Source organism: Stenotrophomonas sp. YJH_SMC_138 (genome assembly GCF_059369855.1).
Map to the genome: position 1 here is coordinate 1 of NZ_JCAFTB010000012.1, position 57,671 is coordinate 57,671.

A 57,671-nucleotide genomic window follows, 5' to 3' on the forward strand; every position below is an offset into this window, starting at 1 on the left:
GCATGGCGCGACGCCCTTGTAGAGCCGAGCCCATGCTCGGCTGCTCTTCGCGCAAAGGCCAGAAGCAGCCGAGCGTGGGCTCGGCTCTACAGGTAGGTCACGCGATGCGCGCCTCGCGGCGGCGATGCACCCAGTAGTACAGCGTCGGCGCGGTGGGGTTCCTGGCAGGTGCCGATGGCGGATGGATCAACGGCCAGGTGCTGCGCGCCAACGGCGGAATGGTGTAGATCGCACAGGTGGCATCCACGCATGGCGCGACGTCCTTGTAGAGCCGAGCCCATGCTCGGCTGCTCTTCGCGCAAAGGCCAGAAGCAGCCGAGCGTGGGCTCGGCTCTACAGGTAGGTCACGCGATGCGGGCCTCGCGGCGGCGATGCACCCAGTAGTACAGCGTCGGCAACACCAGCAGGGTCAGCAGCATCGCCGACAGCAGACCACCGATCACCACCACCGCCAGCGGCTTCTGGGTCTCGGCACCGATCGCATGCGAGGTGGCCATCGGCAGCAGGCCGAACATCGCCAGTAGTGCGGTCATCAGCACCGTGCGCAGGCGCTGCAGCGAACCCTGCACCACCGACTGCAGCAGGTCCATGCCCTGCTCGCGCAACTGGGCGAAGCGGCTGAGCATCACCACGCCGTTCAGCACCGCTTGCCCGAACAATGCAATGAAACCGATTGCCGCCGACACCGACAGCGGAATGCCGGTCAGCCACAGGGCCAGGATGCCGCCGATCATCGCCAGTGGAACGTTGGCCAGGATCAGCGCGGCGCTGCTGATGTCCTTGAAGGCATCGAACAGCAGCACGAAGATGATCAGCACCGACAGCGGAATCACCCAGCCCAGCCGCTTCATCGCACGCTGCTGGTTCTCGAACTCGCCGGACCACTCCAGCCGATAGCCTTCCGGCAGCTGTACGCTGGCATCCACGCGCTTGCGCATGTCAGCCACCACGCTGCCCATGTCGCGGCCGGCGATGAAGATGCTCACCGCCTTCACCCGCTGTGCGTTCTCGCGCGAGATGTTGATCGCGCCGCTGGCCATGCGGAAGTCGGCCACGTCGGACAGCGTCACCGTGTGGCCATCGCCGATGCCAACCGGCACCGTACGCAGCCGCTGCAGGTCACGATCGGCATCGTCCAGGCGCAGGGTGATGGGGAATCTGCGGTCACCCTCCCACAGCTCGCCGACCTGGCGCCCGCCCAGTGCGGTCTCGATCACTTCGTCGACGTCGCGTACGTTCAGGCCATAGCGCGCGGCGCGGTCGCGGTCGATCTCGATCTGCAGCTGCGGCAATGACCCGTCGCGGTCGATGAAGGCGCTCTCCACGCCCTCCACGCCGCGTACCTGGCCGAGGATCGCCTGCGCCTGCTGGTTCAACACGTCCAGATCCGAGCCGCTGACCTTGATCACCACCTGGCCCTTGATCTGCGAGATGCTCTCCAGGATGTTGTCGCGCACCGGCTGCGAAATCGAGAACTCGGGGCCCGGAATGCGCTGCTCCAGCGTGCGCTGCAGATCGCTCACCAGCTGTCGCTTGTCCACGCCTTTCGGCCATTCCTTCTCCGGCTTCAACGCCACCAGCGCCTCGATCTGGTTGGCGCCCTTGGCATCGGAGCCGTCTTCCGGGCGTCCCAGCTTGGCCACCACCGTCGATACCTGCGGGAACGTGCCGACCAGCTCACGGATGCGCCGCGACTGCTGCTGCGCTTCGCCCAGGCTGGTGCTCGGGTCGAGCGTGGCCGTCAGCCAGATCGATCCTTCGTCCAGCTCGGGCAGGAACTCCGAACCCAGCCGCGTGCCCAATGCCAGCGTGCCGACCAGCAGCGCAACCGCGGTCAGCACTACCGCACGCGGGCGGGCCAGTGCGCGCTCCAGGACCGGCCGGTACCAGCCGGTCAGGCGGTCCATCAGCGGATTGCCGTCGCGCATGCGGTCGCGCCGCAGCCACCAGTAACAGAACAACGGCACCACGGTCAGCGCCAGGATCAGCGCGCCGATCAGTGCCGAGGTCACCGAGTACGCCATCGGCGCGAACATGCGGCCTTCCTGGCGCTGCAGGGTGAAGATCGGGATGTGCGCGGCGATGATGATCAGCATCGAGAAGAACGTCGGCCGGCCCACTTCCGACGCTGCCGAAAGAATGGTCGAGAACCGTGTCTTACGGTCGGCCGCAGGTGGCAGCTTCGACAATCGCGAGACGATGTGCTCGGTCACGATCACCGCGCCATCGATGATGATGCCGAAGTCCATCGCACCCAACGACAGCAGGTTGGCCGGCACGCCCCACAGATGCAGGCCAAGGAAGGTCGACAGCAGCGCAAGCGGCATCATCGCCGCCACGATCAGCGCGGCACGGGCGTTGTACAGGAACAGCCACAGCACCAGGAACACCAGCACCGCGCCTTCCAGCAGGTTGCTGAAGACGGTTTTCAGCGTGGTCGAGACCAGCCACGAGCGGTCGTAGAACGGCTCGATGCTGACCCCGGCCGGCAGCTGGTTCGCTTCGATCTCGGCGATGCGCGCATGCAGGGCGTCGAGCACGTCGGACGGGTTCTCGCCCTTGCGCATCAGCACCATGCCGAACACCGCATCGTCGTTGTCATCCTGGCCGACCAGGCCCTGCCGGGGCAGGCCGGTATCGGCGATGCCAGCCAGGTCGCGCACCAGGATCGGCGTGCCACTGCGCTGCGCCACGACCACGTTGCCGATGTCGGCCGGCGAACGCATCAGTCCCACGCCGCGGATCAGGAACTGCTGCTGGCCACGTTCCACGTAGCCGCCGCCTGCGTTCGAGCTGCCCTTCTCCAGCGCCTCGGCGAACTCACCCAGGCTGATGCCGCGGTCACGCAGCTTGTCCAGGTCCGGCTTGACCTGGAACGTACGCGCGAAGCCGCCGAAACTGATCACATCGGCTACGCCCGGCACGGTGCGCAGGCTGCGCTCCATCGTCCATTCCTGCACGGTGCGCAGCTGGGTCGGTGTCAGGTGCGGGCCTTTCAGCACGTACCGGTAGATCTCGCCCACCGCCGAGCTCATCGCCTCCAGCTCCGGCGTCACCCCTTCGGGCAGCTCCACGCCCTGCAGGCGTTCCAGCACCTGCTGGCGCGCGAAGTAATCGTCGGCCTTGTCGTCGAAGGTCAGGATGATCATCGACAGGCCGAATTGCGTATGCGAGAACACCCGCACCGAATGCGGGATGCCGGACAGTGCCACTTCCAGCGGCATCGTCACCTCGCGCTCCACCTCCTCCGCGGCCCGGCCCGGGTGCAGCGATACCACCGTCACCTGGGTGTCGGACACATCCGGAAAGGCTTCCACCGGCAGCACGCGGAACGCGGCAATGCCAGCGCCGATGAACAGCAGCAGCGCCAGCATCACCATCAGCGGCTGGCGCAGGCAATAGGCAATCAGGCGATCGATCATGGCGCGGCATGCCCCGTCCCGGTGCTGGCGGCTGCGGGCGCACTGTCGACCAGCTGCTGCAGCAACAGGCCCCCTTCGACCACCACCCTGGCGCCCTGGGCCAGGCCCTCGCGCACCCACAGGCGGCCATCGCCCAGTTCCTCGGCACGCACGGCGCGGCGCGCGAAGCGGCCCTTGGCCTCCTCCACGAACACCACCTGCTTGCCGTCGATGAGCAGTACCGCAGCATCGGGCAGCGAGACACCGCCCCCGGCCGGCACTGCCACCTGCGCACGCACGTACTGGCCCGCCTTGAAACCGCGCGCACGGTTGTCCAGTTCGGCGCGCGCCTGCACCACGCGGCGTTCGCTGTCGACGAAGTCATCCACGTGCTGCAGGGTCGCCTGCTGCGGCTGCCCATCGGCGCCGGGCACGCTCACCTGCATGCCCGCCTTCAGGCGTCCGGCCAGGCTCTCCGGTACATCCAGCAGCAACCACAGGCGGTCAGGATCGCCAATCATCGCCAGCGGCTGTTCGCTGTCGGGGCTGACTGCCATGCCCGGGCTCATCCGCCGCTCCACCAGCACGCCATCAATGGGTGCGCGCAGCGGCAGCCGTTGGTCGACGTGCTGGCCGTTGCCATACGCCCTGGCGAAGGCGGTCGCGCGCGCGTGATCGGCCTGGCTGCCGGCGAAGCTGGCCTCGGCCTCGTCCAGTTCACGGCCCGACGCCACCCCTGCCGCGTGCAGTTCGCGGGTGCGGTCCAGTTCCCGGCGTGCCAGCTGCAGCTCGGCACGGCCACGCACGCCCTCCGCCTGCGCCTGGCCGAACTCGGGCGAGGTGATCCAGGCGATCACCTGGCCGGCCTTCACCTTCTGCCCCGGTTGTGCCTCGATGCGCGCCACCTGCCCCGCCAGCGGGGTGCGCAGCGCGCTGGAGCGGGTCTCGTCCCAGACCACCCGGCCCGGCAGCTGCAGGCTGGCGCTGGCACCGGCGGTCACCAGCTCGCTGCGCAGCACATCCAGCTGGCGGCTGCCGGCCGGAAACAGGATCTGGCCGGCACTGACCTGCGGCGCATCCTCGGTATACGACGCCGGTTCGCGACCGCAGCCGCCCAGCAGGGCCAGCGCCAGTAGGGCCGGCAGCATGGCATGTCGCGCCCGCGGGCGATGGGCGACGGTGGACTTCATCGGGACTCTCCTTCAGCAACGGATGTGGCCGCTTCCCAGCGCGCCAGGGCAATGGCATGGTCGGCACGCGCATCAATCAGCGCGGCCTCGAACTCGCGCCAGCTGCGGCGCGCGTCGAGCAGATCGGTCAGGCTGGCGGCGCCACGGCGATAGGCCAGTTCGATGCCCTCCACCGCCTTGCGCGCAGCGTCGGACTGCAGCCCCTCGTAGTCGCTGCGGCGCTGCGCGGCAGACTGCACGCTGGCCTGCAGCTGGTCCAGTTCAGCGTGTGCTTCGCGCTGCAGCAGCTGCAGTTCCAGCGCGGCGCTGTCCCGGTCGGCCTCGGCACGCTGGATCGCGCCGCGTGCGCGCGACGGGCCGCCCAGCGGAATGGTCAACGACACGCCCCAGGTGACACCGCTGATATCGGTGGGCTCGCGCTCGGCCTCCACACCCAGCTGGATGTCGCGGTGGCGCTCGCTACGTGCCAGGGCCACGCCAGCGTCGGCGGCGGCCAGGCGCGAGCGTGCCGCGCGCAGATCGGCACGCTGCTGCGGATCGAACGCGCGCACCTTGGCCACGCTGCTGGCATCCGGCCAGGGGTCATCGGCACTGAGGTCGCGGCTGTCATCGCTGCCGAGCAGCAGGCCCAGCGCATGCCGCGCGTCACGCAGATCCAGGGCCGCCTCGCGCGCCGCATCGGCCACCGCCAGATGGTCCACCACCATCCGCGCGCGATCCACCGGCGCCATCGCCCCGGTGGCCACCTGCTTGTCGGCCGCCGCCATCTGTTCGGCCGAACTCTGGCGGTTGGCCTCGGCAATCTGCGCCCGCTCCTGCGCGCCCTTCAGGCCGAAATAGGCTTCATGCAGTGCCACCTGCTGCCGGCGCCGGGTATCGAGCATGTCCAGCCCGGCCACTTCCAGCAGCGCGTCCGCCTGGCGGATGCGCAATGCGCGCTTGCCGCCGCGCTCCCAGGTCCAGCCCAGGCCCAGCGTGCTGTCCACCCGCTTGTCCTGCCAGCGCCCCGGGCCGATGCCGTGCTTCGGGCTGATCTTGCTGCTGCCGATCGACAGCTCGGCCGCTGGCCGCAACGCAGCGGTCAGCGCATCGCCCTGCACCCCACGCAGTTCCAATGCCGCCGCGCGCAGGTCCGGGTTGTGCGCTTCCATTGCACGCTGTGCATCCTGCAAGGACAGCGCCGAAGTCGCGGGCGCGCACGAAAGGGCGGCCAGCAGGGCCGCAAGACGACGGGAGAAATTCATGCACGTCACGGTAAGGTGACGCACTTGCGCCAAACTTGCCCCAACCTTGCACGAAGCTTGCAATGCGAATCCTGCTGATCGAAGACGACGCCGCCCTGGCCGATGGACTGATCCGCGCCCTGCAGGGCGCCGGCCATCTGTGCGACCACCTTTCGCGCGGGCTGCACGCGCCGGCTGCACTGGCCAGCGCGCCGTATGACGTGATGGTGCTCGATCTTTCATTGCCCGACGTCGATGGCCTCGACCTGCTCTCGCGCCTGCGCAACGACGGCGTCACCCTGCCGGTGCTGATCCTCACGGCGCGCGATGGCGTGGAGGACCGCATCCTCGGCCTTGACCGCGGTGGCGACGACTATCTCGCCAAGCCGTTTGCACTGGGGGAACTAGAAGCCCGCCTGCGTGCGCTGTCGCGTCGCCGCAGCGACGCACCGGCGCAGAAGCGGTTGGGCCGTTTGTGCTTCGACAGCATCCGCAATGAAGTGCAGGTGGAAGGCCAGCGCATCGAACTGACCGCGCGCGAGCTGTCGCTGGTCGAGGCACTGATGCAGCATCCTGGCCGCACCGTCACCAAGCAGCGCCTGTTCGACGCGCTGTACAGCTGGGATCACGAGGCCAACCTGTCAGTGATCGAAGTGCATGTCAGCCGCCTGCGCCGCAAGCTGGAACAGGCGCGCGCCGGCGTCGGCATCCGCATGCTGCGTGGCCTGGGCTATCGGCTGGAAGCCGGTGGTGACTGAGCGTGTGCACAGCCTGCGTGGCCTGCTGCTGCGCCGCCTGTGGCTGCCCCTGCTGGTGCTGCTGCTGTGCAGCGCGATCGGTTCATTCGCGTTGGCCCGCTTCTATGCCGGCCAGGTCTATGACCGCTGGTTGCTGGACTCGGCGATGTCGTTGTCCGAGCTGGTGAAGGTGCAGGACGGGCGTGCCTCGATCGAGATCACGCCCGCGGTGTCGCGCATGTTCACCTGGGATACCGCTGACGAAGTGCATGGCGAAGTGGTCGACGCTGCGGGCGGGCGCCTGTATGGGGACCTGCCCGAAGCGCTGCCCCGCCCCGCGATCGCTGCCGGCAGCGACGATGCCGTCTACTACGACGCGCGCCTGCGTGGGCAGCCGGTGCGCATGGTCGAGGTCGTGGTCAGCGCTGGGCCGGGCCACGATATCCGCCTGCGCGTGGCCGAGACGCTGCGCAAGCGGCACCGGCTGGAGCGCAAGCTGCTGCTGGCCAGCATCCCGTTCCAAGCCGCGATCCTAGCGCTGGCCGCGTGGCTGGCCTGGTCCGGTACCGGCGCGGCTGCACGCCATGCCAACCAGGTGGCGCGGCGGCTGGCCAGCCCGCGTCCGGACCCGCTGGCGCCACTGGAGCCCGCGCAGGAAGCCCCACGCGAACTGTGGCCGGCGGTCGAAGCCTACAACGCACTGCTGCAACGGCTGGACGCGATGCAGGCCGCGCAACGGCGCTTCGTCAGCAATGCGGCGCACCAGCTGCGCACGCCGCTGGCGGCAATGCAGGTGGAGCTGGAGAGCTCACTCCGCCAACAGGATCCGCAGGCCCAGCAGCTGGCGCTGTCCGGCACGCTGGCCGGGCTGGCACGGCTGCAGCACCTGGTCAACCAGCTGCTGATGCTCAGCCGCTCGGAAGATCCACAGGGCAGCGCACTGCCGCTGCAGCCGCTGGATCTGGCCGCGTTGGCACGGGGCGTGGTCGAGCGCTACGCCGACCGTGCGTTGGTGGCGGGCGTGGACCTGGGTTACGACGGACCCGACGACGGCGTGAAGATACAGGGTGATCCGCAGTTGCTGCGCGAGGCGCTGGGCAACCTGCTGGACAACGCGCTGCGCTACGGCGCCGTGCCCGGTGTGATCACCCTGGGACTACAGCGGGATGCCGAGGGCGTGCAGGTGTGGGTGGACGATGACGGTACAGGTATCGCCGAAGCCGAGCGCGCGCGCGTCACGGAACGGTTCTACCGGGCCAGCAGCGAGGGAGATGGCTGCGGGCTGGGGCTGGCGATCGTGGCCGAGATCGCGCAGCGGCATGGCGCGATATTGATGATCGAAACGGCGCCACTCGGTGGCGCGCGCGTCGGGTTGCGTTTCCGTTGACCTTTGTCGAATTGCCCTTGTAGAGCCGAGCCCATGCTCGGCTCAGGCACCGTGCCAAAAGCAGCCGAGCATGGGCTCGGCTCTGCAGGTTCCAGGTCACCCGTGAAGCGTGCCGGCCAAGGTCGGCACCTACCACGTGCGCATCACCGGCTCATCGAATACGGCGCCTGCGCGTCCTGCCCCGGCCAGTCCTTGTTCGGCTCGGCCTGCATGCTGAAGCGCAGTTCGCCGCCAGCCAGGATCTCGTCATGGCGCAGGAAGGTGCGCTGCAACGGCTTGCCGTTGAGGCTCACGCTGCCCACATAGGTGTGTTTGTCATCCAGGCCCTCGGCCACGATGGTGAACGACTTGCCGTTCGGAAGACGCATCGCGGTCTTCGGCAGGAACGGACGGCCCAGGATGTACTCGCCCGAGCCCGGCGCCACCGGGTAGAAGCCCAGCGCGGTGAACACATACCAGGCCGACATCTGGCCAACGTCATCATTGCCGGCCAGGCCATCGGGGCGGTCGGCATACTGGGTGTCCATGATCTGCTTCAACCGCGCCTGGGTGCGCCATGGCTGGCCCGCGTACGAATAGAGGTAGGCCACGTGGTGGCTGGGCTCGTTGCCGTGCGCATACCAGCCGATCAGGCCGGTGATGTCTTCCATGTGCTCGAAGATCGATGGATCCACCTTGGCGTTGAACACCTCGTCCAGGCGCGCGAGCAGCTTGTCGCTGCCACCGTGGGCTGCCGCCAGGCCGGCAACGTCCTGCGGCACGTACCACGAGTACTGCCAGGCGTTGCCCTCGGTGTAGTCGGTGCCGTAGCCGCTGGCGCTGGGGTCGAACGGCGTACGGAAGCTGCCATCGCGCTTGCGCGCGCGCATGAAGCCGGTGTCCTTGTCGAACGCGTTGCGCCAGTTACCCGCGCGTTTGTCGAAGGTGGCCGCGATATCGGCCTTGCCCATCGCCTGCGCCATGCGTGCGATGGTCCAGTCATCAAAGGCGTACTCCAGCGTCTTGCTGGCCGCTTCGCCTTCCTCGTCGATCGGCACATAGCCCAGCTCACGGTACTGCGCGATACCGTCATACGGGCCGTAGTTGGCGGTCTCGACCATCGCCTTCAATGCCTTGTCGGCGTCGAAGCCACGAATGCCCTTCACGTAGGCATCGGCGATCACCGGCACGGCGTGGTAGCCGATCATGCACCAGTCTTCCAGGCCATGGAACGACCACACCGGCAGCATGCCATACGGACTGTGCTCATGGTGGGCCAGCATCGAATTGACGAAGTCGCTGTTGCGCTTCTCCGGCTGCACCAGCGTCAGCAACGGGTGCAGCGCGCGGTAGGTGTCCCACAGCGAGAACGTCGAATAGTGCGTGAAGCCGTCGGCCTTGTGCACCGCGTTGTCCGAACCGCGGTACTGGCCATCGGCGTCCATGAACAGCGTCGGCCCCAGCATCGTGTGGTACAGCGCGGTATAGGCACTGCGCCGCGCATGCTCGGGGGCATCGATATCGAGCACGGACAGTGCCTGCGTCCAGTCCTGCTTCGCCTGTGCACGCACGCGGTCGAAATCGAAGTCAGCCACTTCCGCGTCGAGGTTGGCGATCGCGCCGGCTTCACTGACCGGCGAAATGGCCACCTTCACCACCAGCGGTGCGTCGAGCTTGCCGAATGCGAACGTGCCGACCAGCTGGCGACCCTCGATCTGTGCGCGCTGCGCCGGGTCCTTCTCGCCCGGCGGCGGGAAGCCCTTGTAGACGATGTCCTGCTCGGTGTTATGCAGTTCATGGCCAGCCAGCGGCCGCGAGAAACGCATCGCGAAATACAGCTGGCGGCCCGGCGCCCAGCCGCGCGTCTCGCGGAAGCCGGTCACCGTGCCATCGGCGCGCACCCGCACCCGCGACCACAGCACCTTGCCCGGGTAGTCGTACATGCTGGTACGCATGTCCAGCAGCACCTTGGCGTCGGCACCTTTGGGGAAGGCATAGCGGTGCACGCCCACGCGCGCACTGGTGGTCAGCTCGGCACGCACCTTGTAGTCGTCCAGGGTGACCGCGTAGTAGCCCGGCTCGGCCTTCTCGTCAGCGTGGCGGAACCGTGAGGCGTAACCGCTGCGCGGCTTCTCCGGATCGCCGCGCTCCAGCCCGGGGTTGCCGGTGAACGGCATCAGCAGGATGTCGCCCAGGTCCGAATGACCGGTGCCGGAAAAATGCGTGTGCGAGAAACCGACGATGCTGCTGTCGTCGTAACGGTAGCCCGCTGCCCAGCCATAGGCCTTTTCGCGCGGCTGGATGCGCGTGTCCGGGCTGAGCTGGACCATGCCGAACGGCACCGTCGCCCCCGGGTAGGTATGGCCTTCCCCGCCGGTACCGATGAACGGGTCGACCGAGCCATAGGCGCGTTCGGCGGCGGATTTCGACGGAGCCGCCAGCACCGCCCCGGAGGCAAGCATGGCGGTCGCGACGAAAGCGATCAGGAGACGACGGTCCAGCGTGGGCATCGGCATTTGGATCGATTCAGGTGGTAGTCGGATCCTAGCACCGGCCCTGCCCTGTCGCATGCTGCAGTGCGGCCGCCGGAACCGGCACGATGCTTTGCACGTAATTGCATGGCCGCACGACGAATCACCTCATAGCCTTCCGGTCTCCCGCGTCCCGATCGGTGCCGATACGGCAATGGATGTCCAGACATGCACTTCTGAAAGACCGCGCCTTCCGAACGGGACAAAGCGAGACAAACCATCAATTGGTGCGCAGCGCCTCGATCTGCCCAGGATTGCGCCGCAGCGGACATCCCGCTGCCGGGATTGGAACCCCCGGATGAAACTGAAGATCTGCCTGTCATGACTATGGCGGGCGCTGCGTGTGGCCGTCTGGCCATCGGAGTTCTTCTTCAGTCTCTCCGGGTTCCAAGCACGCATCGCCCGCCACCCTTGCGGTGGCCCTCGCACCCAAGGAGTTCCCGCATGAAACACACGCGTCCGCTCAGCCCGGCCATGGAGTCGCTCTTCCAGCGCATCGAACATGCCCTCAACAGTGCAGAAGGCATGGCCATCCTCATCGGCGAACAGTACGGCCCCGAGCCGAAGCCGCCCGCACCGATGGGCTACAACGCCAGAGAGATCGCCAATGCGATGGTCATGCTGAGCCAGCATGGGCGGTGCCTGTTGCAGAAGCTGCGTGCGGAAGCGGAGAAGGTGACCTATCACTAGACCGCGATGCAGCCGAGCCTGCTCGACGCCGTGCGCACCGCACGCAGCGATCGCTGCCCTCAATCTGGCAATGCGCCCTGCAAGGTGGCGAGGTCGGCGCTGTCGACCGGCCTCACCACGCGCGCCACTTCCTGGCCGTCATGCAGCAGCACCACGGTGGGCCACAGTTTTACCTTGAACGCACGCCCCAGCGGCTTTCCCTTGCCATCCTCAATCTTCCAATGCACAAGATCGTGGGCGTCCACAAACGCCTGGAGTGCGGGCTGCGCGGCCTGGCAATGGCCACACCAGGGTGCACCGAACTCCAGCAGCTGCCAGCCCGCCTGAGCTTCCATGTCCGCGCCCGCAGGCTCCGCCGCCGGGTAGTCACGCATGAACGGCATGCCGGTTACGCCGCCAGCGCTTTCTGGATATCCGCCAGCGGGGCGTTGGTCAGGTCCTTGGCGATATCGCCCAGCAGGCGCGCCTGGACCTCCTTGTGCAGCAGCGGGCGGATACGGCCCAGCGTGGTCGGGTCTGCCACCAGCACCAGGTGTGCATAGCGGTTGTTGAGCGCATCTTCGTTCAACTGCTCCGCTACCTGCTTGGCAAACGTCGCCTCGTTGAGCTGCGAAATGGACATGTCCTTCGGCACCGCGCCAGCCGGGCCCTGACCGGAGACGCCCTGCTCGCTGATGTCCTGCAGGCGCAGCTCACCTTCCTGCTTCAACGCCAGCTGATGTTCGCTGCCGACGTTGGTGAACACGCGGGCCGAACCGCCATCGGCGACGATGATCAACGTGCCTTCGGGAATGCGACGGGTCATGCGATGCTCCTTCTCGATTGCGTTCAGCGCTACCGTAGACAGCGTCGCGTGAGCGCTGCGGCCAGAGTTCGTTCAACACTTGTCATTGCATGGCGCGCGGATGAACAGGCGCGATGGAACACAGCGTGCAGATCAGTCCGCTTCGCTGCATGCTCACGCCGATGCCGCTATGATGAACGGATGATCGACACGACCCACTACGTGACGGGCGCACCTGTTACGTGGGAAGCACTGCCGACCGGCGCTTCGCTTGCCACGATAGCTCCCGCCCTGCCGTTCCACCGCCTCGCGCTGGATCCTGGCGGATGACGCCCGCAGGCCCTCGGCCTGCACTCCCCACGCTGCTGTGACCGCCGGCCGCTGATTGCGCGAGCGCTGTGATCCCGTTGCTGCGTTTCCGCCGTTGCGGCGGTGCTTTGCCGTGCGCATGGCGCCGTGCCTGCACACATTCCCCGGCCCCCACCCCACTCACCGATGCCCCTGCGCCACCTGCGCCTGCATCGCCGTTTCCGATTTCCGGGACCTACCTCACCGCTCATTTCCCCTCTTCTGCCTACAAGGGAGCCCCCATGCAGGACACCCCCGATGCACATGCCCATTTCGGCTGGTTCAAACGCCGCCGCCACCTGAAGGTCGATGAGATCACCGTCGTCGACAAGCCCATGCTCAAGCGCGCCGTCGGCGCGGCCGCACTCGGCAATGCCATGGAGTGGTTCGACTTCGGTGTCTACGGCTATCTGGCCGTCACCATCGGCCAGGTGTTCTTCCCCTCCAGCAACCCCACCGCGCAGGTGATCGCTGCGTTCGCCACCTTCACCGTGGCGTTCCTGGTGCGGCCACTGGGCGGCCTGGTATTCGGCCCCCTGGGTGATCGCTACGGCCGCCAGAAAGTGCTGGCGTTCACCATGATCCTGATGGCGCTGGGCACGTTTGCCATCGGCCTGATTCCCGCCTACGAGCGCATCGGCATCTGGGCACCGGTGCTGTTGCTGCTGGCGCGCGTGGTGCAGGGCTTCTCCACCGGCGGCGAATACGGGGGCGCGGCCACCTTCATCGCCGAGTATTCCACCGACCGCAACCGCGGCCTGATGGGCAGCTGGCTGGAGTTCGGCACGCTGGGCGGCTACATCGCCGGCGCCGGCACCGTCACCGCGCTGCACATGCTGCTGAGCAGCGAGCAGATGCTGGACTGGGGCTGGCGCATTCCGTTCCTGGTGGCCGGCCCGCTGGGCCTGCTCGGCCTGTACATGCGCATGAAGCTGGAGGAAACCCCGGCGTTCCGCGCCTTCGCCGAGGAAGCCGAGAAGCGTGAGCACGAGCGGCCGGGGCTGGGCGCGCTGTTCCAGGTGCATGGCCGCCAGCTGCTGGTGTGCATGGGCCTGGTGCTGGTGTTCAACGTGACCGATTACATGCTGCTGACCTACATGCCCAGCTACCTCAGCGTCACGATGGGCTATGCCGAGAGCAAGGGCCTGCTGCTGATCATCATCGTGATGCTGGTGATGATGCCGCTGAACATCGTCGGCGGGTTGTTCAGTGACCGGCTGGGCCGCCGCCCGATGATCATCGGTGCGTGCATCGCGCTGCTGGTGCTGGCCATTCCGTGCCTGCTGCTGGTCGGTAGCGGCAACGACGGGCTGATCTTCCTCGGCCTGATGCTGCTGGGGCTGGCGCTGGTGTGCTTCACCAGCTCGATGCCGTCCACGCTGCCGGCGTTGTTCTACACCCCGGTGCGCTACAGCGCGCTGTCGATCGCCTTCAATGTGTCGGTGTCGCTGTTCGGTGGCACCACGCCGCTGGTGACCGCGTGGCTGGTGGAGCGTACCGGCGACCCGCTGGTGCCGGCCTATTACCTGATGGGCGCGGCGGTGATCGGCCTGGTGACCATGCTGTTCGTGAAGGAAACCGCCGGCCTGCCGCTGCGCGGTTCACCACCAGCGGTTGGCAGCGACAAGGAAGCAGCCGCGCTGTTGAAGAGCGATGTGCCGGTGACGGTGGACCCGACCTTGCCGCCGCTGCCGGACGTTGCCGAGCCCGAGCAGGCGAAGCCGGCGTTGTAGAGCCGAGCCCGCGCTCGGCTGACTTCCAGGGGATCAGCCGAGCATGGGTTCGACTCCGCACCCCGTGCGGCATCAATCACCCGGGGTGTCCAATTCCATCGCGCGCATCACGATGGGCTTGGCCCAGCCCGGCGTGTGCAACAGGTCGGCCACTGCGACCGGGTAATGCAGCTGGCCTGCAGCCATGGCCAATACCGGCAGCGGCACCACGCAGCCGTCGGCATCGGCCGGCGCGCTGTTGTCGTAGACATGCAGCTCGGCCAGGTGCGGCAGCAGCTCCAGCAGGTTCGCGCGCGCCGAATCGAAACGCGCGTGGATCTTCTCCACCGGAATATCGTGGCCACCGGCGGCCACCCGCGCGGCCACACGGGCGACGTGCAGCCCGACATCGGCCAGCCCACAGAACCAGATCGCCACCTGGTGCCGCTCGCAGGCCTCACGCAGCAGGCGCGGAATGGTGTTGCCACCGAGCGTGGTCTCGAAGGCGAAGTCGGTGCCATCGGCCATGGCCTGGCGCAGGCGGCGGGTGCCTTCCTGCCAGGCCTCGGCATTGGCGTCCGGCAGCGGCCAGCCGGCGTCGACCAGGCGGCGGGTGAACGAGTCCGGGTTGAACCAGCTCAGCCCTTCGGCGTCCAGCCAGGTGCCCAGCAGCGAACTCTTGCCGGCGCCATTGACACCGGCCAACGCCAGGATGCGTCCCATCGATCAGAGCGGACGGCCAAGGGTGACCTTGCGGCCGCGCCGGATCGGCTGGCCCAGCACCTTGCCCAGCCCTTCCCCGCGCTGCAGCCCGGCCAGGGTCTGGTCGAACTCGCTGCGCAGGCGCTGCAGCTCCTCGCTGCGCTCACCGGCATCACCGCCAGCGGCCTTGGCCAGCAGTTCCTGGTAGGTGCGGATGTCCACGATCACCGCTTCCGGGTGGTTGTGGTTGGTGATGACCAGCGCCTGCTTTTCGCGCACGGTGCGCATCAGGCTCGGCCAGCCCCGGGTCTTCACCGACGAGGCCGGGGCCTTTTCAAGGCCAGGCAGATCCAGCGGCAGGGTCATGGCACGGCTCCAGGCGGGGTGGATGAGCGACACTATACCCAATTTGGCCAAATTGGGGATAAATCCCCTTTTATCGCAGGGGCGCGGTGTCCGGAGCGTCGGTCTGCAGCAGGCTGTCGCGTTCGCGCAGCGGGAAGCGGATCCACGCATCCAGCCCCTGTGGGCCAAAGTGCAGCTCGCCGCTGCCAGCCAGCTCGTAGGGCACGCGCTGCTCGATCAGCGCCCGGCCCAGGCCGCGCTGGCGTGGCATTTCCCAGCCCTCCACGTCGGCATGGCGCTCGCACCAGTGCAGGCCCAGCCACGGTTCGGCGTCCTGCACCTGCAGATGCCAGGACACCTCGATCCGCCCCGCCTCGCGCGCGGCCGCGCCGTAGCGCAGCGCATTGCTCGCCAGCTCATGGATGGCCAACGACAGCACCTCGGCCGCTTTCGGTGGCAGCAGCACGTCCTCACCGTGCAGTTCGCACAGGCCCGTGCCCGGCATCTGCGCCGACACTTCCTCTTCGATCATCCCGCGCAGGCAGACCCCGGCATTGCCGCCGCGGGTCAGCAGGCTCTGCGTGCGCGCCAGCGACATCAAACGCCCGCACAGCCGCTCGGCGTACTCGTCCACGCTGGCCACGGTGCTGCGCGTCCGCCAGGCAAGGGCATGGATGGTCGACATGATGTTGCGGACCCGGTGCTGCAGTTCGGCCAGCAGCACCGCCTGGCGCTCGGTGGCGCGCTTGAGGTCGTCGATATCCACCGCAATGGCGAACACCCCGGTCACCTCGCCGTCTGCATCGCGCAGCGGCGCAGCGGCGACGCGTGTCCAGCGGGCGCGCCCGTCGTCATGGATGAACTGGAACTCCAGGCCGGGGACCACCGTCTCCCCCCGCAGGGCGCGGGCGATGGCGAAATCATGGGGCTCGATGCGCGAGCCGTCGGGGTGCCATCCCTGCCAGCGGTAGTGGTTGGGACGATCAGTGGACGGCACCTTGCCGGTGGGCAGATAGGTCCGCATCCGGTCGTTGGACAGTTGCAGTCGGCCTTCGGCATCGACAATGCAGACGCCCACCGGCAGCACCTTGAATGCCAGCGCCAGGCGCCGGTCGCTCTCACGGCGCTTCTGCTCCTCGCGCTCGCGGGCCGCCTGCGCGACATGCGCGGCCGTCGTTTCGAACATGGTGACAAGCACACCGTTGATGCGCCCTTCCTCACCGCGGATGGGGCTGTAGGTGATGGTGAACCAGACATCCTCCAGCCGCCCCCGCCGCGCCAGCGGATAGAGCTTGTCCTCGTAGGTGATGGTCTCGCCCTGCCACACCCGCTGGTAGATCGGGCCGTTGATGTGCCAGACCTCAGGCCAGCACTCGCGGGTGGGCTGGCCAAGCCCGCCCGGATGCTTGTCGGCGAGGATCTCGGCATAGCCATCGTTGTAGAGCTGCACCAGCTGCTCGCCCCACAGCACGATCATCGGGAAGCCGTGGGCCAGCATCAGGTCGACAGTGGCGCGCAGGTGCGGCGGCCATCGCTCGATCGCACCCAGTGGCGTGCCTGACCAGTCGTGGCGGGCAATACGGGCGGCCATGCCGTCATGGCGCGCATGCGCCTGCAGCGGCGGCGGCATGCCCGCCGGGCGCTCAATGGCCGGGAGACCCTCGATGCGGCGTGACATGCCGCGCAATCAGGCGATGCCCGCAGCAGCCTGCGGGCCTGCCACCAGCCGTGCCAGCTGCTGCACCAGTGCCTCGATGTGATAGGGCTTGGTACAGCGGGGCGCGCCAGCGAAGCGGCTGGGCAGATTGTCATCGTAGCCGGAGGTCAACATGAACGGCGTGCCGGCGTCCGCCAAGCGGTCGGCCAAGGGGTAGACCAGTTCACCCCCCAGGTTGATGTCCAGCAGGGCGACATCGATGGGGTTCTCATCGACCAGACGCCCCAGCGCCTGCAGGTCACCGGCCGGTCCCACCACCTGCGCGCCCTTCAGTTCCAGATAGTCCACCAGGAACATCGCGATGGCGAATTCATCTTCCGCCACCAGCACCCGCAGCCCTTTCAGGCCCTCTGGCTTGTTGCCCGCTTCCAGCACGACCCGCGCTCCTCGATACACGCGGCGCACCTCTGCCGCAACGCCTGCAGGATGCGCGAAACGGGCTACAAGGGCGCGTGATGATCGATGAAGATCGCCGCCACGGCCCGTTCACCCGGGCATTGCAGCGGCGCGTTCAGAACGCCCGCTCCCATTTCAGGCTGAGCAGGCTGCGGTCGTGGCTGTACAGCCAGCCGACGTTGCTGTCGATGCGGGCGTAGCGCAGGCCCAGGCTGGGCACCAGCCCGGCCACCGCCAGCCGCTCGCTGCGCACGATGGCGATCAGGTTCTGTTCGTCGTCCTGCCTGCGCGCCTCCAGCAATGGACTCCAGGCGTCGTAGTCGCGGCGGCGCAGCGACACGAACACCGTGGCCGTGGTGCCGCTCCACTGCCGCGCCGCGCCCAGCCGCAAGCCGCGCTGGCGGTAGCCGTTGGCCGGGTCGGCAGCGCTGCTGCCGGTGACATCCAGCCCGGCGAAGACCGTCCAGCGCGGATTGAGCGCACGGAACCAGGTGGCATACACCGATACCAGCTCGCCGTCATAATTGCTGGCCAGGCCCTGCTGGCGATACCGCTGGCGCTTCCAGTCGGCCTCCAGCTTGAGCAGGCTGCGTGCATCCAGGGCGTACTGCCATTCGCCGTGCACGCCACTGCCGCCCTGCAGCGCATGGTTGCCCAGGCCCTGGACGTCATAGCTGGGGGCAAGCAGCACTGTCTGCCGCGCACTGCGCCAGCTGTAACCTGCCTGCACATTGGCATTGAGCTCGTTGTAGGCACGGTGCCCGCGCCATGCCTGACCGAAGGCGAGACCGCGCAGGTACAGCCCATGATGCCCGTCGAGGACCCAGCGCCGTTCCAGGCTGGCGTCGTAGTCGAGGCCCCCTGCGCGCTGGGCGTCGGGCAGTTTCCGTTCGATGATGCAGGCGTCGCCTACGCCGAACAGGCAGGTGCGGCTGGCCGAGCTGCGGTTGATGTTGTCACTCCATGCGGGGCCGGCGGACAGCGCGCCTTTCCAGCGCTGGCGCGCCTGCAGGGCACCCAGGTACCCGTCCACGCGCGCGCGGACGCCGGCCGTGGCCGGATCATCAGCATTGATGCCTGCAGCGATGGCCGTGAACAGCGCGACCGCATCGCGATCACGCTGGTCTTCCGCATAGACACGTGCCAGCTCGAGACGGGCCGGCAGGAACTCCGGCTGCGCCGCCAGCAGCGCTTCGTACTCCTTCGCCGCGCGACGATGGTCGCCGGCCACGCGGGCCAACGCCCCCTGCGCGTAATGGCGCAGCAGCGGGTCATGCCCCGGCAGTTCGATGTACTCCTCGAGGAACGCCGCGGCGGCCCGCCATTGCTGATGCTGCAGTGACAGGTAGAGGGCCTGGCCGAGATCGTCAACGGTGCGCTCCACGCGCAGCGTCCTGCCGTCGATGGTGATGGTCGGCCGCTCCGACTCGGCCTGTTGCAGGCGCTGCCGGTCCTGCTGCTGGTGGCGCAGTTCGCTGCCCTGTTCAAGCACGCGGCGCAGATCGTCCTGCTGGGCGCGCACATCAGCGGCAGCCAACAGCAGTACGACAAGGAAGGTGGAATGGCGCATGGTCGATCCGTGGTGGTGCATGCAGCGGCCGAAGCAGGGACTGGCGGATCGCGGCTTGTCCCTGCACTGCCCCGTCAGGGGCGTGGCGATCAGTTCTTGCTGCCGCCGAAGGCGGTGTCGTACTGGCTGTTGCCGGCGAACGTGGCGATACCGGCGAGCGTGGCCGCATTGGCGCCGAAGAACTGGCCCTGGCTGTTGCCGGTGACCGAGCCGTTGGCCACGGCGGTGCCGGCGAAGGATGCATCGGCGCTGTTGATGTTGGCGCTGATCGCCAGGGTCTGGCCACCACCGGTCAGGCCGCCGGTCAGCTTGCCAGTGCCGAAGTTCGCCGCGAAGGTACCGCTGAGCAGGTTGCTGCCATTGAACCGGTTCAGGCCGGCCACCGCGTAGGTGGCGGTACCGCTGGGCAGGGTGGTGCCGGCGCGGTCGCCAGCGAAGTACACCTGGCGGTTGTTGAAGCCACCCGCAGCGCCGTCCTTGGACCATTCACCGAACCACACATCGCCACTGCCCACCTTGACGAAGTTGAAGTGGCCCATGCCGGAATGGCTGCCCGGCGTACCGGTGATCGGCATGGCCAGGGTACGCACGGTAACGCCGTTGACGGTGGTCGGGGCCGAATAGGCCGCCAGCCCCTGGAAGTCGACCGGCTTGCCGTTGGAGACGGTGCCGACGCCGATGCCGGCCTTGCCTGCGCTGTGCGGGCCGCCGTTGACTTCGGAGGCACCGACCTTGACGTACAGCTGCGAATCGGTGGCCGGGCTGGCCGCACCGACGATGTCGGCGGCCTGCGCGGCACCGGCCAGGGCGAAGGTGGCGGCCATGGCCAGTACGGAACGGGAGATCATCTTCATGGAACTACTCCTTGGGTTGAGGGAACAACGGGTACAACAACGAGGCAGGTCATCAGAAGCGCGCAGTGACACCGAGCTTCAGCGTGCGCCCCGGCGCCGGCAGCGTGGAGCGCGTGGCCGGGTCGACGTAGTAGCGGTTGCCGAGGTTGGTGCCGACCAGCTCGACGCTGGTGTGGTCATTGAAGCGCCAGCGCGCGTAGGCATCGACGGTGGTGATGTTTCCCCAGGTGAACGGCACGTTCTGCCAGATCAGGCCACCGATGCCGGCGTACAGGCGATCACGGTAGGCCTGCAGGTCCGGGTTCTGGTGGCGCCGGTAATGCACGATGCGGCTGCCCAGCTCCAGGCGCTCATCGAACAGCCGGGTGCCCAGCGACACGTTCACCGACAACCGGGGAATGGCCTGGGTCAGCAGGTAGCCACTGACGAAGCCGTCCTGCACGCAGTTGGGCACCTTGCCGGCCAGCGCATCGAGCTGCACCGCCATGCTTTCGTCGCAGACCTTGTTTTCCAGCGTACGGGTGATGCCCAGGTCGGTGAAGAAGCGCCGGTTGTCGAACCGCGCCTGCAACTCCAGGCCGCGGATGCGCTGCTTGTCCAGGTTGTCGAACAGGAAATTGCCGTCGCGCTCGATTACGTTGCGGGTCTTGTGCACGTAGTAGGCCAGCTTCACGTCGGCATCGGCGGTGTTGCCGAACAGTGCGGACAGGTTGTGCACATAGCCCACTTCGTAGTTGTAGGCGTGCTCGGGCTTGAGCGGGTACAGCGGGTTCAGGCTGCTGGAGAACGCGATGGTGCTCTCGAACATGCTGGGGAAACGCACCGCCTCGCTGTAACGCACATAGGCGCGCGCATTGGGCGAGAAATGCGCGGTGGCCGAGAAGGTCGGCAGCCAGGCATGGTCGCGCCTGCGCTCGTTGCGCCCGGCCACCGTCTGCGGCCGCCCGTTCTGGATGCTGCACAGGATCTGCGCGCCCTGCACCGGCAACAGCCCGGGAATGGCCGCCACCTGACCATTCAGGCACGGGTTGCTGGCACGGCTGTAGTTGCCGTCCGCATCCGGCAGCCACGGAATGGTGTGGTCCACCGCAACCGGCGTCTCATACCTGCTCAGCAGGCCCTTGAGCAGATCATCAACGATGAAGCCCATGCCGATGCTGTCCCAGAACGCGCGCTGCGCCTCGATGGCGTCGATCTCGCCCTGCAGGCTGGCCGGGCGCTCAGGCAGTTCGTTGACCCGGTAGCGGGCCTCCTTGGGGAACACAGAGGTGGTCATCAGTTCCGGGTGTTCCTGCAGGAAATCATCGAAGGCCCAATAGCGCGCGTAGCGCACGCCGGCGCTCAGGGAGAGGAAATCCACCGGCCGCCAGTCCAGCACCAGATAGCCCTCGCTTTCCTGGCGGCGCCCGGCGCGCGGGTACATGCGCCAGCCATCGCTGACGCCAAAGTACGGGTCCGCCGAGCGCAGTTTCTCGAACTGCCAGTTGCCGCCCACCGTCAGGTCCAGGGTGGAATGCAACGCGAAGCGGTTGCTCAGGGTCAGGCCGGTGCGGTCGTTGCGGGCATTGGCCAGCGCGGTATTGCGCAGGATCGGGCTGCTGCCGGGGTTCCAGTCGGGGTTGCTGGCAAAATTGGGGAAGCCGCCAGCGGTGTAGGTATCGCTGGTGGTTTCGGTGCGCCACAGGTTGGCACGCAGGTCCAGCCAGCGGCTGCCGGCAGGCTGCCAGTGGTATTCCAGGTTCCAGGCATCGGCATCGACGCGGCTGAGCGGCCACTGGATGCGACCGTAGTCGGGCGCGGACAGGATGCGCGAGGGCATGATCTCGCCGTAGTGGGAGAGCGTACGCCGCCAGGTGGCGCGCAGCTGCTGGTCATCGTTGATCTGCCAGGTCGCCTTCAGCAGCCACGATTCCTGCTCGCTGGAGGTGTTGGGCACCTCGCCGCCGGGCTTGAAGTAGCGCGCCAGCGTGGTGATGTAGTCCAGGCCCTTGTACTCGAACTGCTCGCGCGGGTCCTGGTCGTAGTACGCCGTGCCCTGGGTGCCGGAGAAGTAGTTGCCGCGCTTGCGCCAGGCATACGCGGCCATCAGGTCCACGTGTTCGCCGCGCAGGCCCAGCGCCAGCCGCCAGGCCTGGTCCTCGCCGGCGAACACATTGGCTTCCGAACCGCGCGACTTCACCGGCACCAGCAGCGTGCTGTCGGCATACGGTGCCGAGGGCGAGCCCTGCGGGAACCCGGGCACCGTGCGGTAGTCCTCGCCGGTATGCAGCCGCGGCAGGCGTGGCGCCACCGCATTGCTGCTGCCTTCGATCTTCAGCTCCCCGCCGAAGCGCTCACCCGCTTCCACGATGTCATCGACGTCGATGGTCTTGATCACCAGCGCGCCACCGATCCCGCTGTGCACATCGCGCACCAGCCCCGGCCCCTTGATGACCTGGATGCCACCTATCAGGTTGGGATCGATGTAGTTGCGGTTGCTGACGCCGTTGTAGCCGCGCCAGACCGTAAGTGCCTGCTCGCCGCCGTCGATGCTGACCGGCACCCGCCCCGGCCCCTGGATGCCGCGGATGTTGATGTCCAGCGCGCCACTGTTGCGCGCATCGCCGCTGAACACACCGACCAGATCCTTGACCACGTCGGCCGGATTGGAGCCGCGGTAGCGCTCCACCCGGTCGCGCCCCGAATACGCCGTGGCCATGTCCAGCGCGAACACATCATCGTAGCCGCGCCGATCGCGGGCCTCGCCCCCTTCCGACTGCAGGCGACCGGCCACGTCCAGTGTCTCGGTCACCCGCACCCCTTCCCCTTCACCCGCCTCCGCTACCGCACGCAGGCTCCAGGTGCCGTCCATGCCACGCTGCGCGCGCACGCCGCTGCCACGCAGCAGCAGCTGCAGGGCCTGCATCTGGCTGTACTCGCCGCTCACCGCGCTGGAGCGACGGCCTTCCACCAGGTCACTGCGGAACACCACCTGCACATCGGCCTGGCGGCCAAAGGCACGCACGGCGTCGGCCAGGGGCTGTTCCGGAATGGCGTACTGGCGCAGCGGCGCGACGACCGCCGGTTGCGCCTGCCCGGCCGGCACCCAGGCCAACTGCAGCAATGCGGTGGAAACAGCCAGGGCCAGAGCGGTGGCGCGACGATGACAGGCGGATGCCGTGGACGGCATGGACAGGAACTCCTCAAGCGGGGCGGGACCACGGACACGTCCGGTGCCCGGTGGTGTGTCTGGCTTGAGAAGAAACGCTGTTTCGCTCTGGCTATACCTCTATAGACAGCGGGCTGCGACGACTGCCCACGGTTTTTTCATGTTTTTTTTCATGCGACCGGTTCGTCCATGTTCCGCGGGTGCTTCACCACAGCAGCAACGCACCACCGGGCAAGCGCTGCACGCGCAGTCCCGCCTGCGCGGCCACGGCGACGATGGCCGTGTCCGGTTGCTGCAGGTGGAACAGGCCACTGACCCGTATGCGTGCGCCCTGCCCGCCCAGTACCCAGACCGGGGCACGACGGTAGCGCGCCAGGTCGGCGATGGCCTGCGCGGCCGGCCGATCATCGATCACTACCTCGCCACGCCGCCACGGCGCCATGCTCTCCGGATCTTCCAGCTGCACCGGCTGCAGCCAGTGCCCGTCACGGAACACGCGTGCCTGTCCGGCATGCAGGCGCTGCACGCTGCCATCGCCCGGGCGCACATCGACCACACCCGCGCTGACCTGGGTGGTGACCGTGGTATCCAGCATCGACACGCTGAAGGCAGTGCCGATGTCACGGACCAGGCCGCCCGCTGCCTCGACCTGGAACGGGCGAGCCTCGTGCGCTACCTGGAACCAGGCCTGGCCGCGCAGCAGGCGCAGGTGGCGCTGCCGGTCATCGAACGAAAGTGCCAGCGCGGTGCCGGCATCGAGTACCGCCGTGCTGCCATCGGCCAGCTGCACCACTCGTGGCGCATCGCTGCTGCGCACATCACTGCGCGCCAGCAGCAACGCATGCGGAGCGGCCGCGACCATCAGCACCACGGCCGCAGCCGATGCCAGCAGCCACGGCAGGCGACGGCGCGGTGCGATCGGCCGCAGCCCCTGGCGGTCGGCGGTCAGCTCGGGCAGCGCGGCCAGCACCTCGGGCCCGGCAGCGTCCAACCGCTGCCAGAAGGCCTGCTGCTGGCGCCAGGCCAGCGCATGGCGCGGATCGGACTGCAGCCAGCGCTGCAGGGTGCGTTGCTGGCGTTCCGGCAACGGGCCTGCACTGCACCGTATCACCCAGCGCAACGCCTGCCTGGCCTGACGCGGCGAGGGTTCGGACGTGGTCATGGTTGTGGCCTGCCGCACCGCGAATGGGTGCGCTTTCCTGTTGTGACAACGGCGGGCACGATCTGCCCACGGCAATCGCCGCTCATCGGCCCATTCCCCGCTGCTGTTGCTGGATCAGCAGCGCTGCGCGCAGCACATGCTTGCCGACCAGGCTCTTGGAGATTCCCAGGCGCGCGGCAATCTCGCGTTCGCTCAGGCCCAGGTAGCGGTTGAGCACGAAGCACTCGCGTACCTGGGCCGGCAGGGCCAGGATGGTCTGGGTGATCTCGCGCAGCTGCGCCTGGTCCAGCGCCTGCGCCTCGCCGTCGTGGCCTGCCTCGGCCATGCCGGTGGCGTACTCGGCCATCGCGCGCCGCTCGCGGGCGTCGGCCTGGCTGCGGTTGAGCGCGTGGTGGTAGGCCATCCGGTACAGATAACCGCGCGGCTCCAGGATCGGTGGATCACCGGGCACGCTGCTGGCCTTCAGGTAGAGGTTCTGCAGGGTGTCCTCGGTGCTGGCCGGGTCGAGGTAGCGCGCGACGAAGCGGGACAACGCACGGCGCTCGCGGATCAGCAGCTCGACCAGCGCCAGGGCATTGGGAGACATAGGTGCCAAGGCCGGACCGGGGAATGATGGGCGTGATGGCGACGGTCCGGACGTGGATTGTGGGCTGCGGGGCCGCAGGCGGCAAGCCGCGCCACGAAAGCATCATCGACGCATGGCGTGGATGGAGGATCTACGGTTCCTCCAGCGCCTCGAAGCGTTCGGCGAGGTAGTCGATCAGCGCACGCACCGCAGGCAACAGGCCGCGTCGCGACGGGAACACCGCGTGCACGATGCCGTGCTTGGGCACCCACTCCGGCAGTACCGGCACCAGCGCGCCACGGGCCAGCTCGTCGCTGATCATCATCCGCGGCAGCATCAGCAGGCCCACCCCGGCCACCGCGGCGGTGCGCAACGCGATCATGTCATCGCTGACCAGCCGCGGGCGATGGTGCACGCTGGCCAGCACATCGCCCGGCCCGGTGTATTCCCAGGCATGCTGCTGGCTGGGCGATGCCAGATCCACGGTCGGCATCATCGCCAGGTCGGCCGGCACCTGCGGCGTGCCCAGCCGCTGCAGCAGCGCCGGGCTGGCACTGGTGCACCAGACCCGGCGCGCCAGCACGCGTACCACCAGGTCACTGTCCTCCAGCGGCGGCGGCCGCACGCGGATCGCCACGTCCACGCCCTCGCCCACCACATCGACGCGCCGGTTGGTGGCGTCCAGCTGCACCGTCACCTGCGGGTGCAGGGCCAGGAAATCGGCCAGCATCGTGCCAATGCGCGCGTGCAGGATCGCGATCGGGCACGCCAGGCGGATGGTGCCGCGCGGCTCGGCACGTGACATCGCAATGGCTTCCTCGGCCGCTTCGGCTTCGACCAGCATGGCCTTGCAGTGGCGGTAGTAGTCCTGGCCGACCTCGGTGACCGAGAAACGCCGGGTCGAACGCTGGATCAGGCGCACGCCCAACCGTTCCTCCAGCAGCGCGACGCGCCGGCTCAGTTTCGACTTCGGCATCGCCAGCGCCCGGCCGGCCTGCGAGAAGCCGCCATGCTCGACCACCATGGCGAAGTAGAACAGGTCGTTGAGGTCACAACGGCGGATATCTGCGATGAACACGGGGCGATCTCCTGCGGCCACGGCCTGCAGACATTGTTCACCAGATAGGACTATGACGGCAAATATTGGCGTCTACCGGCCTTATTGTCACGGCGATATCGTCTTCGCAACGAAGAACAGCGGCCGGCAGCCCCGGCCAGGAGATCGCCATGAAGCGTGTCACCGGTACCTACAGCGCCCCGCGCCCGCACTGGGTGGGCGACGGATTCCCCGCCCGCTCGATGTTTTCCTACAACACCCACGGCCAGCACCTCAGCCCGTTCCTGCTGCTGGATTATGCCGGCCCGTACACCTTCGCCCCCAGCAATACGCCGCGTGGCGTCGGCCAGCATCCGCATCGCGGATTCGAGACCGTCACCATCGTCTATGAGGGTGAGGTCGCCCACCGCGATTCGACCGGGGCCGGCGGCACCATCGGCCCGGGTGACGTGCAGTGGATGACGGCTGCCTCCGGCATCCTCCACGAGGAATTCCACACGCCGGAATTCAGCAGGCGCGGCGGCACGCTGGACATGGTCCAGCTGTGGGTGAACCTGCCGGCGCGCGACAAGATGGGCGCACCGGGCTACCAGACCCTGCTCGACGCAGAGATTCCCTCGGTGGATCTGCCCGATGGCGCCGGCCGCGTGCGGGTCATCGCCGGCCGCTTCCACGGTCATGCCGGCCCGGCGCGCACCCACACGCCGATGGATGTCTGGGACATCCGCCTGCAGCAGGGCCACCACACCGACCTGCCGGTGGCCGAGGGCCGCACGCTGGCGCTTGTGGTGCTGAAGGGTACGGTGCGGATCAACGGCGGCCAGCCGGTCGGCGAAGCGCAGCTGGTCACCTTCGACCGCAGCGGCGAGGACGTGTTCGTCGACGCCGACAGCGACGCCACCGTACTGCTGCTCAGCGGTGAGCCGATCGACGAGCCGGTGGTGGGCTATGGCCCGTTCGTGATGAACAGCCAGGCCGAGATCGCGCAGGCGGTCAACGACTTCAACAGCGGCCGCTTCGGCCAGATCGCGCACTGATCGTTTCAAAGCGGCGGGCGATGGCCCGCCGCACCCTCCGGGCCATCGCCCGCTTTTTCCAGGAGACTGACCATGAGTACCCCCGCCAACTTCAACGGTGCCCGCCCGGTGATCGATCCGGACAACGCCGCGATGCTGCTGATCGACCATCAGAGCGGCCTGTTCCAGACCATCGGTGACATGCCGTTCACCCGCGTGCGCGCCCACGCCACCGCGCTGGCCAGGATGGCCACGCTGGCAAAGATGCCGGTGATCACCACTGCCTCTGTTCCGCAGGGCCCGAACGGCCCGCTGATCCCGGAGATCCACGACGCAGCCCCGCATGCCCGGTACGTGGCGCGCAAGGGCGAGATCAACGCATGGGACAATCCGGAATTCGTTGCCGCAGTGAAGGCCACCGGCCGCAGGCAGCTGATCATTGCCGGCACCATCACCAGCGTGTGCATGGCCTTCCCGTCCATTGCCGCCGTTGCCGATGGCTATCAGGTGTTCGCGGTCATCGATGCCTCGGGCACCTATTCGAAGATGGCCGAGGAGATCACCCTGGCCCGGGTGGTGCAGGCCGGCGTGGTGCCGATGGACACCGCCGCGGTGGCCTCGGAGATCCAACGCAGCTGGAAACGCGACGATGCCCAGCAATGGGCCGAGGTCTACACGAAGATCTTCCCGAACTACCAGCTGCTGATCGAAAGCTACCTGAAGGCGCAGGACGTGCAGAAGAACCACGAGCCGCTGGATTCGCAGCGCAGCTGACCTACGCCCGGGGTGCCGGCCCGCTGTCGGCACGCCTCTCAACCGGAGACCCATCATGTCCAGTGAACCGATCCGCGACCCGGCCAGCGATCATCTGCTGACCCCGCAGAACTCCGCCTTCATCATCATCGACTACCAGCCGGTGCAGGTGAACTCCATTGCTTCGATGGACCGCCAGTTGCTGGTCAACAACATCGTCGGCACTGCCAAAGCCGCAGTGGCTTATGGCCTGCCGATCGTGCATTCGACGGTGAACGTCAAGACCGGCCTGAACAAGCCGCCGATTCCGCAGCTGCGCCAGGTGCTGGGTGACTATCCGACCTACGACCGCACCACCATCAATTCCTGGGAAGACGTCCAGTTCCGCAGGGCCGTGGAAGCCACCGGCCGCCGCAAGCTGATCATGACCGCGCTGTGGACCGAGGCCTGCCTGACCTTCCCGGCCTTGGATGCGTTGAAGGAAGGCTATGAGGTGTATGTGGTGGTCGACGCCGTCGGCGGCACCTCGCTGGCCGCGCACGATGCCGCGCTGCGCCGCATCGAACAGGCCGGCGGCCAGCTGATCAGCGTGCCGCAGCTGTTCTGCGAGCTGCAGCGCGACTGGGCCCGTTCGGAAACGGTGCCGGCCTTCATGAACCTCTTCATTGAAACCGGCGGTACGGCGGGCATCCAGTTCTCGTACGATCGTACCGAGTAACCGGGTGGCGGCGCCGGTCCTGGCTGGCGCCGCCTTTGGGGAGCCGTCGAGCATGGCTCGACGCTACAGTGGGTTTGGTCGAGCGTGGCTCGACGCCATGGATAGATGGAGAATGTGATGGCCTACGCACGCATTGTTTCGACCGCCGACAATTACCTGCACCACATCAGCAATGGCAGCTTCGATGTGGATGCGGACGAGCCTGCCTCGTTGGGCGGCCAGGGCAAGGGCTTCGCGCCGTTCGACCTGTACCTGGCCTCGCTGGCGGCGTGCACCGCCATCACCCTGCGCATGTACGCGCAGCGCAAGGGCTGGGACCTGGGCGAGTTCCATGCCGAGCTGCGCTCAGAACGTGATGAGGACGGACGCCTCCACGTGCACCGCGTGCTGCATGCCGGTGCCGAGCTGAGCGATGCGCAGTGGCAGCGATTGCTGGAGGTGGTGGAAAAGACCCCGGTGACCCTGGTGATGCGCGAAGGTGCACGCATCACCAGTGAGCGTGGGGCGGCGGCGTAACAGAAGGCTCAGCGCCGTGAATGCAGCACCGTGCGCTGGCGCATCGCGTTGAATTCCTGCTCCACCTGCTGGATGTCTTCGGCCTGGAACCCGGCGGCATCCAGCAGCTGGTCGGCGGCCGCGGCCGCCAGCGGATCATCGTCCCGCTGGCGCCAGCAGCGCGCCGGCAGGAAGTAGCCCACTTCGCTGCGCCCGCGCATGATCACCACCGGCCGGCCCGCGTACAGCAGGAACTCCGCCAGGTGCTGGCGCAGGCCCTCCACGGAAACATAGGCCGGTCCAACACCCAGCATCTGGCTGGACGGTTCGGGACTCTCGAACAGCTTGCGACGGCTCATCCACTCCTCCTTTTGAACAACGCGTGGTCTCCTTTCCCTAGACGGGCGCATCGCTGCGCCCCCGCCACGCACTACGTGATCCGCATCACGCCGTCACTCAGAAGCCGGTATTGAACTCCAGCTGGAACACGTCGATCGACAGCGGCGCACCGGACACTTCCTTGGCCGCCATCCACTTGCCGCTGATCCAGCTGCGCGCGTCCAGCGCATAGGCACCGCCCACGTAGTAGCCGCGGGCGTTGGTGCCACCGAGGTGGAAGTTCGGATCGTTGTAGGCATCCGGCAGCGCATCGGCCTCGATGTGCTTGTAGCCCAGCAGCGCCTGCCACTGGCCCTTCTCCTTCAGCTCGGTGGCACCGAAGGTGGCCTGCAGCATCCATGCCGTGTCGCCGCTGCGGAAGGTATCGATGCTGGCGGCACCACCGGCACCGTAGTTGTTGACGATGCCGTTGTTGGCGCGACTGAACATCGCCTGCTTGTCATAGGCCAGGTTGCGGATGTAGTCGCCTTCAAGGCGCAGGCCGACGTCCTGGGCCAGCTGCGTATCCCAGCGCAGGTTCAGCGTGGCCAGGCGGAATGCCGAGGCCAGGCCGACATACTGCGGGGTGGGCGTATTGGCCGGATCCAGCGGATTGCGCGCGATGTCGCGGATCAGCATCAGGGTGTTGCCCTTCTGCATGAACGCCGGACGCGACCAGTCGGTGTCGCAGCCCACCGCGCCCGCATACAGCGCGCACGGCGAGGACAGGCGGCCGCTGATGTTCTTGAAGTCGTAGTAGCCCAGTGCCGCGCGCAGCGCGTTGTCGTCATTGAAGCGCCAGTTCACGCCCACCTGCGCCCCGGACAGCCACTTGTTCTCGTTCGGGGTCTTGACCCGGCTCTGGCTGGGCGCGCTGTCGGAGGTGTATTCCAGCGGTACCACCGCCAGGTTGCCGAACAGGCCGAGGTCGCCGCCGTCGAAGTCGTACTTCAGGTTGGCGGCCAGGCCATCGAAGTTGAGGTCGTTGGAGAACAGCGTGTCGCTGGTCCAGAACGGATTGCCGAAGCGGCCGCCAAGCACCGTCACCCAGTCGGCCGGGCTGTAGGCCAGCCATGCCTGGTCCAGCCATACATCCTTCTTGCTCAGGCCGCCACCCAGCTGCTCGGTGGTCGACACCGGGCCATTGCTGCTGCCGCTGGCCAGGCGCACACCGGCCGTGGTGTGCTGGCCGATGGTCGCCTCGATGCCCAGGCGGGCGCGGATGCGCCACAGGTTGCGGCGGTCCTGGCGGGTGTTCAGCAGTGGTGGCAGCTGCAGGTTGGTGTTGGTGTTGGTGTCGAAGCCGTTGCCGGAATTGATCGACGACCAGTTGCTCACGATATCGCTGTTGCGTTCGGAGGAGAAGCGCGATTCGCTGCGCACGCGCATGTCACCGGTGACCTTGATGCGCTTGGTCCACTCAGCCACTTCGTTCGGTGCCGCCCAGCCCTCGGACCTGGCCTGCGCCATCACGTCCTGGCGTACTTCGTCACGGATGCCGTCGCGCACGCTCTGCGGCACGTAGGGCACGCGCACGTCGCCGGCCTCCAGGGCGACACCGCCACTGGCGGCCGAGGTCGCGGTGGCTGCGCTGCGCTGGGCGGCCGCCGCTTCGGCCTCGGCCTGCACCAGCAATGCCTGGCCATCTTCGGGTTTCAGTGCGCCGCTGGCGATCAGGCCCTTGATCAGCTTGACCATGGTGGTTTCAGCGGCCATCGCACCGGCCGGGGCGGCCAGGCTGAGCAGCACGGCGCAGCACAGCAGCGCCCGTCGGGCCGGCCGCGGGCGGTGGGAATCGGTTCGTGCGCGGACGTGGTCGTTCATCACGGTTCTCATCGAAAGAAGGGAAATCACGGAGGTCGGGAATCAGGCCCCGGGCCGGCGGCCCTGGATCAGGACGCGGGCGGGGAAATCAAGCGACGGTGGGGGTGCCTGGTCGACCTTGCCGATGCGACGCAGTGCATCGAGCACGGCCGCGTCGGCCTCCTCGTTGCCACTGCCACGCACCAGCTCGACCTTTTCCAGGCGGCCATCGCTGGCCAGCCACACATTCACCTGCAGCTGGAACGCCAGGCGCTTGACCTTGTCGTCGCGCGAGATTGCCTGCTGCATCAGGTAGCCGAGGTAGCGCCCATAGGTGGCATTGCCGGCACCGCCGCGACCGACGCCGGACGAACCGCCACCATTGCCGGACTGGATGCCGAAGTTGTCACCGCCGGCCTGCGCATCGGCGTTCATCGTCACCGGGTCAGCGTTGTCGGGGGTCGGCGTCGGCTCTTCGGCCGGCGTCGGTTGATCCAGCGGCTCCGGCTCAGGCATCGCTTCTTCCGGCGGCGTTTCCGGTTCCGGGGGCTTTTCCGGCGGCGGCGGGGGTGGCGGAGGCGCTGGCGGCAGCGCCAGCATCGGCGGCTGCACCACCGGCCGACGGGTGCTGGCGGTGTCCTTGAACAGCATCCACCACACGGCGATGCCGAGCACCAGCAACGCGGCCAGCACCAGCGCGACAGTCACCAGCAGCTGGCGACCGCGCATGCCGGGCTCCGGCCGAGGGGGTTGATGGGCCGTCATGCCTCAGCCCTGCGCCTTGCCGGTGACCAGACCGACCTGGGCGAGCTCCAGGCGCCGCAGCAGGTCCAGCACCTCGACCACGCGGGCGTACTGCACCTGCGCGTCACCGCGCACGATCACCGGGAAATCCGGCGTGGTCGCGCGCTCGGTGCGCAGGCGGTCTTCCAGCTCCGCCATCGTCACCGGGTAGGCATCCAGAAACACCTGGCCACCGGGGTCGATGGTGATCGCCTTGGTCTTGGGCTTCTCCAGCGCGACGCTGTTGCTGGCCTTCGGCAGGTTGACCTCGATGCCGGGGATGGAAGCGTTGCTGGTCAGGATGAAGATCACCAGCACCACCAGCAGCACATCGACGAAGGGCGTCACGTTGATGCCCTTCTCGCGCTTCTTGATGCCGAACTTCGCCTTCTGGCCCATGGCGCGCCCCTCAGCCCTGGACCGCGGCCGGGCCGCGCCCGTCCTGCTCTTCGGCCAGGCGCGCGGCGAATTCGTCGATGAACACCGCCATGTCCGCACCGATCGCTTCGGCACGCGCGCCCAGGTAGTTGTAGCCGAACAGCGCCGGGATCGCGACGCCGAGGCCGGCGGCGGTACACAGCAGCGCCGCGGCCATGCCCGGTGCCACCGAGTTGATGTCCACCGCGCCGGCCATTGCCGCAACCACGAACACCAGCATGATGCCGATCACGGTGCCGAACAGGCCCACGTAGGGCGCGCCTTCGATGGTGGTCGACAACCAGTTCATGCGCCGCGCCATCGCTTCCTGCTCGCGCACCATCACTGCATCCATCGAGGCGCGGATCGCCGCGATGGTGGCACCACTGAGGTAACCGCTGTTGCCATCGCGCTGGTGGCGTTGCTGCATTTCATCGATGGCCACCTGGTAGATGCGCCACAACGAGCCATCGTGCATGGCGGTCGGCGCCTTGCCCTGGCGGTCCATGTCGGACAGGGTGCGCAGCGGTACGCCGGACAGCTTGCCGAAGCTCTCGGTGAACACGGCATTGGCCTTGCTGGTACGGCCGAAGTGGCGGCTCTTGGCGATCATGATCGCCCACGACAGCAGCATCATCAGGCCGAGGATGGCGACCACCACCCAGGCATCGAACGGCATCGCCTTGAGGATGAAGGCGAAGTGGCTCTGCCCGGCGGACTGCTCGTCGGCGCCGTAGCTGACCAGGCGCGAGTCGGCGCCCTGAGCGGTGGCGTCGGCCAGCAGCAGCGCGGCCGCGCGTGCCACCCGCGAAATGCGCAACTCGTCCAGGGCACCTTCGAAGTTGGCCAGCGGCTGCGCCGCGCCCGGCGCATCGGCGCCGACCACCGGCGCGGTGGCCAGCGCCGGCAGCGCACCGCTCAGCTGGGCAGCCACGCGCCCATTGAGGTACAGCTGCAACGCGCCGTTCTCTGCAGTCAGTGCAACATGCGCCCACTGCCCTTCCGGAATCGGTTGCGCCGGCGTGCTGCGCTGGCCATTGAGCTGCACGAACGGCACGCGGTTCTCGATGCCCAGCACCAGTTCGGAAGCACCATCACGGCGGGCGTAGATGGCTTGAGCCGCATTGTTGCTGCCCGGCTTGATCCAGGCCGAAACGGTGAGCGGCGCGCCCGCTTCCTGCGCCAGCGACGCGCTGGCCGGCAGCGGCAGCGGGCCGGCGCCCAGCTGCACACCGCGGCCGATCACCGCGCCTTCCGACGGCGGCACCACCGCACCGGCATTGTTGCCATAGGCGGTGGTGTCGCGTGCCGGCGCATTGGCCTCGGCAAAGTGATAGACCAGCGTGTAGTCCGGATCGAACACCTGCTGGCCGTTGCCGCTGGCCGGGGCTTTTTCATTGCCGTAGTACATCCAGATGGTCTGCGGCGCGGCGGCACTGACCGCCGGCAGGTCCACCCAGACCAGGGCCAGGCCCAGCGTGGGATCGAACTGCTCGATCTGGTGGGCCAGCACGGTACGGCCATCACCCGAGACGAAGCGAAGGTCGTTGCCCGCATCCTGGGTGCCGTCGAAGCCGAAGTTGCCGGTATGCAGCCGCAGCAGCAGTGGCGTGCGGCCCGGGTCACCGGCCAGGCCCGCGCCCTGCGGGCCCGCGTCTACGGTGATCGGCTTGCGGTATTTCCATTCGGCCTGCCACCAATTGGCATCGGCCGCAGCCGCAGGCAACGCAACCAGCGCGGCCAGCAGCAGCAACACTCGGGAAAGCAAACGGTCCATGCGAAGGGTCTCCGGAGAACGCATGTTCAAGGGAAGGGTCAGTAGCTGGTGCTGATGTTGAAATGCAGGCGCGGGTCGTCCTTGCGCGTGACCGGGCCATCGGCATAAGGCCAGGCGTAGTCCAGGCGCAGTTGCAGGTGTTCACCCAGGCGCAGCTGCGCGCCCAGGCCGACCGAGGCCAGGTTGTACTTGTCACGCTGCTCGGGCAGCGGCCGGCGCAGGCGCAGGTAGGCCGCGTCGGCGAAGCTGTAGACACGCAGATCGGTGCCGCTCCACAGCGACCACGCCGGGGTGCGCCATTCCAGGCTGGCCAGGCCGCCGTAGTCGCCGATCGCCTCGGCCGACAGGTAGCCACGCACGGTGTACATGCCGCCAGCAGCGAACTGCTCGGCCGACACCAGTGGCGCATCGGTTACCTGCAGCGAGCCACGCGCATACCACTGCCAGTCATTGCTGAAGGTGTGGGTGTTGGCCACGTCGGCCTTGAAGGCCACGAAGCTCGGGTCAGCCCAGTAGCGCTTCTGCCCGAACGCGGTGGCGTCGTTGCCGTAACCGAACAGGCGGCGGGTACCGGCCACCAGCTGGGTGTTGATGCTCAGCTGATCCTGCTCGCCCTGGCGCACGCCGACGAAGGCCAGGGTGATCGGCGCATACTTCAACGGTGTCTTCAGGCTGTCCTTGCCCATCTGCGTGTCTTCCTCGGTGTCCTTGAAATCCACACCGAGACTGAGCTGGCGCCACCACTGGCTGCTGCCGGCAAGGCGGTAGTTGAGCTTGAGGCCGATCGAATGGCCGTTGCCGATCACGTTGGTGCCGGTGCCGGTACCGACCTGCCCGCCTGCATTCAACACGCGGCTGTCGGATTTGTAGCCGGAGGCTTCCAGGCTCCACGGCGTGCCTTCGAACTGCATCGTGTACGAGGCCGAGAACACCTTGGCCTGCTTTGTATCTTCCGGCGCCAGGTACACGCCGATGTTGGCGCTGTGCCCGCGCTTCCACAGGTTGTCGTAGGCCAGCGACGCACTCAGGCGCAGCTTCTCGGTGTCGGCACTGTGGTCGTTGTTGAGTGACGCGCTGGCACGCCACGGCGACTTCTCCTCGACCTGCAGGTCCACATCCATCGTGCCCGGCACCTGGCCTTCGCGCACCAGCGGCATCACCTGGCGACGCCCGCCTTCGTTCAGTGCGGTCAGTTCCTTCTGGGCCTGGTCGAAGTCCGGCACCTTGCCCTCGGCCAGTGCCGGTACGCGATCGCGTATGCGGTCGGGCGATTCGTGGCGGGTGCCGACCACGCGCAGCTGGCCGATCGGCGTCTGCTGCACCTTCAGCAGCACCACGCCGCCACTGACCTGCTGCTCGGGGAGTTCGACGTAGACCGACTGGTAGCCCGCCTGCTGGTACAGCGCGTGGACCGCATCGCGCGCCTTCTCGACATCGGCCAGGGTCCTGCCCGGGCCGAGGAACGGCTCTACCGCCCGTTCGATCTGGCGCGGATCGAGCACGGTGTTGCCGCGCACGATGTATTCATTGATGTTCACGCTGGGCGCAGGCGCTGCCTCCTGCGCGAACAATGGCAGCGGCATCGCGGCCAGCGCCAGCACCAGCGGATGCAGGCGCAACGGAAAGCGGACGGCTCGGCACGGAACAGGAGTCATCGAAGGCATCGCGTCGTATCGGAGGGAGTGGCCAAGGAGCGGCGCGTGGGTCTACCAACAGGACGTGCACGTCGCGTCAAAACCGCCACCAGTTTTGTGACAGCACTGTCATCTTGTGACAGCGCCAGAGCACTCGCCGGCGTAGACTGCCCTCGCCACACGTCTTCATTGCAGAGCGTCGGTTGTTGCAGGAGATTCGAGATGAGTGAGCCATTGAAGGCGGGCCTTCGCCCTGCCCTCGCCCTTGCCTTGTTGCTGGCGTTGCCATCGGCCTGGGCCGGAGAGGCGAAGAAGCAGGACGGTGCTGCGCCGTGCATCGAAGTACAGGTCAACGGCGAGCGCATCCCCGCGTGGGAATGCCTGCAACGCAGGCTGGCGCCGGCGCCGAAATCGGCGAAGTCAGCGGCGCTGCCGGATGCCGAACGCCTGATGCGGCAGCCCGGCAACCAGCTGATGCAGTACAACCTGGAAGGCACGCGGCAACGCATGGGCGATGCCTTCGGGCGGTCCGTGGTACCGCAGCGTCCGGCGCGATGAACCCATGCATCTGCAGAGCCGAGCCCACGCCCGGCTGCGCCTGCACACCGTTCAACAGCCATGCAGAGGCAGCCGAGCGCGGGCTCGGCTCTACCGAGCGCCGCCCTGCGGAGCGGCCGGCACGATGCCATCGTTCGGCACCGGTGGCAGCGCGGGCACCGGCAGGCTGCGCGATTGCCCAGCCTGGTTCAGTTCCACCGCGTTGGCGCTGATGCTGGCCAGCACCGTACAGGGCCCCAGCCGCTGGCCGGGCGCGTAAGCCTCCGGCGGGCGTCCATCCACCGACAACAGGGCCAGGGGCGCGTGGTCACCCGCCATCACACCCAGCACGACCACCTCGGTCTGCACCGCACCGGGCGACAGCAGCCGCACCAGCGGCAGACTGGCCACCGCATCGAACAGCGGCCGGGCCGGCGCATCGGCATGCGCTTCGCTGGCCGCCGCCGCAGGCGCCACCGCAGACAGGGTGACGCTCCAATAGGCCACCACCGCCAGCAGCAGGGTGGCCGCCAGCAGGGTCAACATCCGATTGCGATCCCAGCGCCTGCCATCCATGTTCCGCACCATCGCCACGTTCGTGTCCGCCCACGCTAGCAGCCGCCGCTGACGCTTTTGTTTCATCATGCGGGCCTACGCTGGCAGGCATCGACCTGGACAGGAGGCAACGTCGATGCAGCACGTGCCGCGTGGTTTCACCCTGCTGGAACTGATGGTGGTGCTGGTGATCATCGGCATCTGCACGGCGGGCATCGGCCTGGGCCTGGGCAGCCTGCTCGACCCCGCGCGCCAGCTGCGGCAGGAGGCCGAACGACTGGCGCAGCGCCTGCAGGTGGCGCGCGACGAGGCCCGCATCGATGGCCGCCCCCTGCGCTGGCAGGCCGACGCCGCCGGCTACCGGTTCAGCAGGCGCGAAGGCACCCGCTGGGTGGACGTGCAACGCGACGACCTGCTGCGCCCACAGTCATGGCAACCGGCCGGCATCGTGGTGCAGCCGGCCACCCCGGTTGAACTGAGCCCGGAGTGGATCGGCGTGGCATGGGAACTGACGTTGTCGTTGCAGGGCCGCCAGCTGCGTCTTCGTGACGATGGCAGCGGACAGTTGCAGGTCGTGCAGTGAAGCGGAACATGCGCGGATTCACCTTGATCGAAGTGCTGATCGCACTGGCGATCGTTTCGATTGCGCTGGCTGCGGTCATGCGCTCGGTCGCGGTGGCCACCGACGATCAGTCACGCCTGCGCGACCGTCGCCTGGCGCTGCTGTGCGCGCAGGACCGCTGGCAGGAGCTGCGCCTGGCCGGGCAGCCGCCGCAGGATGCACGGCTGCGCTGCGTGCAGGGGCGAAGCAGTTTCCTGGTGCTGCAGCATATCGGCTCGGGGGGTGACGGACAGCCGCAACTGGAACTCAGCGTGGCTGCCGAAGATGCACCGCGGCAGTCGCTGGCGCGGATGCAGCTGCCGTGGACCGCGGCGCAATGAAGCGTACCGCAGCAGGCTTCACCCTTATCGAGGTGATGATCGCGATCACCATCATGGGCGTGCTGGCGCTGATCTGCTGGCGAGCGCTCGACAGCGTGGCCAGCAGCGACCAGCGCCTGCGCCGGGCCGATGCCGAGACCACGACGGCACTACGCGTGCTGCAGCAGTTCCAGCGCGATATCGAGATGCGTGCCGACGATGCGCTGATGAACGGCGCGGTGCGCCCGGCGGATCAGCCTCAGCGCCTGCTACCCCCTTCACTGGTGAGCGAACGGCATCCGGATGGCAGCTTTGCGCTGGAGATCACCCGCAGCGTCGACAGTGATGGGCTGCGCTGGCAGCGGGTGCGCTGGTGGCGGCAAGGCAACACGCTATGGCGCGCCAGCGGTACGGCGACGGACCGCTATCCCCTGCCCGCACCGGTTCTTTCGGAAGGCATTGCAGTGGCAAAGGATGTGCAGCGGTTCGAGGTGCGCGCCTGGCAACCCGGGGCCGGCTGGGCGATGCTGCCGAGCGAGGGCGAGGTGCTGCCGGCCACCGGGCTGGAACTGCGGCTGGGCCTGCGTGACGGGCGTGGACCGCTGGGCTACCGGCGGGTGCTGGAGCTTTAGGGTTCGTTCGTGGCACCGCATCCACGCACGGCGTGGATCTACTGCCGAGCGGCTTCTACTGCCCGGCCTGCCCTGGTGGGTGCCGACCGTTGGTCGGCACTGAGGCTGGTCCGGCCATCCACGCATGGCGCGGATCTACTGCCGAGCCCGCCGCCGGGCGCGCTCCTGCACCCGGCGGCGCCGTGTCGGTGGTCCTCACCGCTGATGGCCGCTCCCTGCCCTCCGTGCCATCCTGGCTGGGGCCGCTTCCGTTCCGTGGCGGCTGGCCCGATGCTGTTCGTTCTTCCGGCCCGGTCGCATCCACGCATGGCGTGGATCTATTGCCGACCTTGGTGGGCAGCAACGTGTGCCGACCAAGGACGGCACCTATCGGCGCTGCGTGCCCTCGTCGCGACTTGCCTGCGGGAACTGGAAGGCACTGTTGGCGTCATAACCGCTGTTGGCAGTGTTGCCACGCGCCGGCGGATTGATGGCGCTGGTACCACTGCCGAAGCCCAGAATCTGCACGCTGATCACCGACGGCTGGTTGCGCCGTGCCTCGTCCTGGCTCTTGCGCATCACATCCTGTGCGGCCTGGCTGGCGCTGTTGGCTGCCGCACTGGCCGAGGCCAGCGCATTGACGTTCACCGATGCCAGCACCGGCAGGCCCTTGCTCTCGCCCTGTACCTGGATGTTGGCGGCGTTGAGCACCTGCAGCGCCGCCAGGTTGATGTTGCCCGAGACGCGGATACCAGCCTCGCCCGCGTCGATGGTGCCCAGCGGCGCGACCAGGTCGACGTCGCCCGGCGGCACTTCGGCGATGGGGTTCAACGTCGCGATGCCTGCGCCACTGGCGGGAGCCTGCGGCGACAGGATCACATTGCCCCAGCCGTCATAGACGCGGCGCGGTGGCGTGTACAGCAGCGTCGTCTGCGAACCACGACCGGCATTGATGTCACCCTGCTCCGACCACGCCAGGATGTCGCCGCCGAAGGTGGTCATCACCCGCGACAGGCCGAGCAGCACGCTGTCCTGGCTGAACAGCCGGATATCACCTTGCCCCTGGGTGACAAGGCCGGCGCTGGCGGGTGGCACCACGCCCTGCACACCGATCACGATCTGCCCACCCGGTGCCATCAGTTCGATGTTGCCGCCCGCCTCGGTACGCACGCCGGAGCCACCGTACATCACGATATCGCCGGTACGGTCGATCGTCGCACCGGCCGCATTCCTGTCCGGCATCAGCGTGGCGATGGCTTCGCGCCCGCGCAGGTAGGAGCCGAAGCGGGGCCCTTCTGCATCGGTATACTCGCGTCCACCTTCGCGCAGCTCTGCGTAATAGACCTGGCGCAGGAAGATGCGCTGCTGTTCCTGCGGCAGCGCATCGAACGTGGCCAGCGCCCCGTCGCCCTCGGCCGCCACGCCGAAGCGTCGCTGCAGCCACTGCTTCAGTTCCTGGTCGTACACCTTGGCTGCCTTGCCCGGCTGCGACGCAAGCGATTGCGCGGGATCGGCAAGGTTGGCAGGGTCCAGATAGCGTGCACGCAGGGCCGCGAAATCGATCTGCTGGTTGCCGGCCGTCAGCGCGATGCTGGCGCCGGGACGGGTGTCGCCCTGCACGATGCCACCGAGGCTGGCGATGCTGCCCGCATCCTCCTGGCGCAGCTGGCGGCCGGCACTGATCTCGGTGTTGCCGGGGCCAGCGATGGTCGCGTTCAGATGCACGATGTCGCGGCCCGCCGCCGCCACCGTGATGTCGGTGGGCGCGGTGTTCAACGCGGTCATCGACACCCCGAGGATGTCCCGGCCTGCCCGCAGTTGCACGGCGCCGGCGGCCTCGAACCAGTTCAGCTGCGTGCGCTGCCCCGCGTTGACATTCAGCGTGCGCTGGGCGCCGGTGGCCAGACCCATGATGTCGCCCTGCACCGCGTAGAAGCGGCTCGGCGCCAGTGCCGCAGACACAGTGGACAGCGGCGTATTCGGACCGAATGCGAACAGTGGAAGCGACCCCGCCGGCGATGCCGTGTTGCCGTCGACGGACAGGTTGTGCCGCGAGCGGGTCACATTGCCTGCGGAATCCCCCTGCTCGGCCATGAATGCCGGGTCGAAGGGTCCCGGCAGGCGCGCGTCACTGGCCGAGCGCGCGATCTGGGTCGCGCCAGGCTGGGCGAAGATGCCTCCGCCGGCCAGGACGTCCAGCCGTCCTGTCGCCGAGGGTGCCAGCAGAATCACATCCTGCGTCCCCGGCGCGGTGCTGATCCGGTCCAGCTTGATGTCACCCTGCGCAGCAATGGCGCTGAAGCGCGAAGGATAGAGCCAGTAATTCAGCAGATCATCGCCGCCACGCACAACAAGCTGGACCTGCTCCCGCCACAGATTGCTGCCCGTCACGTTTTCCGGCCCGGCGAGGCCTGGCGCCAGGTCACCACCGGCACTGAACAGATCCACGGCCGTGTTGGCGGTCCACAGGGAGAACCACGTACTGCCTGCAGCGCGCGCGCCGTCATCCTGCAGCACCGCGCTGTAGTTGGCCAGCGGAACCCGGCCGGCATCGGCGACGCCGCCGAGCACCACATCGCCCCGCGCCTGCAGCTGCGCGGCGGCGTCACCCAGCACCAGCACCGGCCCGCCCATCGCGCGGGCGGCGTCAGGCGCAAACAGGTCTGCCGCCCGCTGCTTACCCAGCGTCGCGTAGCTTTCCAGGGTGACGCCCATTGCACCGATGCGCCCTGCATCGAGCTGCAGGCTCCCACGCAGGTTGCTGAAGGTACCGTTGAGGTCGAGATTCTGTCCCGCCCTGGAGGGGTTGAGGCTGGAGATCGTCGCCTGCAGGTTCGGATTCAGCGCGCCACCGATACGCAGCTGCAGGTCGCCTCCGCCGGTCAGGTGCAGCTGGCCATCGCTGACCCGGCCGGTCGATCCCACCGCAGCAATGATCGCACCCGAGCGCGGTGCGATCGTCGACACCAACGCGTCACCTATCGCATCGCGCACGCCGGCGTCACGCCCGGCCTCCAGCGTCAGGTTGCCCCCGCCCAATGTGCCGAAGCCGGTGAAACCAACCATCCGTGGAGAGGCGCCGGCGGCAGCGGACACGTTGGTGTAGGCGCCAAAGTTCACCCACCAGCTGGTCGGCACCGGCTCGACCCCAGTGGTGCCGCCGGTACCCTGCCGCCACAGCCAGTTGCCGACCGCGGCACTGGAGTACAGCGCCCAGTCGCGATCGCTGCTGCCCGACTCTGCGCGCGCGGTCCAGGCGTCGCCGACGATATCGCGCCCGGCTTCGACGCGCAGGTTGCCACCATGATCCGGATACCAGGCCTGGTAGCCTGCCATCGCGGCGTCATAGCTGCCCGGCACCAGGTTCGGTCCCAGCACTGCGGTGTTCCAAGGGGCCGCTGCACGGGGCGAATTGAAGGCAGCGTCGCGGCCCCCACCCAGCGCGGCGGGAGTGCCGGCGGTGTAGACGCCAAAGCCTGACTTCATCACGACGTCAGCGGCCGCGAGCAGTTCCATGTCGCCCCTGCCGGTGCGCAGTACGCTCCACGCCGGCGTGCCTGCGCGCTTGCCGTAAGTGGTCACTTCGGTCTGCGTGCCGCCGCCGGCGCAGTAGGTGGGCGCGGTGCTGCAGAACTCGTCTTCGGTCATGCCAAACATCGCGGCGAAGTCCTTCGCAGGGGTGCCTGCGTAGGACTCGTCGCCCCAGTAATCCAGCGAGCCCTGCGCGGCCACCTGGCGGGGTGCCGGGCCGCAGTAGTCGGCCGACATCGCGCAGAACTCGTCTTCGGTGAAGCCGAACATGTCGGCCAGCTCCGCGATCGGACGGCCTGCATAGGAGGTGTCGCCGATCCAGTCCAACGATGCCTGCTCGGTCAACGCGCGATCCCCCACCCAGATGATTTCCGTCTTGACCGTACCGATCGAGCCCTGGTGGGTGTCGGCCAGCACCACGCTGCCTTCGCTGCCCCAGCGCCGGCTGCGTGGGTCGGCTGCCCCGGTATCGGCGCCGGCAACAACGGTCAGGTCCCAGGAGGTGGTGCCCTCGGCCAGCATCGGCGCCAGCGCCCAGTTGCGCCCCTGGTTGCCGCCGGCATCGGCCGGCCTCAGATTCACCGGCGCGTCGCCGGGCAGCTCCACCTTGGTCAACGACGGGATGTACGCGCCCACCTTGAGCGCGACTTCGCGTGCCAGGCGCAGCGCAACCGGCAGCACCGCGCCGGCGGGCCACTCCTGTGCCGCCATCTGTACCGCACTGCGCAGGCGGAAGCCGGCTCCCAGCCGCGCACCGGCCGCCAGCATCAGCGGCTCCTGCAGCACGGTGCCCGCGGCCAGCGTCTGCCCGGAGTCGGTGGTCACCGCCGCACCCAGCACCGTGCCTGCAGGCAGCCGCAGGTTCTGCGAGATCACCATCGGCGCGGGCAGCACGGTACCGACCGGAAGCGTTACCGATTCGACCGGCACGTCATAGTTCAGGCGGGTGCCGGCCTGGAACTCGGTGCCGGGCTGCAGCTTCACTCCGTCCACCGGCACCACCAGCCCACCGCCAAAGGGGGTGTGCCCCGCGCTGCCATTGCGGCCCTCGTACAGCTGCCAGCCGCCCTCATCCGGCGTGGACGGCGGCGGTGCGAACCCATCGTTGATGCTGCCGTAGACGTTGATGTTGCCTTCGGCGCGCAGCACCAGCGAGGCCGATTCGCCGAAGCCACGCCGCGATGGATCGGCGCGGTTGGCATCGGGGCCATAACGGTAGCCGGACAGATCGATGTCGCCGGCGATGGTCAGGTCGCCGTCCGGGTTGGCGTCGCTGCGCCGCGCCAGCACCTGCACGCCGGGACGAAGGCGCACATCGCCCAGCGCCCGCGTGCGCTGCTGCAGATCCGCGTTGCCCAGCGCACCATCGATCCAGGCCACGCTGTGCGGATCGACCACCTGGTCCAGCCACTGCTGGGTGACCAGCTGCGCGCGGTTGCCGCGCACGTCAGCGGTGGTTGCCAGGGGCGCATCGTCGTAGCGGCGAACACCATTGAGCTGGATGTCGGCCGCGCCATCGATGCGCAGGCCGGTGGCCGCGGCAATCGCCGCGTCGTTGCTGCCCAGCCGCGGCACATCGATCTTCAGCGTGCCGCGCGGGGTGCCATCGTTCTGGCCAGGACGTCCACCGACGGTAACGTCGCTGCCCGCACGCAGGTCCAGCTGCGCCGCGCTGCCCAGGCCGACGGCACCTTCGGCGCTGCCCAGCGTGATGGTGGCCCGGTTTGGACTGTCGATGATCTTGCCATGGCTGTCCACGCGCAGGCCGGTACCGTGCGCGTCCAGCGTGCCGTCCACCTGCAACTGATCGCGGGCGTACAGGCGGATGCTGCCGACCTGCTCGCCGCTGGCATCGATGCGGCCGGCCACGGTCAGGCTGCCCGCGTCGACGCTGATATCGACCCGGCGCGCCTTCACTTCGTCGCCGATCCGCAGATCGCCCTCACCGATCTGGAAGCTGCGACCGCCGACGACGTTGCCGGCGGTCAATCGCTGGTTGAGGCCGGCGAAGTCCTGCAGCTGGCGTGCCCGCACCACCAGTTCGCCACCGTCGTAGGGCACCAGCGTGCCACCGGCATCGTAGCGACCCGTGGCGGCACCCTGCAGAACACCGGCCAGATCGGCTCGGCCGGCCATTGCGGTGACCGTCAGGCGTCCGCCGCGGTTGTTGCGTGCGGAAACATCGATGCGGGAGGCCGCATCGGCGCGGATGTCACCCGTGTCGCTGGACAGCAGGACATCGCCGCCCCAGCTGAACTTGTCCACGTCGTACAGCGAGACCTTGCGTCCGGCCAGATCCAACTCGGCCCGGCTGCCAAGCGTGATGCCCTGGCGTGCGTTCGCCGACAGCCGTCCGGACGCCAGCGCGACCGTGCTGTCCAGCGCGATCCGGTTGGCGTCGATGCTCAACTCACTGCCCAGTGCATCGCCACCCGTCTTGCCGGCGCCCCCCTGCAGGCGGAAGTCGCCGCCGGTGCGCACGCGCAGCTGCGCGGCGGGATCGGCGGCCAACAGCGGTGTATCGATACCCAGGTTGCCTCCGCTGTACTGCCACCCCTTGTCGGCCAGATAGTCGCCACGCTGCTGGAATACGTCCAGCGTGCCCTGCGCGGAGAACGACAGCTGCTCCGAAGCCCTCAGGTTCAGCGCACTGAAGCCGAGCACCTGCCGGTTCGCAGGTACTTCAGAGCTGGGACGGCTGAATGGCGCCCGCCCCAGCTGCAGCTGCCGGGTGACGATGTCCAGTTGCCCGGCCCCGAGCCGGTCCACCATCGGCTCGGCCGGCGGCACCGTCGCGTCGCTGCCCGGCGCCTGGCCCGCCGCCAATGAGCCGTCCCAGACCAGCGTGTCCACCAGGATGCGCGCGCGGTCGGTCGCCGCACCGTAGCCGCGGATGGCCTGCGCACCGAGCACAAGCGTCTGCAGGCCACTGCGGCCGGTGGCACTGTCGCGCGCATCCAGGTCGACGCTGCCGAACACGTTGACAGACTCCCGCGCGACCAGACTCAACGTGTCCAGCGCCGGCGCGCCGGTCGCATCATTGCCGCGCAGCAGTTGTTGCAGCACGGACTGGTTCATGGTCATGCCACTGGGCAGCGCCCCGGCCGCAGCGGCCTGGGCGATCGCTTCGGCACTGCCGAGGTTCAGCGCCGCCATGCTCAGGCCGAGCTGGCGGGTGCCATAGCTGGCCGAGTCGCGCATCTGCAGCGCGCCATCGGTCGCTACCGCGATGCTGCCATCGGAAACCAGCCGCGTCTGGCCGTCGCACGCCGCCTGGCATCCGCCGATGTCGATCGCCACCGGACCGGCCTCCACCCCGGTGGTGCCGGTGATCAGGTTCAGGCGCTGGTTGGACACCGCCAGCAGGCCGCCGGAGACCTGGTAAGGCAGGGTCGCGCTGGCATTCGCGTTGGCGGATGCGAACGGCAGTGTATCGAGGGTCGCACCGGCCTCGACCAGCACGCCGCTGCCACCGGAGGCCGCTGCCACCAGCACTTCCGGTGCGTTCAAGGTGACGCCGGAACGGATCGCCACGCTGCGCGCCTGGCCGGTCACCGCAACCTGCGAGGCCTCCTGGTTGAACTGCCCGCCGATCATCATCCGCGCCGGCAGGAAGGCATTGAGCGCGTCGTCGCTGAAGGTGGCGCCGCGATCACGCGCCTGCGATTGCGTGGTGCCATCGACGATCTCCAGCGAACCGACCGCCGGGCTCGCCAACGTGGCTGCCAGCGTGCCACCACGCCCCTTGTCGGTGGCAGCCGCGAACCGCGCGGTGCCGGCGAAGTGGATGGCAGGCGTGTCTGCACGACCTGCACCTTCGCCCAGCGCAAGGGTCAACCCGAGCGCATCGATGGTCTGCCAGCCACGCGACTCGCCGCGGCGGTCAGCTACCGATTGCGCGAAGCTGTTGTAGGAGGTTTCGTTGTAGCCCGAGTGCCGGCGTACCACGGCCGCGGGAGTCAGCAGGATGTCGGTGAGCAACGGCGAGATTGCCGCGCCCAGCGCCGTGCGCTGCTGCCCGGACACACGCCAGGTGCCGGTGCCGGTCGCAATCGGTTGCACGATGCCGGAGGTGCCGGTGGCGCCCAGCTCCACCCGGAATGCGCCGGGCTGCAGCGCATAGCTTGCCGGCATCAGCGTGTAGGTGCCGGCCGCCAGGCCGGGCACGCCAGCCGGCACGGTGATCTGCTGGCCCACCGCCGGAGCTGCGAACCCTTCTTCGCCACTGGGGGCGAACGCCCCGGCGCGTCCCGGTACGATCGCGTACACCGGGTTGCCCGACGCACTGAACCCGTAGCGCGGGTTGGCGTCGGCCAACGCCGTACGCAGGACGTCGACAGAGCCACCGCGTCCTGACACGAAGGCGGCGCCGGTCAACTCACCACCGCCGGACATGTCCAGCAGGGCCCCCGGCGCCACCTCGATCTCGTTGGCCTTCAGTGTCACCCCCATCGAGGAGATGCCGGCTGGCGTCAGCGATCCCAGGCTGCGCGTACCGACCCGCCAGTCAACACCATCGACGGTGCCACCATAGGGCAGCGACAAGCCGGCGCCGCTGGTCGAAGTTACGCTGCCTGGCAGCAGTTCCACCCGGCTGCCGACGGTTCCGTTCTGTATCAGGCCACCCAGCTGCAGCGTGCCCATCGGCGCCTGTACGTTGCCGCCCTGCTGCACCGTGGCGGCCACCAGGCGAAGCGTACCCAGCGCCGATTCCGGCGCCGGCTTCGTGGCCGCACCGGTGCCGTGGATGCGCAGCACGGCATCCGGATCGGACCAGTAATCAGTGGTCTGCACGGTCTGCGCCGACGCGCCGGCCACCAGCGTGCCGACCGCGCCTGTGGTGGGATACAGGCGCGCAGCGGTCACGTCCATCGAACCAGCCGTCATCAACGCGCTGGTGTTGCCACTGCTGGCAATGCCGTTGGTCAGGCGCACGTCACTGCGGCTTTCCAGCGCCACATGCTTGAAACCCGGCAGCCAGGTGACGTCGCGGATGTCGATCAGCCCGGCCTGCACCGCCAGCGCGTGATCTTCCGGCCCGGACGAAGCGACCGCGGCGGTGCCCTGCAGGTTCTCGCCCGGCATCTGGCGCCAGCGTGCCTGCGCCAGGCGAACGTAGGGCGCACTCAGTCGCAGCCCCGACGATGGCCCGGCATCCACGGCCATGCCCAGGCTCGAAGTACCCTGGCCGTGGATGCGCAGGCTCTGGGCCAGGCGCAGGTCGACGTCGCCGACCGCGCGGATGTCACCGAACACGGACAGATTGTCGAAACCGCCAGCCTGCAGCTGCTCGACCGACAACGCGGCGTGGCCATACTCCAATGTGGCCGGCAGTGGCTGCCCCGGTGCGCTGTGCTGGCTGAGGGTGATCGCACGTGACCGCAGTACCTCCTCGCTGGCGCCACGTGCATGGATGCTGCCGCCAAAGGCCAACCCCAGGGTGCCGCCGCGTGCGCCGGCACCACCGGCGGCCGCGTCCATCCCGCCGCCCAGGTACAGCGCATTGGCCGAGCGCAGCACGATCTGCCCGCCATCGCTGTCCACGCGGACACGGCCCTGGCCGTCGACGTCCAGCTCGGCCGACGCACCCCGCGCCTGCAGGCGCGCACCGCGTTCGACCACCACGAAGGCTTCCGGTGGTCGGTTGTCGACGAACGCTGTGGTCTCCCAGTCCAGCGCCCCGCCAATCTCGATGCGTCCACCCGCGCGCACCTGCCCGCGCAGACGGCCGCCGGAATCGGGCAGCGAAATCGCGTCTGCATCGGCATCCAGCAGCGCGCCTTCGGCGAAACGCCAGGTGCGTTCGGTGCGCTGCCCGGCGTACAGCGCGTTCTCCGGGCGCACATCGTCGATCAGGATGCGTCCGCCCTTCGCGCGCAGCGTGCCTTCAACATCGATGTTGCCCGCACCAAGCAGCGAGATCGTCTGGCCTGGATCGACCGCCACCAGTGCATCCTTGCCGACCCGCAGGTCACCGCCCACGCTGTTGCGCTCCGAACGCAGGCTGATGCTCGCACCCGCGCGCTGGCTGACGCGCCCGCTCGACGGATCGGCGCTGTACAGCGGTTCGTCCCACGCCGCCAGTGCGGACGCCCGGTCGGTCGCCATCGGCGCGTCCTGGATCAGGCGCAGGCCTGGCAGGGCAGCGACCAGCCGCGCGCCATCGGCCACCTCCACGCCGTGGTGGCCATTGATGTCGTACTGCGCGAAGCCACTGCCGAACAGGCCGGGGTCCAGTCGCAGCGACGCGCCCGCCAGGTCCGCATCGCCCACCCGCACCTGGCCACCGGTCCCCAGCGAGAAAGAACCACCGCCCTGTCCTCGACCACTGAACCGGCTTCCCTCACCCAGTTGCACCCGGCCACTGCCATCGGTCGTAACCGTACTGCTGTTCGCCTGCAGGCTGACGCTGCCGCCTTTGCCGATATGGGCCTTGCCGCGCAGGTCCAGCGCAGCACCGGCCTCGACGTCAACCGTTGCCTTGGCGCCCACGGCCACGTCATGACTGTTGCCCAGGCTCAGGCGGCCGCCATCCGTCCAGGCACCGCTCGCGTCGCGCGGCATCGCCAGTGAGGCGTTGCTCCATTCGCCGGAGAGGTCGATCCGCGTTCCGTCGGCAATGACGGTGCGGGCGCGGCCATCGTGCAGCAGCGCCATCGGCCGGCCCTGGACATCCAGCAGGTTGCCCGCCGACAACTGGCCGCCGGCAATGCCGATGTCGCCTGCCAGCTCCACCTCGCTGCCGATCAGGTTGAGCTGCCCGCCGGCCTGAAGCCGAAGGCTGCCGTCGATGCGGATGCGATCGGCGGTCGCCAGGTCGATCCGCCCCCACTGCTGGGCACTCAGCTCTGCGATATCCAGCCACACCGTGTCACGCCGCTCCTCGTTGACCGGAGCCGCCAGCGACCACGCCGTCTTCGTCGGAGCCTTGTCACCCAGGCGCACATCCGAGCCGAACACACCACTGCGGCCCTGGCCGTCGTAGCGCCCCAGGTACAACTGCGCATTGCGCGCGACCGCCGTCTGCGCCTGTGCATAGCCATCCAGCGCGGCATCCGGCCTGCGGTTCTGATGCGCGCCCTGGAAGGTTGCAGTCTCAACCTTTCCATCCAGCACCGCGGTCGGTGCGGAGACGATCAGCCGCCCTGCATCGCGGCCGACCGTGTACCCGTTATCGACCCGCTGCGCCGCGAATACGATCGGATCACGGAAGGTCTCGGTGATGCCCCAGCGTTCCTGCTTCACTTCATGGCCGCTGTACAGGCCATCGAACAGCATCTCCGCTGGCGCCTCATCAAGACGGTAGACCTGGCCATCAACGCCGCGCACCCAGCTCTGCCGGACCACGCCGCTCTGCACATCCAGGCTGCCGCCGGCAAGGTTGATGCGTGAGCCACCCTGCGTGATCACTTCCCTGCCGCCCAGCAGGACGGTGCCTCCCTGCGCAGCCCATTCGCCGATCGAGTGCCCCTGGTTGTCGAGGTAGCCCCCCACTTCCAGCAAGCCGCCTGCGGCGTACCAGCGCTCACCCTCGTAGCCCCCGGTACCGGCCGGAACGTGGACCAGCCTGCGGCGGTCGACCCAGACTTCGCTGCTGGTCAGCTTGCCGCTGTCGCGGTTGTCCAGGGCATCGCGCAGTTCGTTGCCCTGCACCTTGACCTGGACATTGTTGCTCTCCATCGACACCTGCACGCCCACTGCGCCGGACACGTCCACGCGCGCGGCATCGTCCACGTAGCTACGGGCCGCCGCATCGGCGATGATCTGGCCGCCCGTGGCAACCGTCAGCGAATCCGCGCTGAAATGGATGTTGCCACCCGAGACGATCTCCACCCGCGACTGGTCCCGGCGATCATTGTGCTGGGACAGATTGTCGAAGGTTGCCGAACGCGCGCCAGCGCGGATCGCGTCCTGCTCGGCCGATTCCTTGATTAGGGCGTCGCGCTGCGTATCCAGCACCGTGGTCTTGCCATCGTCCTCGATCAGCACCGCCGTGGTGGCTCCGTCAGCAAGCGTGACGCTGCTGCCTGCATCACTGGCCGAGGCCAGAAGATGCACGGTGCCGCGCTGTGCAAGCGTGGTGCTGGCCACGGCCACACCGGCCTGCTCGACGCTGCGTCCGGCCAGGGTCACGTCACCCTCGAGTGCGCGCAGCAGGCCGGTATTGCGCACGCTGCCAGCCGTGCTGCCAGCGATGAAGCGCGGCGCGATTTCATTGCCGCGGGTGGTGGAACTGGTGTTGGCGGCCGTACCCACGCCGCGCCGGATCACGAAACTGTCACCTGCCGCGAGCTGCACCTGGCCCTTGCGCGCTCCGATCTGGCCAGCATTGTCCACGCTGTGCCCGGCCAGCAGCACGTAGCCACCGCCGCGCGTCGCACTGGTCGGCTCATGGGTCGCGATGCGGGCGCCCCGCTCCACCATCACCTTGCCGAATGCATCGCTGAGCGCGCTGCTGCTGGCGTCGGGGCTGTACAGGCCGTTGTCGCGGAACTGCGCATCGCTGATACGTGCTGCAGCCGCCAGCAGATTGCGTACATTGACCTGGCTGTTGTTGCCGAACACCACGCCGTTGCGGTTGACCACGAACACCGTGCCACTGGCCTTCAGCTGGCCCAGGATCTGGCTGGGCCGCGCCTGCGGATCGTTGACGCGGTTCAGTACTGCCCAGTCAGGGTTCTGCAGGAAATTCAGCGTGGTGTTGCCGCCGATGTTGAAGGTCTCCCAGTTCAGGATCGCCTTGTCCGCGGTCTGCTCGACCGTGACCTGCACCCTCCCGTCGCTGCCCTGCGACTGGATCGCGTCGCGCGCATTGAGCCAGCCACGGGTCAGCGGGTTCTGGTCGACGCTCAGGCCGTCCTTGCCGAGGCCATCGGCAACGATGAAGCCAGCCTCGCGGCGCGCCTGCCGCGCCTGTTCCTGCAGGCGCTGCTGCAGGGCAATCGCCTGCGCCGCAGTGCCAAGATTGTCGATCGACTGCTGCAGCTTCTGCCGTGCCGCATCCTGCTGCTGGGCCGGCAACTGGAACTGGATCGGCACGCCGTTGGGCATCCGGCCACTCTGTGCCGCGCTGCCCTGGGCCGCGCCCCGTTCGGCGAACCAGCCCGGACTGAACGCCTGCTGCGCCTGGCTGGCCGGGGCCACCATGCTCCCCAGTGCGACCGCGATGGCCCACGCCATCGGATGATTGCGGCGCATCGACGCGGCCGGATGAACAGCGGACGGGAGCGGGGGCGACATCGGAACCTCATCAACCTGGTGGGCCGCAGCTGCGGCGACGATCGGGGAGGCACACGCAACGCATGCCCTGCCACTGATAGACGGTTCACGCGAGACGAAGCCGACAGCCAAACGCTGCAACGGCGGCACCGTCGCGGAAATGGCGACGCCGGCCCAGAGGCCGGCGTCGGGTCAAGCAGGATTCAACCCGTGCTGCGGATTACAGCGGACGGCCGATGCCGGCGCAGGTGCTGGGGTTGTTCAGGCCGGCAGTGCTGCTGGCCAGCACGAAACGGTTGCGGATCGCATCGCGCCAGGCCTTGGTCAGCGGGATGAAGCCGTGGTCGGTGATCGACTTCTCATACGCGACGGTGTAGGTCGCCGGATAGTGGCGCGCCAGGAAGCCGCGCAGGCTGGTGGCGACGCTCGAATCCTTGTAGCACTGGCCGATCACCAGGTTGGTGTAGCCGGCGATCGGATAGCCGGCCGACGGGTTGCCGAACACCGGCACCCAGTTGGCGGGGTTCTCTGCATCGGTGCCGGTCGGCGGAGCGACGGTGTCCAGGGTGGCCTGCACGCTCACCTGGTCCGGCGAGAAGCCCTTGACCTTGGCGACCTTGGTCGCATCGGTCAGGTTCGGGATCACGTCCGGGCCAACGTAGCCGATGCGGCCTTCAGCCGCGTAGACAGTGTTGTACAGCGAGGTGCCGCCGGTGGCCGGGGCGGCCACCAGGAACGCCGGCAGGTTGCCGTTGGCATCGCGCTTGTACAGGTCGGCGAAGGTCGACTTGATGGCGAACTTGCCGCCCACCAGCTTCGAGGTGTCAGCATTCTCAGCGGCACAGGCCGCGGTCAGGAAGCGGCTGAACATTTCGCTGGTGCCGCTGCTTTCCGCGCGATACACCACCTGGATCGGGCCGCTGCGGTTGGCATCGATGGTCGACCAGTCGCTGATCGCGCCCGAGAACACGCCGCAGATCTGCGCCACGCTCAGGTTCACCGCCGAACCGGCCTTGTTGAACGGGATGGTGACCGAGGTGGCCACCGACGGCACCTGGATCAGCGCGCCGTAGCGGTTGGCATTGGTCGGCTGGTTGAAGTTGGTGGTGTAGGTGTTCAGCTCGGTGCCGCTCAGTACCGAATCGCTGCCGGCGAAGTGCACGGTGCCGGTGGTCGAGAACAGCAGCGAGTTGTTTTCCAGGAAGGCCTTCTTGCCGGTGCCCGAACCGGTCACGGCGTAGCTGAAGTTCGCCGGCAGGATGCTGTCGGACGAACCCTTGTAGAGGTCGGCCGGCAACGAGGCACCGCCGCCGGTCACGGTCTGCGCCGAGGCGGCGCCCACGGTAGCGAGCAGCGCGGTGGCAACCAGCGCGGCCAGGGTGTTGCACTTGTTCATGATCTTCTCCTGAAGGGTTTACTGCGAAGGGAAACACCAAGGGAGGAACGGTCACTACACGCCTGCTGCCGCCGAGGGCCTCCCAGCCCACTCTGCGGCGACGTGTCCATGCTGGTCCGCGCCGATGACAGGCCGCTTAAGAAACCTGTGGAAGATCGGAAAAAGGTGTGGAGGATTGTGTGGAGAATCGAAGACGGCGACCGGGTAGAGTCGACTGTTCGTCGACTGGTGCACGGAGCGCTGGTCCTGTCGAAGTGTGCTTGGGAAGCAGTCGACTGACAGTCGACTCCACCCGTGATGCGCGTTGCGCATCACTGCACCAGCTGGTTCATTTCCATGATCGGCATCAGCACCGCCAGCACGATCGTCAACACCACGCCGCCCATCACCAGGATCATGGTCGGTTCCAGCAGTGCGGTCAGCGCCATCGCGCGACGCTCGATCTCGCGCGAGATCGTCTGCGCGGCGCGTTCGAGCAGTGGCGCCAGCGAACCGGTCTTCTCGCCGCTGGCCACCAGATGCACCAGGATCGGCGGATAGACCTTCTGTACCTTCAACGCAGCACCCAGTGCCGCACCTTCGCGTACGCGAGCAGCCACATCATCGGCACAGCGCGCCAGCAACGCATTGCCAAGCGTCTGCCGCGCCGCTTCAAGCGCACGCAGCAGCGGGACACCGGCGTCCAGCAGGATCGCCAGCGTCGAGGCAAAGCGCGCACTGTTCACACCCAGCACGAAGCGCCCGACCATCGGGACCCGCAGCAGCATCGCGTCCCAGCGCAGGCGCAGTTCCGGCCGCCGCAACGCCAGCCGCCAGGCCACCACCAGCGCAGCGATGCCCAGCCCTGCCCACACGCCCCAGCTGCGCACGAACGCGCTGGCGGCCAGCATCACCTGGGTCAGCATCGGCAGCGTCTGCCGTGCCTGAACGAACGCGGTCACCACCTGCGGCACCACGTAGCTGAGCAGGAAGATCACGATCGCCACTGATACCAGGCTGATCGCCGCCGGGTAGATGAAGGCGGTCAGTACCTTGGCCTGCAGCGCATTGCGCTCTTCGATGTAGTCGGCCAGGCGCTCCATCACCCGTGCCAGATCGCCGGAATCCTCACCTGCACCCACCAGCGCCCGATAGATCGGCGGGAAATCGCGCGGCCGCGCTGCCAGCGCCACGGTCAGGCGCTGGCCGGCACGCACGTCGGCGCGTACTGCGGTGAGCGCCTGGGCCACGTGCGGGCGTTCGGCCTGCTCGATCACCGCACTCAAGGCGCCTTCCAACGGCAGGCTGGCGGCCAGCAGGCTGGCCAGCTGGCGCGTGGCCCAGGCCAGCTCGCTGGCAGACAGCCGCCGGGCAGCCCAGCCACTGCCGGCACTGCGCGCCACGCTGACCTGCACGGGTGTCAGCCCACGACCGCGCAGCAACTGCCGCGCACCGCGCGGGCTGTCAGCGTCCAGCTGGCCCTTCTCGATGCGGCCCTGCGCGTTGGCGGCCTGGTAGTCGAACAGCGCCATGCAAGCCTCAGTCGTCGCCGGTGACGCGCAGGATCTCTTCCAGCGTGGTCACCCCGCTGTCGACCCAACGCTGGCCGTCCTGACGCAAGGTCCGCATGCCGGCACGCCGCGCCGCCTCGCGCAGTGCAGGTTCACCCTGCCCCTCATGGATCAGCGTACGCACGCGATCGTCCACCACGAACAACTCGTGGATGCCGGTACGCCCCCGGTAGCCGCTGTTGGCACAAGCCGCGCAACCCAACGCGCGCCATACGGTACGGCCGTCCCCATCCACCTCGGCACGCCGGCATTGGGTGCACAGCCGCCGCACCAGCCGCTGCGCCAGCACACCGCGCAGCGACGAGGCCAGCAGGAACGGTTCCACCCCCATGTCGGCCAGGCGCGTCACTGCCGAGATCGCGTCGTTGGTATGCAGGGACGCCAGCACGCCATGTCCGGTCAGCGACGACTGCACCGCAATCTGTGCGGTCTCCAGGTCGCGGATCTCGCCGATCATGATGGTGTCCGGGTCCTGGCGCAGGATCGCGCGCAGCGCGGTGCCGAAGCTCATGCCGATGCGCGCGTTCACCTGGATCTGGCCGATGCCGGCGAAGTCGTACTCCACCGGGTCCTCCACGGTGAGGATGTTGCTGGTGCTGCTGTCGAGCTGGCCCAACGCGGCGTACAGCGAGGTGGTCTTGCCACTACCGGTCGGGCCGGTGACCAGCACGATGCCATGCGGCTGCCGGATCAATCCGCTGAACGTGGCCAGGGTGTCATCGGCCATGCCAAGGCGCTGCAGCTGCAGACGGCCGGCATCCTTCTCCAGCAGTCGCAGCACGGCGCGCTCGCCATGCCCGGTCGGCACCGTGGAGACTCGGATATCCAGCGGACGCCCACCCACGCGGATCGCGATGCGCCCGTCCTGCGGCAGGCGCTTCTCGGCGATGTCCAGGTGGGCCATGATCTTGATGCGCGATACCAGCGCTGCGTGCAGTGCGCGCCGTGGCTGCACCATGTCGCGCAGCGTGCCGTCCACCCGGTAGCGCACCACCGAATGGGTCTCGAACGGCTCGATGTGCAGATCGCTGGCGCCATCGCGTGCGGCCTGCGCCAGCAGCGCGTTGATCATGCGGATCACCGGCGCATCATCCTGCGCGTCCAGCAGATCGGTGACTTCCGGCATGTCCTGCATCAGCCGGTCCAGATCGACTTCGCTCTCGGCGGCACCGACCACGGCAGCGGCGTCGCCGCCGTCACGGTACTGCTCAGCCAACCGCTGCTGCCACATCGCGGCATCCAGTGCCTGGAAGGGCAACGGTCCATGCCGGCGGCGCAGTTCGGCCACAGCCCACGCTGCGGTATCGACGGTACCCAGCAGCACAGGCTCACCGCCAACCTCGGACAGCATCACCCCATGGCTGCGCACCCAGGCGTACGGCAGTGACGCGGCGGCGCTCACGGTCCGATCACCAGTTCCGGCGTGTAGCCCAGCCCGCGCAGTTGCTGCAGTGCCGGGTCCAGCGTCGCCGGGTCGCGCGGCAGCCGCACCCGCAGGCGCTGGCCACTCTCGCCCGGCGTCGCCTCGGCATAGGCCTGCAGGCCCAGCGCCCGCACCTGCGCCACGCCCTGGCGGGCACCGGTCGGGTCCAGCCCCTGTGCGAACTGCACCAGCTGCGCATCGCCGTCACCGGCCGGATACAACACTGCCAGGCTGGTGTTCTGCAGCGGCTGGCCCTGGCCATCGCGCGCATTGCCCTGGCCGAGTACAGAAAGGTCCTGCGGCGGCAGCTGCGGTGCCGACAGCGCCGGCAATGCCCAGCTCTGCACCGGTTGCGCGCCAGCCTGCGCGTTGCGCATGTAGTCATAGCGGTCGCGGGTCAGGCGCTGGCCGGCGGCCGGGTCACGCACCACGTGCGGACGCAGGAACACCATCAGGTTGGTCTTGGCGCGCCTGCGCGTGTCGCTGCGGAACAAGGCACCCAGCACCGGAATCTTCCCCAACCCCGGCACCGCGTCACGGCCATGGCTGACGCTGTCTTCCAGCAGGCCACCCAGCACCATGATCTGGCCATCGTCCAGCAGCACGCTGGTATCCAGTGCGCGCTTGTTGGTGATGATGCCGGCCGTGCTGTTCGCGCTCTGCGCATCGATGCTGCTGACTTCCTGGTAGATGTCCAGCTTCACCGTGCCGCCCTCGGAAATCTGCGGGCGTACCCGCAGCTTCAGGCCCACGTCCTCGCGCACGATGGTCTGGAATGGATTGTTGCTGCCGCCGCCACCGTCGGTCACGTAGCGGCCGCTCACAAACGGCACGGTCTGCCCGACCATGATGCTGGCCGCCTCGTTGTCCAGCGTCATCAGGTTCGGCGTGGACAGGATGTTGGCACCGCCCTTGCTCTGCAGCGCGTTGGCCAGCGCCTTCATGTTGAGGATCTGGCCGACGCCGGGCAGGTTGATGGTGCCGTCGATCACCCCGATCTTCAGGCCATCCTTGGGCAGCACGTCCAGAGTGGTGCGCGCGGTGGTGTTCAGCCCGCTGCCACCGCTGGTGCCGCCGAAGTGGGTGCCGCCGAAGGTGCGGCCATTGCCCAGCATCCACTGCACGCCCAGTTCGGCCGCGTCGGTCTGGTTGACCTCCACGATCAGGCTTTCCACCAGCACCTGTGCACGGCGCTGGTCAAGCTGGTCGATCACCCGGCGCAGGTTGCGGTACACCGGTTCCGGCGCCGAGATCAACAGCGTGTTGGTGGCCACGTCCGCCTGCACCGAAATGCCGTTCTGGCTGAAGCCGGTGCTCCCGGCGTCGATCGGGTCGCGGCGGTTCGGATCCAGCCGCTGCGATTCCAGCGCATTGCTGCCGGTCCTGGCCTGTTGTGGCTGCGACGGCTGCGCCGGTGCGGAACGGCTTGCATCGCCAGGCAGTGGCGTGATGCCTTCATTGCTGCCCACTGCCGGCGCATCGCTCTGCCCCGCAACCACGCCGCGCAGCACGCCGGCGAGCTGATTGGCCTGGGCATTGCGCAGGTAGACCACATGCAGGTTGCCGGACTCGTCCTGCGCGCGGTCCAGCTTCTCCACCAGCTGCCGGGCCAGACGGGTGCGCCCGGGACTGCTGGAACGCAGCAGCACGCTGTTGCTGCGGGGGTCGGCCATCACCACCACCTTCTGGCTGGGCTCTGCGCCCTGCGCATCCAGCAGCGGCGCGACCATCGCCGCGACGTCTACGGCGATGCCCTGCTGCAGCTTCACCACATCAGTGTCCATGCCGGCCGGCGTGTCGACGCTGGCGATCACCCGCGCGATGCGCTCCAGGTTGTCGGCATAGTCGGTGATCACCAGAGTGTTGTTGCCCGGGTTCGCCGTGATCGGATTGTCCGGGCTGATCATCGGCCGCAGCACCGCCACCAGCGCGGCGGCGTTCTCGTAGCGCAGCGGAAAGGTGCGCGTGGCGACCTCGCCTCCTGCACCGCCACTGCCCACCCGGCCACCGAGCAGCTTGGCGTCGGCCTGCGGCACCACCCGGCTGACGCCGCCATTCTCGACCACGGCGAAGCCGCGCATGCGCAGCGCGCCCAGCAGCAGCTGATAGGCCTGGGTACGGCTGACCGGGCCATCGGAGACCACCGTCATCTTGCCGGTCACCCGTGGGTCGACCAGGAACTGGCGGCCGGTGAACCGTGCCGCCATCCGCAGCACGCCACCGATATCGGTATCCACCAGGTTCAGCTGCACCGGCTCATCGCGTGTGTCCTGCGCTGCCACCGGCGCCGGCACGTGGGCCATGCCCACGATCAGGGCCAATGCAGTACTGCAGGCAAGGCTGCACATCGCCCTCATGGATGGGCACCCGCAGTGGCCACCATCACGATGTTTCCGGAAATCCGTGCCGCCGGCATGTTCGCGTCCCCTGTGCGTGTCAGTTGCAGCTGCTGCAGCTCGATGGCCGGGTCGGCCAGCAGCGGCAGCAGCCAGTTCCATAGCGCATCGGCGGGCACCGCCTGCACCTGCAGGTGCCAGCGCCCGTCACGCGCTTCGATATGCAGGCCGTCGGCAAGGCCGGCGGTCTTGATTCCATCGCGCAGCCCAGGAAGTGTCGGATGCTGGCCCTGCGCCAGCTGCTGGCGCTCACGGACGCG

General features: G+C 68.1%; 41 protein-coding genes and 1 pseudogene (1 of these 42 running past the window's edge). 13 read left to right on the forward strand and 29 right to left on the reverse strand.

The window, feature by feature from the left end; translation table 11 throughout:
• Positions 1–149: 149 nt before the first annotated feature.
• A pseudogene (locus tag AC5P7I_RS19695) lies at positions 150–227 on the forward strand (3-ketoacyl-ACP reductase); the annotation flags it as partial.
• Positions 228–344: 117 nt separating this feature from the next.
• On the opposite strand, the gene AC5P7I_RS19700 reads toward AC5P7I_RS19695, so the two are convergent.
• Genes AC5P7I_RS19700 through AC5P7I_RS19710 form a run of 3 tightly spaced genes read right to left on the reverse strand, consistent with a single transcriptional unit; the run spans position 345 to position 5,835 of the window.
• Positions 345–3,422 (reverse strand): efflux RND transporter permease subunit, encoded by a 3,078-nt coding sequence (locus AC5P7I_RS19700; RefSeq protein ID WP_164232586.1) that lies wholly within the window; start codon positions 3,420–3,422, stop codon positions 345–347.
• Positions 3,419–4,591 carry an efflux RND transporter periplasmic adaptor subunit gene (locus AC5P7I_RS19705; protein WP_014647332.1) on the reverse strand — a complete coding sequence of 391 codons (1,173 nt, stop codon included), beginning with the start codon at positions 4,589–4,591 and terminating at the stop codon, positions 3,419–3,421. Before AC5P7I_RS19705 ends, AC5P7I_RS19700 begins: the two co-directional genes overlap by 4 nt.
• A complete protein-coding gene (locus AC5P7I_RS19710; RefSeq protein WP_262088165.1) occupies positions 4,588–5,835 on the reverse strand; it encodes a TolC family protein in 1,248 nt (415 codons plus the stop codon). Before AC5P7I_RS19710 ends, AC5P7I_RS19705 begins: the two co-directional genes overlap by 4 nt.
• 62 nt (positions 5,836–5,897) lie before the next feature.
• On the opposite strand from AC5P7I_RS19710, the gene AC5P7I_RS19715 reads away from it, so the two are divergent.
• Both AC5P7I_RS19715 and AC5P7I_RS19720 read left to right on the forward strand, forming a co-directional pair.
• Positions 5,898–6,572 carry a response regulator gene (locus tag AC5P7I_RS19715; protein ID WP_032962610.1) on the forward strand — a complete coding sequence of 225 codons (675 nt, stop codon included), beginning with the start codon at positions 5,898–5,900 and terminating at the stop codon, positions 6,570–6,572.
• Positions 6,565–7,938 (forward strand): sensor histidine kinase, encoded by a 1,374-nt coding sequence (locus tag AC5P7I_RS19720; protein ID WP_262088166.1) that lies wholly within the window; start codon positions 6,565–6,567, stop codon positions 7,936–7,938. Before AC5P7I_RS19715 ends, AC5P7I_RS19720 begins: the two co-directional genes overlap by 8 nt.
• 143 nt (positions 7,939–8,081) lie before the next feature.
• Here the strand turns inward: AC5P7I_RS19720 and AC5P7I_RS19725 are convergent, their stop codons facing one another.
• Positions 8,082–10,433 carry a GH92 family glycosyl hydrolase gene (locus AC5P7I_RS19725; protein ID WP_262088167.1) on the reverse strand — a complete coding sequence of 784 codons (2,352 nt, stop codon included), beginning with the start codon at positions 10,431–10,433 and terminating at the stop codon, positions 8,082–8,084.
• Between the two features lie 459 nt (positions 10,434–10,892).
• Here AC5P7I_RS19725 and AC5P7I_RS19730 point away from each other — a divergent pair, with 459 nt between their 5' ends.
• Complete coding sequence (locus tag AC5P7I_RS19730) at positions 10,893–11,138, forward strand: hypothetical protein (protein WP_197575179.1); 246 nt, start codon at positions 10,893–10,895, stop codon at positions 11,136–11,138.
• 59 nt (positions 11,139–11,197) lie between these two features.
• Here the strand turns inward: AC5P7I_RS19730 and AC5P7I_RS19735 are convergent, their stop codons facing one another.
• Both AC5P7I_RS19735 and AC5P7I_RS19740 read right to left on the reverse strand, forming a co-directional pair.
• On the reverse strand, positions 11,198–11,521 hold the full coding sequence (locus AC5P7I_RS19735; protein ID WP_262088168.1) for a thioredoxin family protein: 324 nt from the start codon (positions 11,519–11,521) through the stop codon (positions 11,198–11,200).
• 5 nt (positions 11,522–11,526) lie between these two features.
• Positions 11,527–11,943 (reverse strand): host attachment family protein, encoded by a 417-nt coding sequence (locus AC5P7I_RS19740; protein WP_014037377.1) that lies wholly within the window; start codon positions 11,941–11,943, stop codon positions 11,527–11,529.
• Positions 11,944–12,512: 569 nt separating this feature from the next.
• Between AC5P7I_RS19740 and proP the strand changes: the two genes are divergently transcribed.
• The gene (proP, locus tag AC5P7I_RS19745) at positions 12,513–14,003 is read left to right on the forward strand and encodes a glycine betaine/L-proline transporter ProP (protein ID WP_046430926.1); all 1,491 of its coding nucleotides are present in this window, start codon (positions 12,513–12,515) and stop codon (positions 14,001–14,003) included.
• A 72-nt stretch (positions 14,004–14,075) separates the two neighbouring features.
• Here the strand turns inward: proP and AC5P7I_RS19750 are convergent, their stop codons facing one another.
• From AC5P7I_RS19750 to AC5P7I_RS19795, 10 genes are all read right to left on the reverse strand, one after another.
• Positions 14,076–14,705, reverse strand: coding sequence for an ATPase (locus AC5P7I_RS19750; protein ID WP_014647342.1), 630 nt, complete (start codon positions 14,703–14,705; stop codon positions 14,076–14,078).
• Positions 14,706–14,708: 3 nt separating this feature from the next.
• Positions 14,709–15,050: a type II toxin-antitoxin system prevent-host-death family antitoxin gene (locus AC5P7I_RS19755; RefSeq protein ID WP_014647343.1), complete on the reverse strand. Its 342-nt coding sequence runs from the start codon at positions 15,048–15,050 to the stop codon at positions 14,709–14,711.
• Positions 15,051–15,120: 70 nt separating this feature from the next.
• Complete coding sequence (locus tag AC5P7I_RS19760; RefSeq protein ID WP_164077810.1) at positions 15,121–16,707, reverse strand: PAS domain-containing protein; 1,587 nt, start codon at positions 16,705–16,707, stop codon at positions 15,121–15,123.
• Between the two features lie 9 nt (positions 16,708–16,716).
• The gene (locus AC5P7I_RS19765; protein WP_014647345.1) at positions 16,717–17,121 is read right to left on the reverse strand and encodes a response regulator; all 405 of its coding nucleotides are present in this window, start codon (positions 17,119–17,121) and stop codon (positions 16,717–16,719) included.
• A 136-nt stretch (positions 17,122–17,257) separates the two neighbouring features.
• On the reverse strand, positions 17,258–18,712 hold the full coding sequence (locus tag AC5P7I_RS19770) for a surface lipoprotein assembly modifier (protein WP_262088169.1): 1,455 nt from the start codon (positions 18,710–18,712) through the stop codon (positions 17,258–17,260).
• Between the two features lie 89 nt (positions 18,713–18,801).
• Positions 18,802–19,566: a Slam-dependent surface lipoprotein gene (locus AC5P7I_RS19775; protein ID WP_014647346.1), complete on the reverse strand. Its 765-nt coding sequence runs from the start codon at positions 19,564–19,566 to the stop codon at positions 18,802–18,804.
• A 52-nt stretch (positions 19,567–19,618) separates the two neighbouring features.
• Positions 19,619–22,735, reverse strand: a complete 3,117-nt coding sequence (locus AC5P7I_RS19780) for a TonB-dependent receptor (RefSeq protein ID WP_142234828.1) — start codon at positions 22,733–22,735, stop codon at positions 19,619–19,621.
• Positions 22,736–22,919: 184 nt separating this feature from the next.
• Positions 22,920–23,876, reverse strand: coding sequence for a FecR family protein (locus AC5P7I_RS19785; RefSeq protein WP_014647348.1), 957 nt, complete (start codon positions 23,874–23,876; stop codon positions 22,920–22,922).
• Positions 23,877–23,958: 82 nt separating this feature from the next.
• Positions 23,959–24,462, reverse strand: a complete 504-nt coding sequence (locus AC5P7I_RS19790; RefSeq protein ID WP_014647349.1) for an RNA polymerase sigma factor — start codon at positions 24,460–24,462, stop codon at positions 23,959–23,961.
• A 130-nt stretch (positions 24,463–24,592) separates the two neighbouring features.
• Entirely contained in the window at positions 24,593–25,519 is a 927-nt protein-coding gene (locus AC5P7I_RS19795) for a LysR family transcriptional regulator (RefSeq protein ID WP_262088170.1), read from the reverse strand.
• Positions 25,520–25,668: 149 nt separating this feature from the next.
• On the opposite strand from AC5P7I_RS19795, the gene AC5P7I_RS19800 reads away from it, so the two are divergent.
• The 4 genes from AC5P7I_RS19800 (at position 25,669) to AC5P7I_RS19815 (ending at position 28,501) form a co-directional block, all read left to right on the forward strand.
• On the forward strand, positions 25,669–26,535 hold the full coding sequence (locus AC5P7I_RS19800) for a pirin family protein (RefSeq protein WP_014647351.1): 867 nt from the start codon (positions 25,669–25,671) through the stop codon (positions 26,533–26,535).
• Positions 26,536–26,607: 72 nt separating this feature from the next.
• Positions 26,608–27,288: a hydrolase gene (locus AC5P7I_RS19805; RefSeq protein WP_053495037.1), complete on the forward strand. Its 681-nt coding sequence runs from the start codon at positions 26,608–26,610 to the stop codon at positions 27,286–27,288.
• Positions 27,289–27,343: 55 nt separating this feature from the next.
• The gene (locus tag AC5P7I_RS19810; protein WP_032962577.1) at positions 27,344–27,985 is read left to right on the forward strand and encodes a hydrolase; all 642 of its coding nucleotides are present in this window, start codon (positions 27,344–27,346) and stop codon (positions 27,983–27,985) included.
• A gap of 117 nt (positions 27,986–28,102) precedes the next feature.
• Positions 28,103–28,501, forward strand: coding sequence for an OsmC family protein (locus AC5P7I_RS19815; protein WP_053495038.1), 399 nt, complete (start codon positions 28,103–28,105; stop codon positions 28,499–28,501).
• Positions 28,502–28,509: 8 nt separating this feature from the next.
• On the opposite strand, the gene AC5P7I_RS19820 is transcribed toward AC5P7I_RS19815, so the two are convergent.
• The 6 genes from AC5P7I_RS19820 to AC5P7I_RS19845 all read right to left on the reverse strand — a co-directional run bounded on the left by AC5P7I_RS19820 (position 28,510) and on the right by AC5P7I_RS19845 (position 35,293).
• Positions 28,510–28,839 (reverse strand): hypothetical protein, encoded by a 330-nt coding sequence (locus AC5P7I_RS19820; RefSeq protein ID WP_005409871.1) that lies wholly within the window; start codon positions 28,837–28,839, stop codon positions 28,510–28,512.
• Positions 28,840–28,936: 97 nt separating this feature from the next.
• Positions 28,937–30,682: a putative porin gene (locus AC5P7I_RS19825; protein WP_262088171.1), complete on the reverse strand. Its 1,746-nt coding sequence runs from the start codon at positions 30,680–30,682 to the stop codon at positions 28,937–28,939.
• Between the two features lie 42 nt (positions 30,683–30,724).
• Entirely contained in the window at positions 30,725–31,390 is a 666-nt protein-coding gene (tolA, locus tag AC5P7I_RS19830; RefSeq protein ID WP_100450161.1) for a cell envelope integrity protein TolA, read from the reverse strand.
• Positions 31,391–31,429: 39 nt separating this feature from the next.
• Positions 31,430–31,843, reverse strand: a complete 414-nt coding sequence (locus tag AC5P7I_RS19835) for an ExbD/TolR family protein (RefSeq protein ID WP_032956765.1) — start codon at positions 31,841–31,843, stop codon at positions 31,430–31,432.
• 10 nt (positions 31,844–31,853) lie between these two features.
• A complete protein-coding gene (locus AC5P7I_RS19840) occupies positions 31,854–33,638 on the reverse strand; it encodes a DUF2341 domain-containing protein (protein ID WP_262088172.1) in 1,785 nt (594 codons plus the stop codon).
• Positions 33,639–33,676: 38 nt separating this feature from the next.
• Entirely contained in the window at positions 33,677–35,293 is a 1,617-nt protein-coding gene (locus AC5P7I_RS19845) for a ShlB/FhaC/HecB family hemolysin secretion/activation protein (protein ID WP_262088173.1), read from the reverse strand.
• A 201-nt stretch (positions 35,294–35,494) separates the two neighbouring features.
• Between AC5P7I_RS19845 and AC5P7I_RS19850 the strand changes: the two genes are divergently transcribed.
• A complete protein-coding gene (locus AC5P7I_RS19850) occupies positions 35,495–35,830 on the forward strand; it encodes a hypothetical protein (RefSeq protein WP_014647358.1) in 336 nt (111 codons plus the stop codon).
• Positions 35,831–35,920: 90 nt separating this feature from the next.
• Here the strand turns inward: AC5P7I_RS19850 and AC5P7I_RS19855 are convergent, their stop codons facing one another.
• A complete protein-coding gene (locus tag AC5P7I_RS19855) occupies positions 35,921–36,397 on the reverse strand; it encodes a general secretion pathway protein (protein WP_014647359.1) in 477 nt (158 codons plus the stop codon).
• 103 nt (positions 36,398–36,500) lie between these two features.
• On the opposite strand from AC5P7I_RS19855, the gene gspH reads away from it, so the two are divergent.
• Genes gspH through AC5P7I_RS19870 form a run of 3 tightly spaced genes read left to right on the forward strand, consistent with a single transcriptional unit; the run spans position 36,501 to position 37,917 of the window.
• Positions 36,501–36,947, forward strand: coding sequence for a type II secretion system minor pseudopilin GspH (gene gspH / locus AC5P7I_RS19860; RefSeq protein WP_014647360.1), 447 nt, complete (start codon positions 36,501–36,503; stop codon positions 36,945–36,947).
• 8 nt (positions 36,948–36,955) lie between these two features.
• A complete protein-coding gene (gene gspI, locus AC5P7I_RS19865) occupies positions 36,956–37,306 on the forward strand; it encodes a type II secretion system minor pseudopilin GspI (protein ID WP_204302090.1) in 351 nt (116 codons plus the stop codon).
• Entirely contained in the window at positions 37,303–37,917 is a 615-nt protein-coding gene (locus AC5P7I_RS19870; RefSeq protein WP_262088174.1) for a prepilin-type N-terminal cleavage/methylation domain-containing protein, read from the forward strand. The genes gspI and AC5P7I_RS19870 overlap by 4 nt, the downstream gene beginning before the upstream one ends.
• A 366-nt stretch (positions 37,918–38,283) precedes the next feature.
• On the opposite strand, the gene AC5P7I_RS19875 is transcribed toward AC5P7I_RS19870, so the two are convergent.
• The 6 genes from AC5P7I_RS19875 to AC5P7I_RS19900 form a co-directional block, all read right to left on the reverse strand.
• Complete coding sequence (locus tag AC5P7I_RS19875; protein WP_262088175.1) at positions 38,284–50,667, reverse strand: filamentous hemagglutinin family protein; 12,384 nt, start codon at positions 50,665–50,667, stop codon at positions 38,284–38,286.
• 199 nt (positions 50,668–50,866) lie between these two features.
• Positions 50,867–52,042, reverse strand: coding sequence for a substrate-binding domain-containing protein (locus tag AC5P7I_RS19880; RefSeq protein WP_262088176.1), 1,176 nt, complete (start codon positions 52,040–52,042; stop codon positions 50,867–50,869).
• A 311-nt stretch (positions 52,043–52,353) separates the two neighbouring features.
• A complete protein-coding gene (gspF, locus tag AC5P7I_RS19885; protein WP_049439488.1) occupies positions 52,354–53,553 on the reverse strand; it encodes a type II secretion system inner membrane protein GspF in 1,200 nt (399 codons plus the stop codon).
• 7 nt (positions 53,554–53,560) lie between these two features.
• Complete coding sequence (gene gspE, locus AC5P7I_RS19890; protein ID WP_164077134.1) at positions 53,561–54,994, reverse strand: type II secretion system ATPase GspE; 1,434 nt, start codon at positions 54,992–54,994, stop codon at positions 53,561–53,563.
• A complete protein-coding gene (gspD, locus tag AC5P7I_RS19895) occupies positions 54,991–57,372 on the reverse strand; it encodes a type II secretion system secretin GspD (protein WP_164077135.1) in 2,382 nt (793 codons plus the stop codon). The genes gspE and gspD overlap by 4 nt, the downstream gene beginning before the upstream one ends.
• Positions 57,369–57,671, reverse strand: partial view of a type II secretion system protein M gene (locus tag AC5P7I_RS19900; protein ID WP_014647368.1) — the 3' portion only. It continues 225 nt past the right edge of the window; 303 of the gene's 528 nt are visible here — the last part of the coding sequence; the start codon falls outside the window, past its right edge; the stop codon is at positions 57,369–57,371. Before AC5P7I_RS19900 ends, gspD begins: the two co-directional genes overlap by 4 nt.

Coding starts and splice junctions, on each gene's coding strand:
- AC5P7I_RS19715 (WP_032962610.1), top strand. CDS start 5,898: ATGCGAATCCTGCTGATCGAAGACGACGCCGCCCTGGCCGATGGACTG.
- AC5P7I_RS19820 (WP_005409871.1), bottom strand. CDS start 28,839: ATGAGCCGTCGCAAGCTGTTCGAGAGTCCCGAACCGTCCAGCCAGATG.
- AC5P7I_RS19800 (WP_014647351.1), top strand. CDS start 25,669: ATGAAGCGTGTCACCGGTACCTACAGCGCCCCGCGCCCGCACTGGGTG.
- AC5P7I_RS19740 (WP_014037377.1), bottom strand. CDS start 11,943: ATGACCCGTCGCATTCCCGAAGGCACGTTGATCATCGTCGCCGATGGC.
- AC5P7I_RS19755 (WP_014647343.1), bottom strand. CDS start 15,050: ATGACCCTGCCGCTGGATCTGCCTGGCCTTGAAAAGGCCCCGGCCTCG.
- gspD (WP_164077135.1), bottom strand. CDS start 57,372: ATGAGGGCGATGTGCAGCCTTGCCTGCAGTACTGCATTGGCCCTGATC.
- AC5P7I_RS19825 (WP_262088171.1), bottom strand. CDS start 30,682: ATGAACGACCACGTCCGCGCACGAACCGATTCCCACCGCCCGCGGCCG.
- AC5P7I_RS19710 (WP_262088165.1), bottom strand. CDS start 5,835: ATGAATTTCTCCCGTCGTCTTGCGGCCCTGCTGGCCGCCCTTTCGTGC.
- AC5P7I_RS19840 (WP_262088172.1), bottom strand. CDS start 33,638: ATGGACCGTTTGCTTTCCCGAGTGTTGCTGCTGCTGGCCGCGCTGGTT.
- AC5P7I_RS19775 (WP_014647346.1), bottom strand. CDS start 19,566: ATGAAGATGATCTCCCGTTCCGTACTGGCCATGGCCGCCACCTTCGCC.
- AC5P7I_RS19835 (WP_032956765.1), bottom strand. CDS start 31,843: ATGGGCCAGAAGGCGAAGTTCGGCATCAAGAAGCGCGAGAAGGGCATC.
- AC5P7I_RS19855 (WP_014647359.1), bottom strand. CDS start 36,397: ATGGTGCGGAACATGGATGGCAGGCGCTGGGATCGCAATCGGATGTTG.
- proP (WP_046430926.1), top strand. CDS start 12,513: ATGCAGGACACCCCCGATGCACATGCCCATTTCGGCTGGTTCAAACGC.
- AC5P7I_RS19725 (WP_262088167.1), bottom strand. CDS start 10,433: ATGCCGATGCCCACGCTGGACCGTCGTCTCCTGATCGCTTTCGTCGCG.
- AC5P7I_RS19790 (WP_014647349.1), bottom strand. CDS start 24,462: ATGTCTCCCAATGCCCTGGCGCTGGTCGAGCTGCTGATCCGCGAGCGC.
- gspI (WP_204302090.1), top strand. CDS start 36,956: ATGCGCGGATTCACCTTGATCGAAGTGCTGATCGCACTGGCGATCGTT.
- AC5P7I_RS19750 (WP_014647342.1), bottom strand. CDS start 14,705: ATGGGACGCATCCTGGCGTTGGCCGGTGTCAATGGCGCCGGCAAGAGT.
- AC5P7I_RS19880 (WP_262088176.1), bottom strand. CDS start 52,042: ATGAACAAGTGCAACACCCTGGCCGCGCTGGTTGCCACCGCGCTGCTC.
- AC5P7I_RS19770 (WP_262088169.1), bottom strand. CDS start 18,712: ATGCGCCATTCCACCTTCCTTGTCGTACTGCTGTTGGCTGCCGCTGAT.
- AC5P7I_RS19735 (WP_262088168.1), bottom strand. CDS start 11,521: ATGCCGTTCATGCGTGACTACCCGGCGGCGGAGCCTGCGGGCGCGGAC.
- AC5P7I_RS19785 (WP_014647348.1), bottom strand. CDS start 23,876: ATGACCACGTCCGAACCCTCGCCGCGTCAGGCCAGGCAGGCGTTGCGC.
- AC5P7I_RS19700 (WP_164232586.1), bottom strand. CDS start 3,422: ATGATCGATCGCCTGATTGCCTATTGCCTGCGCCAGCCGCTGATGGTG.
- AC5P7I_RS19870 (WP_262088174.1), top strand. CDS start 37,303: ATGAAGCGTACCGCAGCAGGCTTCACCCTTATCGAGGTGATGATCGCG.
- gspH (WP_014647360.1), top strand. CDS start 36,501: ATGCAGCACGTGCCGCGTGGTTTCACCCTGCTGGAACTGATGGTGGTG.
- AC5P7I_RS19760 (WP_164077810.1), bottom strand. CDS start 16,707: ATGTCACGCCGCATCGAGGGTCTCCCGGCCATTGAGCGCCCGGCGGGC.
- gspF (WP_049439488.1), bottom strand. CDS start 53,553: ATGGCGCTGTTCGACTACCAGGCCGCCAACGCGCAGGGCCGCATCGAG.
- AC5P7I_RS19850 (WP_014647358.1), top strand. CDS start 35,495: ATGAGTGAGCCATTGAAGGCGGGCCTTCGCCCTGCCCTCGCCCTTGCC.
- AC5P7I_RS19845 (WP_262088173.1), bottom strand. CDS start 35,293: ATGACTCCTGTTCCGTGCCGAGCCGTCCGCTTTCCGTTGCGCCTGCAT.
- AC5P7I_RS19810 (WP_032962577.1), top strand. CDS start 27,344: ATGTCCAGTGAACCGATCCGCGACCCGGCCAGCGATCATCTGCTGACC.
- AC5P7I_RS19780 (WP_142234828.1), bottom strand. CDS start 22,735: ATGCCGTCCACGGCATCCGCCTGTCATCGTCGCGCCACCGCTCTGGCC.
- AC5P7I_RS19730 (WP_197575179.1), top strand. CDS start 10,893: ATGAAACACACGCGTCCGCTCAGCCCGGCCATGGAGTCGCTCTTCCAG.
- AC5P7I_RS19705 (WP_014647332.1), bottom strand. CDS start 4,591: ATGAAGTCCACCGTCGCCCATCGCCCGCGGGCGCGACATGCCATGCTG.
- AC5P7I_RS19815 (WP_053495038.1), top strand. CDS start 28,103: ATGGCCTACGCACGCATTGTTTCGACCGCCGACAATTACCTGCACCAC.
- AC5P7I_RS19875 (WP_262088175.1), bottom strand. CDS start 50,667: ATGTCGCCCCCGCTCCCGTCCGCTGTTCATCCGGCCGCGTCGATGCGC.
- AC5P7I_RS19805 (WP_053495037.1), top strand. CDS start 26,608: ATGAGTACCCCCGCCAACTTCAACGGTGCCCGCCCGGTGATCGATCCG.
- tolA (WP_100450161.1), bottom strand. CDS start 31,390: ATGCGCGGTCGCCAGCTGCTGGTGACTGTCGCGCTGGTGCTGGCCGCG.